This window comes from Flavobacterium cupreum, assembly GCF_003996965.1.
Taxonomy (GTDB): Bacteria; Bacteroidota; Bacteroidia; order Flavobacteriales; family Flavobacteriaceae; genus Flavobacterium; species Flavobacterium cupreum.
The window spans coordinates 57,672-115,342 of sequence record NZ_QWDM01000005.1 but is presented as its reverse complement, the minus strand read 5'-3'; the positions used below and the strand labels follow the sequence as shown (position 1 = coordinate 115,342).

Annotated in this window: 40 protein-coding genes and 1 tRNA gene (2 of these 41 cut by a window edge); 28 read left to right on the top strand and 13 right to left on the bottom strand. The window is 36.3% G+C overall.

Translation table 11 applies throughout. The features are described from left to right. Nucleotides 1-113, top strand: the end of a protein-coding gene (locus tag D0817_RS09010) for a glycosyl hydrolase family 8 (protein ID WP_127338071.1). Its footprint begins 1,282 nt before the window's first position; 113 of the gene's 1,395 nt are visible here — the last part of the coding sequence; the start codon falls outside the window, past its left edge; the stop codon is at nucleotides 111-113. A 99-nt stretch (nucleotides 114-212) separates the two neighbouring features. Here the strand turns inward: D0817_RS09010 and D0817_RS09005 are convergent, their stop codons facing one another. Further along, nucleotides 213-2,336, bottom strand: coding sequence for a Tex family protein (locus D0817_RS09005; RefSeq protein ID WP_127338070.1), 2,124 nt, complete (start codon nucleotides 2,334-2,336; stop codon nucleotides 213-215). Nucleotides 2,337-2,450: 114 nt separating this feature from the next. On the opposite strand from D0817_RS09005, the gene D0817_RS09000 reads away from it, so the two are divergent. Continuing rightward, complete coding sequence (locus tag D0817_RS09000) at nucleotides 2,451-2,720, top strand: DUF1294 domain-containing protein (RefSeq protein WP_127338069.1); 270 nt, start codon at nucleotides 2,451-2,453, stop codon at nucleotides 2,718-2,720. 141 nt (nucleotides 2,721-2,861) lie between these two features. On the opposite strand, the gene rpiB is transcribed toward D0817_RS09000, so the two are convergent. Continuing rightward, nucleotides 2,862-3,293, bottom strand: a complete 432-nt coding sequence (rpiB, locus tag D0817_RS08995; protein ID WP_127338068.1) for a ribose 5-phosphate isomerase B — start codon at nucleotides 3,291-3,293, stop codon at nucleotides 2,862-2,864. A gap of 978 nt (nucleotides 3,294-4,271) precedes the next feature. Here rpiB and D0817_RS08990 point away from each other — a divergent pair. Next, a complete protein-coding gene (locus D0817_RS08990; RefSeq protein WP_127338067.1) occupies nucleotides 4,272-5,717 on the top strand; it encodes a T9SS type A sorting domain-containing protein in 1,446 nt (481 codons plus the stop codon). 62 nt (nucleotides 5,718-5,779) lie between these two features. Here D0817_RS08990 and D0817_RS08985 read toward each other — a convergent pair whose 3' ends face one another. Next, the gene (locus D0817_RS08985) at nucleotides 5,780-6,013 is read right to left on the bottom strand and encodes a putative signal transducing protein (RefSeq protein WP_127338066.1); all 234 of its coding nucleotides are present in this window, start codon (nucleotides 6,011-6,013) and stop codon (nucleotides 5,780-5,782) included. A gap of 174 nt (nucleotides 6,014-6,187) precedes the next feature. Here D0817_RS08985 and rnr point away from each other — a divergent pair, with 174 nt between their 5' ends. The 4 genes from rnr to D0817_RS08965 are packed head-to-tail and all read left to right on the top strand — an operon-like array spanning nucleotide 6,188 to nucleotide 10,529. Continuing rightward, nucleotides 6,188-8,368 carry a ribonuclease R gene (rnr, locus tag D0817_RS08980; protein WP_127338065.1) on the top strand — a complete coding sequence of 727 codons (2,181 nt, stop codon included), beginning with the start codon at nucleotides 6,188-6,190 and terminating at the stop codon, nucleotides 8,366-8,368. 23 nt (nucleotides 8,369-8,391) lie between these two features. Then, nucleotides 8,392-9,060 carry a head GIN domain-containing protein gene (locus D0817_RS08975; protein WP_127338064.1) on the top strand — a complete coding sequence of 223 codons (669 nt, stop codon included), beginning with the start codon at nucleotides 8,392-8,394 and terminating at the stop codon, nucleotides 9,058-9,060. 14 nt (nucleotides 9,061-9,074) lie between these two features. After that, nucleotides 9,075-9,755: a LysE family translocator gene (locus tag D0817_RS08970; protein ID WP_127338063.1), complete on the top strand. Its 681-nt coding sequence runs from the start codon at nucleotides 9,075-9,077 to the stop codon at nucleotides 9,753-9,755. Between the two features lie 12 nt (nucleotides 9,756-9,767). Next, nucleotides 9,768-10,529: a GldM family protein gene (locus D0817_RS08965; RefSeq protein WP_127338062.1), complete on the top strand. Its 762-nt coding sequence runs from the start codon at nucleotides 9,768-9,770 to the stop codon at nucleotides 10,527-10,529. Nucleotides 10,530-10,704: 175 nt separating this feature from the next. Here D0817_RS08965 and D0817_RS25585 read toward each other — a convergent pair. Continuing rightward, nucleotides 10,705-10,775: transfer RNA gene (locus tag D0817_RS25585), tRNA-Cys, on the bottom strand. Between the two features lie 93 nt (nucleotides 10,776-10,868). Then, a complete protein-coding gene (gene folB, locus D0817_RS08960) occupies nucleotides 10,869-11,228 on the bottom strand; it encodes a dihydroneopterin aldolase (RefSeq protein ID WP_127338061.1) in 360 nt (119 codons plus the stop codon). 107 nt (nucleotides 11,229-11,335) lie between these two features. On the opposite strand from folB, the gene D0817_RS08955 reads away from it, so the two are divergent. The 5 genes from D0817_RS08955 to D0817_RS08935 all read left to right on the top strand — a co-directional run bounded on the left by D0817_RS08955 (nucleotide 11,336) and on the right by D0817_RS08935 (nucleotide 15,974). Further along, nucleotides 11,336-13,453 (top strand): glutamine--tRNA ligase/YqeY domain fusion protein, encoded by a 2,118-nt coding sequence (locus D0817_RS08955; protein WP_127338060.1) that lies wholly within the window; start codon nucleotides 11,336-11,338, stop codon nucleotides 13,451-13,453. Between the two features lie 891 nt (nucleotides 13,454-14,344). Then, a complete protein-coding gene (locus tag D0817_RS08950; RefSeq protein ID WP_127338059.1) occupies nucleotides 14,345-14,824 on the top strand; it encodes a hypothetical protein in 480 nt (159 codons plus the stop codon). Between the two features lie 91 nt (nucleotides 14,825-14,915). Then, nucleotides 14,916-15,242 (top strand): YtxH domain-containing protein, encoded by a 327-nt coding sequence (locus tag D0817_RS08945; protein ID WP_127338058.1) that lies wholly within the window; start codon nucleotides 14,916-14,918, stop codon nucleotides 15,240-15,242. A gap of 124 nt (nucleotides 15,243-15,366) precedes the next feature. After that, on the top strand, nucleotides 15,367-15,717 hold the full coding sequence (locus D0817_RS08940) for a competence protein (RefSeq protein ID WP_127338057.1): 351 nt from the start codon (nucleotides 15,367-15,369) through the stop codon (nucleotides 15,715-15,717). Nucleotides 15,718-15,719: 2 nt separating this feature from the next. After that, a complete protein-coding gene (locus tag D0817_RS08935; protein WP_127338056.1) occupies nucleotides 15,720-15,974 on the top strand; it encodes a DUF6327 family protein in 255 nt (84 codons plus the stop codon). A 22-nt stretch (nucleotides 15,975-15,996) separates the two neighbouring features. Here the strand turns inward: D0817_RS08935 and D0817_RS08930 are convergent, their stop codons facing one another. Further along, complete coding sequence (locus D0817_RS08930; RefSeq protein ID WP_127338055.1) at nucleotides 15,997-16,986, bottom strand: SPFH domain-containing protein; 990 nt, start codon at nucleotides 16,984-16,986, stop codon at nucleotides 15,997-15,999. 123 nt (nucleotides 16,987-17,109) lie between these two features. Further along, entirely contained in the window at nucleotides 17,110-18,615 is a 1,506-nt protein-coding gene (gene gltX, locus D0817_RS08925; protein WP_127338054.1) for a glutamate--tRNA ligase, read from the bottom strand. A 161-nt stretch (nucleotides 18,616-18,776) separates the two neighbouring features. Between gltX and D0817_RS08920 the strand changes: the two genes are divergently transcribed. The 8 genes from D0817_RS08920 (at nucleotide 18,777) to D0817_RS08885 (ending at nucleotide 30,408) form a co-directional block, all read left to right on the top strand. Continuing rightward, nucleotides 18,777-22,193, top strand: a complete 3,417-nt coding sequence (locus tag D0817_RS08920) for a coiled-coil domain-containing protein (RefSeq protein WP_127338053.1) — start codon at nucleotides 18,777-18,779, stop codon at nucleotides 22,191-22,193. Next, nucleotides 22,190-22,609: an rRNA maturation RNase YbeY gene (ybeY, locus tag D0817_RS08915; protein WP_127338052.1), complete on the top strand. Its 420-nt coding sequence runs from the start codon at nucleotides 22,190-22,192 to the stop codon at nucleotides 22,607-22,609. The genes D0817_RS08920 and ybeY overlap by 4 nt, the downstream gene beginning before the upstream one ends. A gap of 335 nt (nucleotides 22,610-22,944) precedes the next feature. Next, a complete protein-coding gene (gene mnmG, locus D0817_RS08910; RefSeq protein WP_127338051.1) occupies nucleotides 22,945-24,816 on the top strand; it encodes a tRNA uridine-5-carboxymethylaminomethyl(34) synthesis enzyme MnmG in 1,872 nt (623 codons plus the stop codon). A 168-nt stretch (nucleotides 24,817-24,984) separates the two neighbouring features. Further along, complete coding sequence (locus D0817_RS08905) at nucleotides 24,985-25,449, top strand: GNAT family N-acetyltransferase (RefSeq protein WP_127338050.1); 465 nt, start codon at nucleotides 24,985-24,987, stop codon at nucleotides 25,447-25,449. Between the two features lie 88 nt (nucleotides 25,450-25,537). After that, entirely contained in the window at nucleotides 25,538-26,386 is an 849-nt protein-coding gene (locus D0817_RS08900; RefSeq protein ID WP_127338049.1) for a class I SAM-dependent methyltransferase, read from the top strand. 245 nt (nucleotides 26,387-26,631) lie between these two features. Beyond that, on the top strand, nucleotides 26,632-27,213 hold the full coding sequence (locus D0817_RS08895) for an OmpH/Skp family outer membrane protein (protein ID WP_127338048.1): 582 nt from the start codon (nucleotides 26,632-26,634) through the stop codon (nucleotides 27,211-27,213). Nucleotides 27,214-27,312: 99 nt separating this feature from the next. Beyond that, a complete protein-coding gene (locus D0817_RS08890) occupies nucleotides 27,313-29,592 on the top strand; it encodes a helix-turn-helix domain-containing protein (protein WP_127338047.1) in 2,280 nt (759 codons plus the stop codon). Nucleotides 29,593-29,646: 54 nt separating this feature from the next. Further along, nucleotides 29,647-30,408 carry a hypothetical protein gene (locus tag D0817_RS08885; protein WP_127338046.1) on the top strand — a complete coding sequence of 254 codons (762 nt, stop codon included), beginning with the start codon at nucleotides 29,647-29,649 and terminating at the stop codon, nucleotides 30,406-30,408. Nucleotides 30,409-30,706: 298 nt separating this feature from the next. Here D0817_RS08885 and D0817_RS08880 read toward each other — a convergent pair whose 3' ends face one another. Further along, a complete protein-coding gene (locus tag D0817_RS08880) occupies nucleotides 30,707-31,675 on the bottom strand; it encodes an HU domain-containing protein (protein ID WP_127338045.1) in 969 nt (322 codons plus the stop codon). A 238-nt stretch (nucleotides 31,676-31,913) separates the two neighbouring features. Between D0817_RS08880 and dprA the strand changes: the two genes are divergently transcribed. Next, the gene (gene dprA, locus D0817_RS08875; RefSeq protein ID WP_127338044.1) at nucleotides 31,914-33,014 is read left to right on the top strand and encodes a DNA-processing protein DprA; all 1,101 of its coding nucleotides are present in this window, start codon (nucleotides 31,914-31,916) and stop codon (nucleotides 33,012-33,014) included. Nucleotides 33,015-33,062: 48 nt separating this feature from the next. On the opposite strand, the gene trpS is transcribed toward dprA, so the two are convergent. Beyond that, entirely contained in the window at nucleotides 33,063-34,037 is a 975-nt protein-coding gene (trpS, locus tag D0817_RS08870; RefSeq protein WP_127338043.1) for a tryptophan--tRNA ligase, read from the bottom strand. 203 nt (nucleotides 34,038-34,240) lie between these two features. On the opposite strand from trpS, the gene D0817_RS08865 reads away from it, so the two are divergent. Continuing rightward, entirely contained in the window at nucleotides 34,241-34,993 is a 753-nt protein-coding gene (locus D0817_RS08865) for a lysophospholipid acyltransferase family protein (RefSeq protein ID WP_127338042.1), read from the top strand. 392 nt (nucleotides 34,994-35,385) lie between these two features. Here D0817_RS08865 and recA read toward each other — a convergent pair whose 3' ends face one another. The 4 genes from recA to D0817_RS08845 all read right to left on the bottom strand — a co-directional run bounded on the left by recA (nucleotide 35,386) and on the right by D0817_RS08845 (nucleotide 38,715). Further along, nucleotides 35,386-36,393 carry a recombinase RecA gene (gene recA, locus D0817_RS08860; protein WP_127338286.1) on the bottom strand — a complete coding sequence of 336 codons (1,008 nt, stop codon included), beginning with the start codon at nucleotides 36,391-36,393 and terminating at the stop codon, nucleotides 35,386-35,388. 171 nt (nucleotides 36,394-36,564) lie between these two features. Then, nucleotides 36,565-37,074 (bottom strand): acyl-CoA thioesterase, encoded by a 510-nt coding sequence (locus tag D0817_RS08855; protein WP_127338285.1) that lies wholly within the window; start codon nucleotides 37,072-37,074, stop codon nucleotides 36,565-36,567. 102 nt (nucleotides 37,075-37,176) lie between these two features. After that, nucleotides 37,177-37,560: a DoxX family protein gene (locus D0817_RS08850; protein ID WP_127338041.1), complete on the bottom strand. Its 384-nt coding sequence runs from the start codon at nucleotides 37,558-37,560 to the stop codon at nucleotides 37,177-37,179. A 6-nt stretch (nucleotides 37,561-37,566) separates the two neighbouring features. Further along, nucleotides 37,567-38,715 carry a DNA polymerase III subunit gene (locus tag D0817_RS08845; RefSeq protein WP_127338040.1) on the bottom strand — a complete coding sequence of 383 codons (1,149 nt, stop codon included), beginning with the start codon at nucleotides 38,713-38,715 and terminating at the stop codon, nucleotides 37,567-37,569. Nucleotides 38,716-39,151: 436 nt separating this feature from the next. On the opposite strand from D0817_RS08845, the gene D0817_RS08840 reads away from it, so the two are divergent. The 6 genes from D0817_RS08840 to D0817_RS08815 all read left to right on the top strand — a co-directional run. Then, nucleotides 39,152-39,604: a hypothetical protein gene (locus tag D0817_RS08840; RefSeq protein ID WP_127338039.1), complete on the top strand. Its 453-nt coding sequence runs from the start codon at nucleotides 39,152-39,154 to the stop codon at nucleotides 39,602-39,604. Nucleotides 39,605-39,791: 187 nt separating this feature from the next. Next, the gene (locus tag D0817_RS08835; protein ID WP_127338038.1) at nucleotides 39,792-41,084 is read left to right on the top strand and encodes a beta-helix domain-containing protein; all 1,293 of its coding nucleotides are present in this window, start codon (nucleotides 39,792-39,794) and stop codon (nucleotides 41,082-41,084) included. Nucleotides 41,085-41,186: 102 nt separating this feature from the next. Beyond that, nucleotides 41,187-41,600 (top strand): hypothetical protein, encoded by a 414-nt coding sequence (locus D0817_RS08830; RefSeq protein WP_127338037.1) that lies wholly within the window; start codon nucleotides 41,187-41,189, stop codon nucleotides 41,598-41,600. Then, nucleotides 41,597-43,057, top strand: a complete 1,461-nt coding sequence (gene sprC, locus D0817_RS08825; protein WP_127338036.1) for a gliding motility protein SprC — start codon at nucleotides 41,597-41,599, stop codon at nucleotides 43,055-43,057. The genes D0817_RS08830 and sprC overlap by 4 nt, the downstream gene beginning before the upstream one ends. A 1-nt stretch (nucleotide 43,058) precedes the next feature. Then, the gene (locus tag D0817_RS08820; RefSeq protein ID WP_127338035.1) at nucleotides 43,059-47,510 is read left to right on the top strand and encodes a PorP/SprF family type IX secretion system membrane protein; all 4,452 of its coding nucleotides are present in this window, start codon (nucleotides 43,059-43,061) and stop codon (nucleotides 47,508-47,510) included. A gap of 134 nt (nucleotides 47,511-47,644) precedes the next feature. After that, a protein-coding gene (locus D0817_RS08815) for a T9SS type B sorting domain-containing protein (RefSeq protein ID WP_161568421.1) crosses the window boundary here: on the top strand, nucleotides 47,645-57,671 show its 5' portion. 8,297 nt of this gene lie beyond the right edge of the window; the window shows 10,027 of its 18,324 coding nt (coding positions 1-10,027); it begins with the start codon at nucleotides 47,645-47,647; its stop codon lies off the right edge, out of view.

Below are 57,671 nucleotides of genomic sequence, written 5' to 3'. Positions count from 1 at the left end.
AGACCACTTCTGAAAACACGGAGATAAATTTAGCCAGCCATTCCTCCGGCTTATATTTAATCAAAATTACAAATGATACTAAAAGTGTCACGAAAAAAGTGATTCTAAAGTAATTTCATAAAAATTAAAACTCCCAAATTACAATCGTAATTTGGGAGTTTTTTATACCTATTCCAGTTGGAATTTGGAATTTTTTTTCTTGGAATTTGATTTTACAATACCATCGTCAGCTGAATTCTCTTTCTGTCCTCATCCACTTCCGTGACCTTTACATCAACGTGCTGGTGTAATTTTACCACTTCGTTTACATCGCTTACAAAACCGGCTTTGAGCTGTGAAATATGAACCAGTCCGCTTTCTTTGATTCCGATATCAACAAAGCATCCAAAATTGGTAATGTTATTCACAATCCCCGGTAAAATCATTCCGGTTCTTAAATCTTTGATCGATTTTACATTCGCATCAAATTCAAAAACCTTGGCCGACTTTCTTGGGTCCAGTCCGGGTTTTTCAAGCTCTTTGATGATGTCTTTCAGGGTTAGTAAACCAATTTCAGGTGTTATATAATTTTCGGCTTTAATCAGCGCTGTTTTCTCTTTGTTCGCAATTAAGTCGTTTACCGAAATTTTCAAATCTTTTGCCATTTTTTCAACAACTGGATAGGCTTCAGGATGCACCGCAGAATTGTCTAACGGATTTTTCGCATTTGAAATCCTGATAAATGCCGCCCCTTGCTGATAAGCCTTATCGCCCAGGCGTGGTACTTTTTTCAACTGTTTCCTGTCCTCGAAAGGGCCATTTTCGGAACGGTACTGCACAATGTTTTCGGCCAGTTTCTCTCCAATTCCACTCACATAACTTAGTAAATGTTTACTTGCCGTATTGATATTAATACCCACCGAGTTTACGCAACGAATAACCGTGTTATCCAATTCTTCTTTTAGTTTGGTCTGATCGACATCATGCTGGTACTGCCCTACTCCAATTGCTTTTGGGTCAATTTTTACCAATTCGGCCAGAGGATCGGAAAGTCTTCTCCCGATAGAAACTGAACCACGAACCGTTACATCATAATTAGGAAATTCTTCACGCGCAATTTTTGATGCCGAATATACCGACGCTCCTGCCTCGGAAACGATGAAAACCTGTATCGGTTTGTCGAACGCGATTTTTTTGATAAAAAATTCAGTTTCGCGCGAAGCCGTTCCGTTTCCGATAGAAATAGCGTCAATCTGATACGCATTTACCATCGAACGGATTTTCTTGATCGCCATGGCTTCCTCATTCTGAGGGGCGTGCGGGTAAATAGTTTCGTTATATAATAAATCTCCTTTTTCGTCCAGGCAAACTACTTTACAACCGCTTCTGAAACCAGGGTCTATTGCCAGAATACGTTTCTCCCCCAAAGGCGGTGTCAATAATAACTGCCCTAAATTGTTGGCAAAAACCTGAATTGAATTGGCATCTGCCTTTGCTTTGGCTTCCTGCAAAGTTTCATTTCCAATCGCCGGATTCAGCAGTCGTTTGTAACTGTCTTCAATCGCTAACTGCAAATGTGCCGTGGTGCTGTTTTGTTTTTTAATGACTATTTCGTCAATAACATCATAGGCTTCATCGATATCAACCTCCACTTTCATTTTAACAAAACCTTCATTTTCTGCACGAAGCATCGCTAATAACCGGTGTGAAGGCGCTTTTGTCAACGGTTCTTCCCAATCAAAATACTGACTGAATTTTTGTGCTCCCTCTTCTTCGCTTTTCTTTTTTACAACTTTGGTTCCGATAGTTGCTTTGCGCTGAAACAATCTTCGCAATTGTTTACGAACATAAATATTCTCATTGATCCATTCCGCAACAATATCACGGGCGCCTTGCATCGCTGCTTCTTCATTAATCACATTTTCATTGATGTATTGTGTTGAAATAAAGTCAACATCAACATCGTTTTCAGACATGATAATTTTGGCCAATGGTTCCAAACCAAATTCGCGCGCAACATCGGCTTTGGTTTTTTTCTTCTTTTTATAAGGAAGATAAAAATCTTCTATTTCCTGTAAATCAAAACTTTGTTCTATCTTTTGTTTTAATTCCGGCGTAAGTGCTTTCTGTTCTTCGATTGATTTCAGAACGGCTTCTTTACGTTTTACAATCGCTTCATAGTCTTTCTGAAGCTTGGCAATCTGTTCGATCTGAACTTCATCAAGATTTCCGGTAGTATCTTTTCGGTAACGGGAAATAAACGGAATCGTACAGTCTTCCTCTAATAATTTTACCGTATTTTGAATGTTAACTGCCGCTGTCTGAACAGTTCTGGCAATGAATTGAATATTAGTCATACTTTAATGAAATAATTTCTTGATTAGAAAATGATATAATCTGTTTCTTAAAACAATCAACAGATTAAGTAATCACCCGGCTAAAATAATATCTTTGTTTCTAATTTTAAGCCAATGGAAGTTTTATTACTGTTTTTTTTTATTGTAAATAGTATTGCATTTATCTTAGGAGGTTACGATAAATATTTGGCTGTCAGACATAAATCCCGAATTTCTGAAAATACACTATTGGCAGCTGCTTTATTTGGCGGCTCCATCGGACTATTACTGGCAATGTTGCTTTTTAGGCATAAAACGGGTAAATACTCTTTTATTATAAAATTTACGATCATTTTTTTAGCTCAGCTTGTCCTGGTTTACCTCAAATTATATCCTAAAATCTAGTTGTTAACAATGTTAATAACTCAAAAAAAGGATATAACAAACTCGTTTTAAGGATTTTACATAAAAAAACCGGAAGAATTAAAAAATCCGCCCGGTGTGTTATCTTATTTGGTGCGCAGCACCCGTTTTTTTTTTGACTTTTTACTGACAGGCGATTTTATTCACTCTGTTTTGGTGTCTTCCACCTTCAAATGCGGTATTTAAAAATGTTTCCACTATTTCTACGGCCTGTGGGATCGATGTAAAACGTGCCGGAATACTGACAATGTTAGCGTCATTATGCAAACGGGTTAAATACGCAATTTCCTTGGTCCAGCATAAACCCGCTCTTACTTTTGGGTGTTTGTTAACCGTCATCGCAATTCCGTTTCCGCTTCCGCAGATCACAATTCCGAAATCAGCTTTACCTTCAGAAATATCATTCGCAACCGGATGTCCAAAATCAGGATAATCGACAGAATCTTCAGAATCTGTACCATAATTAGTTACTTCGTAGCCTTTTGCTTTCAGCATCGCAACAATTGCTTTTTTATAATCTGGTCCTGCGTGGTCGTTTCCTATTGAAATTTTCATTGTAAGTACTATTAAGTTGTGTCTTGCAAATTTAACTAAACAATTTTGAAGTAAATCTATTTGAAAAGAAAAGTTCGCCACGAATTGCACGAATACGAATTATTTTTTCTTTTTAATCTCCAATTCAAATTCGTGGAAATTAGTGCAATTCGTGGCAAAAACTGTATGCGTTTTTAATCTATTTTTGTCACCGCAATTCAATAGGTTTAAACCTTTTTAGCTTTCTTGACTTTACGTAAAATATTGTAGTATTTATGGTTAAAATAAATCTATATATAACTCATTTCAAATCAAAACATTACCACTTATCAACAATCTTAACATCTCTGTAAGAACCTGATAATCAATAAGAAATAAATAATATTTTTGTTAAAATTTTAGAATGTTAATACCAAAAGCTAATTCGTTGATATTCAGTTAACTTTAAATTAACATTATTTGTTAATAAGTTCGGATAGAAAATTAGAAGTTTTTTTTGGTCGTGTCGAAAAAAAACCTAATCCAAAACTGCAATGAAAAAACCTAATAAAGTTTGATGAATTTTTAGAAAAGTTATCAATATCGAAAATGCCATTTTCAACAAAACTCAGGTTATGAAGTTATCTACAAAATGAATCCATTTTTGGTTGTTAACCAATGTTAATTAAAAATGAAAAAGGCTTAAAAATTAGTCGTTTAACTAAATATAACTATGTTGATAACTCTATATAAGTAAGCAAAACTTGATTTCAATACATTTAAAAATAAATTTATATGAGATATTAACACACTATAATAACCATCAAAAATTAATTAAATTTAAAATTTTCTTTTTGTTGTATTTAATATATGTTGACAACTTTGAAAGTTTAAAAGAGAAAAAAAATTTTGAGAATGAAAAAAAGGAAACAGTTTAAACGATTTTGAGAGGATTGTTTTGTTTTTCTAATTTCTTACTAATTTGTATATATTTACACTTCATCTTTTAAAAAAATTCTTATGAAGAAAACTTTACTTTTAATTTTATTGCCTTTATTAAATTTTGGACAGACTCAAATCGGCACAGACATAGATGGAATTGATGCCAATCATCAGTTTGGTTCAAGTGTGGCCCTTTCAGATGATGGGACAGTGATGGCCAGTGGTGGAATCGGTCATAATGTAGTACAGGCATATCGTAATATAGAGGGTACTTGGACTAAGATTGGCGCGAATCTGACTAGTGGGGAAAGCAGTAGATTAAGTGGAAATAGTGTTGCTCTATCCAGTGATGGTAGCATTTTGGCTTTTGGAGATCCACAAAATTCAAAAATAGCAGACAATGCAGGAAGTGTCAGTATATTTAAAAATGTAGAGGGTGTTTGGATCTCAATTGGAAATATATATGGGGAATCAAAAGGTGATTTTTCGGGAAAAAGTGTTGCTCTTTCTGATGATGGCTCTATAGTAGCAGTTGGAGCCTATAATAAAAATGGTGCTGTACTTAAATCTGGTCAGGTAAGGGTATATCAAAATGTTGGAGGTAATTGGACACAAATTGGAAGTGAAATTAACGGTGCAGCTTCAAATGATGAATTTGGTAAAATGGTGGTTCTTTCTGCAGATGGTACTACACTAGCGATCGGAGCTCCTAAAAATGATGCAAGTGGAGAAGATGCAGGTCATGTAAAGGTATATCATTACAACTCAGGGAGCTGGATACAAATTGGAGCGGATCTAAATGGAGAAGCTGCAGGTGACTTAAGTGGTAATAATTTAGCCCTATCGTCAGATGGAACTATTTTAGCCATTGGAGCTCCAAGAAATAATGGAAATGGATCAGATTCTGGTCATGTTCGTGTTTATTATAATAACGGAGGAGTTTGGAAACAAAGAGGCAGTGATATAAATGGGGAAGAATACGGGGATTATAGTGGAGCGGATGTGGCTCTATCTTCTGATGGTCAAACCTTAGCTATTGGTGCTATTTATGCTTATGGAAAAAACGGAAGAAGTTCCGGACATGTCAGGATATATCAAAATGTAGGTGGCATCTGGAAAAAGATGGGATCTGATATTGATGGAGAAACTGCAGGTGATAATAGTGGTGGAGCTGTTGCTTTATCTTCAAATGGTAAAACTTTAGCGATAGGAGCTATATCCAGTACTGTGCATGGTTCCTATACAGGTCAGGTCAGGGTTTATTCTTTAGCAACTATCTTAAATACAGATAAATTTGTAATGGAAAATTTTAGTCTCTATCCTAATCCTACATCAGAATTGGTAAATATTACTTTAAATGAAAATTTAGAATTACAAAAAGTTAATATTTACAATACACTGGGTCAGTTAATTAAAACAGAAAAAAGCAATACTATTTCTGTAAATGCTTTATCGAAAGGAGTTTATTATTTTGAAATTATCACCGATAAGGGAAAAGCAACAAAGACTGTTTTAGTCAATTAGAACAAGACAATATGTTATTAAAAAAGCTACCCTTTCCGGTAGCTTTTTTAATTATAATAATTTTATACGATTTTGAGAGGATTGTTAAGATTGTCCAGAATTTCCTGGACTTGTTCGAAATCGTTGGGATGAATTTTAAGTTTGATTCCGCCCAGTGCTGCCGAATACATTGGAACGACCGATAATGTCATTTCATTTTCAAAAAAATAAGGTATTCCTTCCTGCTCTAATAAATGTTTCAGAATAACCGTTTCGTGGTCATAATTGAATATGGCAATCGTTTTAAAGCTTTCCATAAAAGGTCTTTTTGTAGAGATAAGAAATGAGCAGTACTGTAAATTTGTTGTTGAGACTATCTAAATATACAAATTAGAAATGACCTTTGAAAGTTATAATTTTAATAATTCTATTTGTTAAAATCTGTTATCTGATATCTTATTTGTAATTTTAAACTTTATAAGAAAAGATATATGAGTAAGAAAATTAGAAAGCCGATAAAAAATGAGAATGATTTCTCTAGTAAAATATTTAAAATTTTATCGCAAAGCCCTAATAAAGCATTTAATTACAAACAGATAGGAGCAAAACTTGAACTTGATGATACCAAAAGCAGAAACCAGATTATTAAAGATTTAAAAATTCTGGCTGCTTCAAAAAAAATTATAGAGTCTGAACCCGGTAAATATCTGGTAAAAGCCGAAAGCCAGGATTATTACGAAGGGACAATCGACATGACAAGTCGTAAAACAGCTTATTTTGTTTGTCCTGAATTTACGGAAGATGTTTTTATCCCGACCAATAATCTGAACCGTGCACTGGACAAAGACAAAGTAAAAGTGTATGTGTATAACAGAAGAAAAGGAAAAAGACCTGAAGGTGAAGTTATTGAGGTTGTAGAAAGAAATAAAACCGACTTTGTTGGAGTAATAGATATTCAGGCCAATTTTGCTTTTGTATCGACGGCAAATCCTAAAATGTATACCGATATTTTTATTCCAAAAGATAAAATCGGAGAAGCAGAAAATGGGGATGTTGTTTTAGTTACAATCGAAGACTGGCCAAAAAGAGCAGACAGTCCGTTTGGATCTGTTGTTAAAGTTTTAGGAAAACCGGGAGAACACAATACAGAAATCCACGCTATTTTGGCTGAATATGGATTACCATCCGATTTTCCGGTAGAAGTAGAGGTGTTTGCTCAGAAAATAGATACATCGATTCAGGAAGCTGAAATTGCAAAACGTCGTGACATGCGTGATACACTTACGTTTACGATAGATCCGAAAGATGCAAAAGATTTTGATGATGCCTTGTCTTTCAAAAAGTTAGAGAATGGAAATTACGAAATCGGAATTCACATTGCCGATGTTTCGTACTATCTGGAAGAAGGAACCATCCTGGATGATGAAGCCTATCAACGTGCCACTTCAGTTTATTTAGTAGACAGGGTAGTGCCAATGCTTCCGGAAGTTTTATCTAATTTTGCATGTTCGTTACGTCCGAATGAAGAAAAATATACGTTCTCAGCTATTTTTGAAGTGGCAGAAAATGCACAGGTAATTAACCAGTGGTTCGGAAGAACTGTAATTTATTCCGATCAGCGATTTGCCTACGAAGAAGCACAATATATCATTGAAACAAAAGACAATACCATTCCGGTTGATATTTCAATCACAGGAGAATCGTATGTGGTTTCAGATGAAATAAGGGATGCGACTTTAAAATTAGACGAATTAGCCAAGATTCTGAGAAAGAAAAGAATGGCAAACGGTGCTATTTCTTTTGATAAGGTCGAAGTAAAATTCAACTTAGATGAACAAGGCGAACCGGAAGGCGTTTATTTTAAAGTTTCCAAAGATGCCAATCATCTTATCGAGGAATTTATGCTTTTAGCCAACAGAAAAGTGGCTGAATACATTGGTAAACAAAAGAAAACATTTATTTACAGGATTCACGATGAACCCAACGAAGATAAGTTAATTGCGATGCAAACCGTAATTGCTAAATTCGGATATAAAATAGATTTCCGTAACAAAGGCGATATTTCGAAGTCATTGAATGCATTGATGGAAGAAGTAAACGGTAAAAAAGAGCAGAATTTAATTGATACGCTTGCAATCAGAAGTATGAGTAAAGCCAAATATTCGACAGAAAACATTGGTCATTACGGTTTAGCTTTTGATTATTACAGTCATTTCACTTCTCCGATTCGTCGTTATCCGGACGTTATGGTGCACAGATTGTTGCAATATTATTTAGATAAAGGAGCCTCTGTAAACGAAGAAGTGTATGAAACGAAATGTTTGCATTGTTCGAATATGGAAAGTCTGGCGACTAACGCAGAACGCGACAGTATCAAATACATGCAGGTTAAATATATGCAGGACCATCAGGACGAAGAATTCCTGGGCGTTATTTCGGGTGTTACCGAGTGGGGAATTTATGTTGAAATCGTTTCTAACAAATGTGAGGGAATGGTAAGAATCAGAGAAATAAAAGATGATTACTATACTTTCGATGAAAAACAATATGCCCTGGTTGGCGCAACTTCAGATAGTATTTTACAACTGGGTGATGAAATATATGTAAAAGTTAAAAATGCTGATCTAGTAAAAAAACAACTGGATTTTCATTTTTTAAGAAGAGCAGAATAGGAGTTTAATTTAAAAATAAAAGTATGAAAAAGTTAATTATAGGAGCTGCAATTTTATTTGTTCAGATGTCTTTTGGTCAGGTTACCAAAGATTTAGGTGATTTTGATTCGGTAAAAGTATTTGATAAGCTAAGTGTAAAATTAGTACAGTCTTCAGAAAATAAGATTGTAATCAAGGGAGCACGTGAGTCAGAAGTTGAAGTTGTTAACAAGAAAGGTTTATTAAAACTAAGAATGCCTTTTCCTAAATTATTATCCGGAGATGATCTGGATATTACCGTATATTACAAACATTTAGAGCTTATAGATGTAAATGAAGGAGCGTATGTTTCCAGCACAGAAGCAATTAAAGCAACTGCTTTTAAAGTGAGTGCACAGGAAGGCGGTAAAATTAATGTGGATTTAGATGTTAACAAGCTAAAAGTAAGTTCTGTATCCGGCGGAGAAATTACCTTAAGCGGTAAAGCCGATAATCAGGATGCAAGTTTGGGAGCCGGCGGATATCTTCTGGCAAGTAAATTAAGTACTGCACAAACAACAGTAAGCGTTTCTGCGGGAGGAAAAGCAGATGTGAATGCTTCTACATTAGTTGATGCAAAAGTGAGCGCAGGAGGCTCTATTTACATTTATGGAAAACCGAAACAGATTAATCAGAAAACGGTTTTAGGAGGTAAAATAGAAGAAGTAAAATAAGAAATTATATTTGAATGATAAATGATATTTTAGCTGGACTGCCATGGGGACTTTTCCTTAGCTTCATGGTAGGGCCGGTATTTTTTATACTACTGGAAACCAGTATTACAAAAGGATTCAGGGCTGCGATAGTTTTTGATCTTGGTGTAGTATTAGGTGATATTTTTTTTATAGGAATTGCATACCTGGGAAGTTACAGATTAATTCAAAGCTTAAAAGATAAACCTGCACTTTTTATTTTTGGGGGTATTATTATGCTGGCATACGGTATAATTTCTTTTATAAAATTAAAAAATGACGAAAAAATAAATGACGAGGAAATAGATCGTGATATCATAAAAAGAAACTACGGCAGTTTGTTTATAAAGGGATTTTTACTCAACGTTATTAACATTGGTGTACTGGGTTTCTGGCTGGCAGTTATCATTTCTGTAGGACCAAAATTAGACATGCAAAATTCAAGAATGTTTACTTTTTTTACTTCTGTAATCATTACTTATTTAGTAGTTGATTGTCTTAAAATATTATTAGCCAAACAATTAAAATCTAAGATGACACCCACTAATATCGTAAAAATAAAAAAAGCAATTAGCATTGTTTTAATGGTTTTCGGGGTAGTGCTCATCACTCAGGGATGGTTTCCAAAAGAAAAAGAAATGGTTAGAAATGCCTTTGAAAAGATTGAGAAGAAGTAGTTGTTTAATATTATGAAAATACAAATTTTAGTTTGTCTTTTTTGTTTTTCTTTATCTATTGCAGCGCAAGAAGATTCCGTAAGAAGTAGCGAATCTAATATAGCTGTAGTTTCTGCTGATAATTTAAAAGTCGTTTATAGAGGAGTTTTAAACCCAATATCTATTTCAGTTCCAAATTGTAAAACATTTACTGCTAGTGGTATTGGATTAAGTCGAAAATCTGAAGGAAAATATTCACTTAGTCCTGGTCAAGGACTTTTTTCAATAATTAAACTTAATATTGAATTAAATAATGGCTCCAAAATAATAGAAGAGTATAAGTTTAGAATAAAAGGAATTAAAAGCTTTTTAGGAAAAATTAATGATAGAATTAATTGCGAAGGATGTATTTTAGAGATGACAAAAGAAGAACTTTATAACTCTACTATTAAATATGGTGTATCTGAAGATTGTCTTTTTGATTTGGACCTTTCTCAATATAAAATAAATAGTTTTACTATAAAATTTTCTAATAAAAAGATCGTCATTAAAGGAAATAAATTTAATGATGATATAAATAATACAATTAAAAAATCAAAAAAAGGTTCTATTTTCTTAATTTACGATATTGGTTACTCTTTTCCCGGCTCTGAGAATTATCTTTTAGGTAGACTTGTTCCAATTAAAATTATGATTGTAGAAAAAGAAGTAGAGCAAAACTATTATGAAAATAAAGAGTTTATTAGAGATAGTATTCGAAGAATGAAAATTGAAAAAAAACTTTTAAAAAGATAATTAAACCCTCTGAATTTCAGAGGGTTTTTCTTTTACTGAATTATTAAACCCGACAGGTTTTTAAAACCTGTCGGGTTTGTTAGTAACTATCATCCGGATTCGAACGTAATTCTTTACCTAATTTTTTCTAAAAATTAACCACAAAAAAACCTTCAAATTGCTTTGAAGGTTTTAGAGGCATCGTCCGGATTCGAACCGGAGTAGGAGCTTTTGCAGAGCCCAGCCTAGCCGCTCGGCCACGACGCCGTAGTTGAACGGATGGCAAAAGTAACTAAAATCTTTAAAATTCAAAACTTTAAAAGTAACTATTTTAAAAAATTAGTTTTTTACAACCAGGAATTACAGCCTTTTTTCGGTCATTTTTATAGTAACTGATTCAACATCACCACCAATAGGAGGATTTATTTTAGAAACCCAAACCGTAGTTTTTTCTATTGAGCTGATCTCTGCCAATACACGAATATTGATTCTTTTGGCCACATGCTCCAATAAATGCGAACGAATAGCCATTTCTTCGGTAACAATTTTATTCAAATGCACGTAATCAACAGTGTCGGCCAGATGATCTGTTTGTGCGGATTGCTGCAAATTGGTTTTAATTTTTAGATCAACAGTATAGTCTGATCCAATTTTTCCTTCTTCAATCAAACATCCGTGGTAAGAGAAAGTTCGAATGTTTTTTAGTTTTATAACTCCCATATTCTTGTCGTTTCAGGTTTAAAGTTTCAGGTTTAACGCCAGTTAAATAACTTTAAACCTGAAACCTGAAACCTTTTTTTTATCTTTGCTAAAATTACTATAAAATAATGGCATCAGAAGAGAAATCACTCAATTTTATTGAACAAATCATAGAAGAAGATCTAAAATCAGGTCTGTCAAATAACAAGCTTCATTTTCGTTTTCCACCGGAACCAAACGGTTATTTACACATTGGACATGCAAGTTCTATTGCGTTAAATTTTGGTTTAGGTATTGATTATCAGTCTCCTGTGAATTTACGTTTTGATGACACCAATCCTGAAAAAGAAGAACAGGAATTTGTGGACGCCATTAAAAAAGATGTAGAGTGGTTGGGGTATACCTGGTCAGAAGAACGATATGCTTCCGATTATTTTCAGCAGTTATATGACTGGGCCGTTTTATTAATTAAAAAAGATAAAGCTTATGTGGACAGTCAGTCTTCGGAAGATATGGCGATTCAAAAAGGAACTCCGTCTACGGAAGGTGTTGATAGTCCGTACAGAAACCGTTCTGTTGAAGAAAATTTAGATTTATTTGAAAGAATGAAAAATGGTGAATTTGAGGCTGGAACTCATATTCTCCGTGCAAAAATAGACATGAAATCTACCAATATGCTGATGCGTGATCCGATCATGTACAGGATTTTACACAAGCATCACCATAGGACAGGGGATAGCTGGAAAATCTATCCAATGTACGACTGGGCACACGGGCAAAGTGATTATTTGGAGCAAATTTCACACTCCTTTTGTACACTTGAATTCCTGCCGCACCGTGAATTATATGATTGGTTTTTAGATCAGATTTTAGAAGATAATAAACTGCGTCCAAAGCAAAGAGAATTTGCAAGACGTAACCTTTCACACACCGTTGTGAGTAAAAGAAAATTACAGCAACTGGTTAAGGAAAAGCATGTTAACGGATGGGATGATCCAAGAATGTCCACCATTTCAGGATTAAGAAGACGTGGTTATACCGCTGCTTCCCTACGTAATTTTGCCAATACCATTGGAATTGCAAAGCGTGATAATTTAATAAATGTATCGGTTTTGGAATTCTGTATTCGCGAAGATCTGAACAAAATTGCCCCTCGTGTCATGGCTGTTTTAGATCCGGTTAAATTGATTATTACCAATTATCCGGAAGGAAAAGAGGAGTGGCTGGAAGCTGAAAACAATCAGGAAGATGAAACTGCCGGTTTCAGAAAAGTACCTTTTTCAAGAGAATTATATATCGAAAGAGAAGACTTTTTAGAAGAAGCTCCTGCAAAATATTTCCGTCTGACTTTAGGAAAAGAAGTGCGTCTTAAAAATGCGTATATCATTAAAGGTGAAAGTGTTATAAAAGATGGTGAAGGAAATATTACAGAGATTCACGTGACTTATGATACCGATTCTTTAAGCGGAAGCGGGACAGAAGCAAGTCAGAGAAAAGTATCCGGAACCTTACACTGGGTTTCTATTTCACATGCTGTTCAGGCTGAAGTTCGCATGTATGATCGTTTGTTTACAGATGAAGCACCGGACAGTTATAAAGAGAAAAACTTCCTGGATTTTGTGAATCCAAATTCATTGGAAGTGATTACCGGATTTGTAGAACCGAGTCTGGCAACCGCTCAGAATGAAGATAAATTCCAGTTTCAGCGTTTGGGTTATTTTACGGTGGATAAGGATTCAACTCCTTCTAAATTAGTATTTAACAAAACTGTAGGATTAAAAGATGCCTGGGAAGAAAAAGGTAAAAAAGAAGAAAACAGTATCAATAATTCTTTAAAAGAAATCAACAAATATTTTAAAGTAGAAACAAAACCGGAGCGCATTACAATTGAAAGTGCAATAGGGGAGAGCATCAAAAATGTTTCCAGTTTTTCTTTACTGCAAAATTCATTGAAGAAGAATATTAACAATAATAAAGGCTCTTTGTTATTTGCTCAGTTTATTTTAAAATACTCCATTTTGAAATCAGCCGATTTTGAAGAAGACGATATTAAAAAATTATATATGATGTCTTTGAGAAGTGAGTCAACTTATGTTCGTTCGAAAGCACTATTAAATTTAAGAGATATTGAAAATAGTAGTCTGAAAAATCAATTTGATGATGAAATTTTGAAATTGTATTCTAATCCTCCAAAAAGTGCTTCTGAAAGAGAAATTGAAATTTTGGCAGAGATGGTAAAAAAATAATATCAATATAATCTATTAAAAAGCGCTTCTTGTAAGCGCTTTTTTTATTATTTGAAATTTCTATTATAAATGTAATATTTATAGATTTTTTAGATTAAAAGTGACTTCCATAAATGAATTTTAAGTTCATTTTTTACTTCTTCCACCTCATTAATCCTCTTTTGAAAAATCATTAAACAGAACGCTTTATTTTAATTTTAGGCTCCATTTTACCGTGTTTTTCGGGTTGTTAACATAAGATTGTTTATAACCCTGAATAGAAATCTATTTGTTATAAAATTCTAGATTTTCATTTTTTCAGCTCTAATTTTTAAAGAAGTAACTTTTTACTAAATCAATTTTAACTATTATATTTTTATATTTTTAGTTTTTTAATTATCATTTATTAAATCTATTGTTTTTTAAAATTCGATAGTATAATTTGATTAAAAACAACCTTCATAAATTGATTTTAAGGCTCTATTTTCTTTCTTGCATCACATTAATCATCTTTTGAATTATTGTCGATTTTTAAGCTTTATTTAAGTTTTAGACTTCATTTTTCTTAGTTTAACGGGTTATTAACATACAATTGTTTATAAAGTTGCTATTTTTATCCAAAGTCAAATGGAAGTGTTCAATTTAAAAAATACACTTCAGAATCTAATCTGAGTTTTTTCTAAGATTTAAAAATAAATAATTTTTGATTTTTGGGGAAATTCTAATCTGAATTCAAAAATTGATTTTATGGTCAATTGTAATTGTGATTGTATTTTGATAATACTTCTAGCGTAAAAGTATTTTTTAAGACATGTTCATAATTTAAAAATTTCATGAAATTAATTTCACGGGTTGTTTGAAATTTTGTCCTTCGCTTTGACATAAACAATTTAATCCTTAAATTTTAATATTATGAAAATTCTATTTTTTACGCTGACTATTTTATTTACCAACATTGCTATTTCTCAAACACACCAAATTATCAAACACAACGGTGAACAGCTTGATGTTAATTTTATAAAACTGGAAAATGATTTGGTTTATTATACTTTCGACGGAAGTGCCGAAGAACATAAAATTAGCAAATACGCTGTTTCAAAAGTTACCAGCAAACAATCGAATCAAACGCAAAAAATATCTGATAAAGTTATAGTAGATTCAAAATCCGATTATAAATTCGTTACCGTTTTATCTCAGGACAAGACAATAGGTTTAAAACAAGCAGCTAATTTTTCAGGAGTCTCGACAAAGACAAAAGGGGAGCCGCCAATGGCAAACCAGAATCATACCGCTATGAGAATCAAAACAGAGTCTGCTTCCAAAGGATATCCGTTTGTAAGTATTGTTCAGAAAGCAGATGGAAAGTATGAGGCTGTTGCTTATGTGTATTAAATTTAGTACTAAAAGCTATTAAATTACAATTAATCAATAATTTATAACTCAAAAAAAGACTACCTTTAGTAATCATTTAAATTTTAATATTATGTCAAAAAACGTAAATACAGTTGCAGCAATTTTAGCTGGAGCTGCGGTAGGAGCAGCGATTGGAATTTTGTTTGCTCCCGATAAAGGATCAAAAACCCGTGCGAAACTAAAAGAAGGTTTGGATGATGCAACGCATAATCTGCAGGATTCGATTGCAGCCGGTTCTGAAGTTTTGCGTGAAAAATTTGCAACTGCAAAAGAAAATCTTGACGGGACTTACGGCGAGTTACTCTCAAATATGAGTCATAAAACAGAAGAAGTGATCAGCTTTTTAGAATCTAAACTGGCTGACCTAAAAGCACAAAACGCTAAACTTCAGAAATAATAATCCGGAAGCACAAGGCTTACTGTGATTTGATGGTTGTTCTGGTTATTTTATTTTTAAAATAATCCGGTTTCAATTTTCAAGCCAGGAGTTTTGTGCTTCTTTTTTAATTTAAATTATAATTATGGCTTTTGAAGAATTAAAAGAAAACACTGAAAATATTCAGGACCAGGCTAAAGTTTACCTCGACAGCCACTTAGCGTATTACAAACTTTGGGGTTTTAAAGTGGCCATGAAATCAACCACTTTAATTTTTAAGTTTACTTTGATTTTATTGTGTTTCAGTATGGTCATGATTTTTGGATCTTTTGCCGCAGCGTATGCTTTTGGATCCTTATTCGAAAGTACGGCTCTTGGTTTTTTGACAGTAGGAGGGATCTATTTAGTCTTTACCATTTTACTTTTCTTCCTGAAGGACAAATTTGTGGAAGGTCCGATATTGGAGAAATTCTCAGAAATCTTTTTTAATGACTAACTATGGAAACTAAAAAATACGCATCATACGCAGAAATCGAAAGAGATCTGGAAATTCTGAAACTCGAAAAAGAGATTAATTATCAGAAATTGGTTTTAAATTTTCAGAGAACAAAAGAATCTGTTACACCACAATATATCGTAAATGGATTTTTCTCTTCCTATAAAGATTATTTCTCAAGCTCATATCCACAGATTTTGCAATCCATTTTACCTTCTGTAATCAGTTGGTTTATCAATAAAAAAAGAGGCAATTAAGCCTCTTTTTCGTTTTTGATATTTATTTAATTTCTGGAGTAGTAGTGTCATCTTCGTAACCGGATTGTGGTTCAATTGGTTTTGGTTTCGGCTTTTCGATTTTCTTATTGTTTTTCTTCATCATTTCACCAACCTGATTGGATGCAGAGAATGAGGCCACCATATTATTTAGCATATCACTTCCGGCTTGTGGTGAATTGGGAAGCAATATTAGATTGGAATTGGCATCAGCTCCAATCGCCTGTAAGGTATCGTAATGTTGTGTAACTACAATAAGGGCAGAAGCTTCCTGCGAATTAATACCAACATTGTTCAGCACTTCAACACTTTCTACTAAACCTCTTGCGATTTCACGACGCTGATCTGCAATACCCTGACCTTGTAAACGTTTACTTTCAGCTTCAGCTTTTGCTTTTGCTACAATTCTGATTCTTGAACTTTCCGCTTCAAATTCTGCTGCTGTTTTTTCTCTGTCCGCAGCATTGATTCTGTTCATGGCATTTTTTACCTGAATGTCCGGGTCAATATCGGTAACCAAGGTATTGATAATATCATACCCGTAGGTAGTCATGGCTTCATTCAATTCTCTTTTTACAGCAATTGCAATATCATCTTTTCGTTCGAAAACATCATCCAGTTTTAATTTTGGAACTTCAGCACGAACCACGTCAAAAACATAAGCCGTAATCTGATCGTGTGGATATTCCAGTTTATAAAAAGCATCGTATACTTTTTCCTGAATTACTTTAAACTGAACCGAAACTTTCATTTTGATAAAAACGTTGTCTTTGGTTTTGGTTTCGATGATAACATCTAACTGTTGAATTTTAAGATTTACGCGTCCGGCAATTCTGTCAACGATCGGAATTTTAAGCTGCAAACCCGAATTTCTTACACTTAAGAATTTACCAAATCTTTCGATTACAACAGAAGATTGTTGTTTTACGGTAAAGAAAGAGGAGAGGAAAATAAAGAAACCGAAGACAATAATGACAATAAATGGAATACTCATAATGATATTGATTTAAGTTTTATGGATGCGTAAATTACGAAATTTCTTCGGTTTAGAATATAAAAAAAACGCTAAGAACATTTTATTAATGTTACTTAGCGTTTATATTTAAAAGTATATCTTCTATAAAAAACTTATTGCTTTCTGAATTCTCGAAATAGTTTCTTCTTTTCCGATAATTTCTACAATGTCAAACAGGTGAGGGCCTTTCAAAGCTCCAACCAAACTCAAACGGAAAGGCTGCATTACTTTACCCATACCAATTTCGTTTTTCGTTAACCAGTCTTTTACGATTGCTTCAATATTTGCGGAATCAAATCCGTCAATATATTCAAGAGTTGAAATTAATTCCTGCATTAAAGCCGGAGTTTCTTCCTTCCAGTTTTTGCTTGCTTTTTCATCATAAGAGGTTGGAGCCTTGAAAAAGAAATCAGTCAAATCCCAAAATTCAGAAACAAAATGAGCTCTTTCTTTAATCAAAGAAACGATTCTTGTAATATCAAATTTAGAAATATCAACACCTTTTTCTAACAAGATAGGAGTGAAGTCTTTCGCTAAATCGGCATCATTTTGTTTGATCAGGTATTGGTGATTGAACCATTTATTTTTCTCAGGATCAAATTTAGCTCCCGATTTATGAACTCTGTTTAAGTCAAAAGCATCCACTAACTCTTCAAGAGAAAATAATTCTTTATCCGTTCCGTCATTCCAGCCTAACAAAGCAAGGAAGTTTATAACAGCTTCCGGGAAAAATCCTTTCTCTCTGTAACCGGATGAAACACCGTCTTCGGTTTTCCATTCTAATGGAAAGACAGGAAATCCTAATTTGTCTCCATCTCTTTTTGATAATTTTCCATTTCCAACTGGTTTTAATATCAATGGCAAATGAGCAAATTCCGGAGCATCCCAACCAAAAGCTCTGTACAACAGAACGTGAAGCGGCATTGATGGCAACCATTCTTCACCACGAATTACATGTGACGTTTCCATCAAATGATCATCCACAATATTGGCAAGGTGATAGGTTGGCATTCCATCACTTTTGAATAATACTTTATCATCAAGAAGATTTGTTTCGAACTTAACATCACCGCGAATGATATCTTTCAGATGTAGCGTTTCGTCAACCGGAGTTTTAAAACGGATCACATAATGTTCTCCATTTGCAATTCTTTTAGCAACTTCTTCAGCAGAAGTAACCAGGGAAGTATCTAACTTTTCACGATTGTGATGATTGTAAATAAACGTTTTTCCTTCGGCTTCGTGTTGTTTTCTGTGTGCATCTAAAGCTTCGGGAGTATCAAAAGCATAATACGCCCAACCCGAACTGATCAGCTGATCGGCATATTTCTGATATATTTCTTTACGGTCACTTTGTCTGTACGGACCAAATTTTTCGTTTTTCCCAACCGTTTCTTCAGGAGCAATCCCTAACCATTCCAGTGCTTCCATAATATAGGCTTCAGCTCCCGGAACAAAACGGGTCTGATCCGTATCTTCAATTCTAAGATAGAAAACACCATTATTTTTTTTGGCAAATAAATAATTAAATAGGGCAGTACGAACACCACCAATATGTAATGGCCCTGTTGGACTAGGTGCAAAACGCACACGAACTTGCTTTGACATTTGTTTAAATTTTGATGCAAAGATACGATTCTAATTAGAAAATTAGGAAATCAGTTTAAGGAGATAGTGTGTTGCTTATGCCTGAATTGACTAATTTTCTCATTGGGAATTATCTAATTAAAATTACTACTTTTATAGGTTATAAATCAAACAGATTCATTTTGAAAACAACGTCTGCCATATATCTGAAGCTTGAAGCTTTTATCAAAAAATATTACACCAATGAACTCATAAAAGGGATAATGCTTTTTACCGGTTTTGGACTTTTGTATTTTTTGTTTACGCTTTTTATTGAGTATTTCCTTTGGTTAAAACCAACGGGAAGAACACTTTTATTCTGGCTTTTTATAGGAGTCGAAGTTTTCCTTTTGTTTCGTTTTATTTTGTTTCCAATTTTTAAGTTGTTCAAACTTCAAAAAGGAATCGATTATAATCAGGCTTCCACTATTATTGGAAATCATTTTACGGAGGTAAGTGACAAACTAACGAACTTTTTACAGTTGTCTGCTTCGGAACATTCAACTGAAAGTTCAGAATTGATGCTGGCATCTATAGAACAAAAAGCAAATTCGCTGCAGCCAATTCCATTCGGAAATGCTATTAATTTTAATTCAAACAGAAAGTATCTGCCATTAGCACTCATTCCAATTTTGCTTTTTGCTGTGTTTTATATTTCAGGAAACAGTAATATAATTTCTCAGAGTTTAAACAGGGTAGTACATTTCAATGCTACATTTTTACCTCCGGCACCTTTCAGATTTGTAGTGGTGAATCAGCATTTGCAAACAGAACAGAACAAGGATTTTATTGTAAAAATGGAATCCGTTGGTAAAATTGTTCCGGAGAATGTCATGATCCATATTGGTGATGAAAGTTATTTTATGGAAAGTTCTCAGCCAGGAAAGTTTGAATTCAAGATTGAAAAACCAACAGAAAATGTCTCTTTTACTTTTGAAGGAAATTCGGTTTCATCTGAAGAATATGAATTAAAAGTAATTACAGTTCCGTCAATTGCGAACTTCGAAATGGTGTTGAATTTCCCATCCTACTTAAAAAAGAAATCCGAAACCATTCAGGGAACCGGTAATGCAATCGTGCCGGAAGGAACTTTAGTGACCTGGAAAATGAATACGCAGGCGACTCAGGAGATTGTCTGGAAGGATGAGAATGCAACTTTTAAGTTCAATAAGGCCGAAAATGAGTTTAAATTGAGTAAAAACATTGGTCAAAATACAGAATATCAAATCCTTACTTCCAATAATAAGGTCAAAAACTACGAGAAACTGGACTATCAGCTGTCGGTTATCAAAGATCAGCATCCAACCATAACGGTTGCTCCTGCGCCGGATAGTTTAAAGCTGGATAAAAGTTATGTGCTGGGAAGATTAGGAGATGATTACGGATTATCGAAATTACAGATTGTTTACTACGAACGTAACAAACCACAAACGGCAAAGCATGGAACCATTCCGGTAAAGCAGGCAGTATTTGATCAGTTTGTTTTTTCTTTTCCAAGTAATCTGGCAGTAGAAGAAGGAGTGTCTTATGAATATTATTTTGAAGTTTTCGATAACGATGCGCCACATCATTTTAAGAGCACAAAGTCTTCTGTTTTTTCAGACAGAGTTTCTACAACAGATGAAGTTCATGATCTGGAATTGCAGCAGCAAAATCAGAATATAAATAGTTTAGAAAAGTCCTTGAAGAATCAGACAAAACAATTATCCGAGATGGATAAGATTCAGAATGCAGGAAAAGAAAAAGATAATCTGGAATTTAAAGATCAGCAAAAAATCAATGATTTTATCAAACGTCAGAAACAACAGGACGAATTGATGAAACAGTTTGCAGAGAAAATGAACAAGAATCTGGATAAATTCAAAGAGGATAAAAAGGATAAAACAGCCGAAGATTTGCAAAAACGTTTGGAGAATGCCGATAAAGATCTGGAGAAAAATCAGAAACTATTAGACGAATTAAAAAACCTAAATGACAAATTAAACAGTGAAGACCTGTTTGATAAAATGGAAAAGTTCAAACAGATCAGTAAAAACCAATCCAAAAATTTAGAACAATTGGTTGAACTTACGAAACGTTTTTATGTTTCTAAGAAAGCAGAACAGGTTGCAGAGAAATTAGAAAAACTTGCAGAGAAGCAGGAACAGCTTTCTAATAAAGAAAAGGAAAATACATCAGAGAAACAGGATGAGATTAATAAGTCTTTTGATAAAATCCAGGAAGATTTAAAAGAACTGAAAGAGGAAAATAAAACATTGAAAGCTCCTTTAGACATTCCTTCAGACGCTGCAAAAGAAAAAGAAGTAGAAGATGATTTGAAAAAAGCTTCTGATGAACTGGATAAAAAGAATACTTCTTCAGCTAAACCAAAACAAAAAAGTGCAGCTAAAAAAATGAAAAGCATGGCGCAACAAATGGACGCAGGTATGGAAGGAGGAGAACAGGAACAACTGGAAGAAGATGTTGCAATGCTTCGCCAGGTGCTGGATAATCTTCTGGCTTATTCGTTGTCACAGGAAGATGTAATGAAACAATTTAAAAGTATGAGATTAGGTTCTTCTGCCTACACGAAGAATATAAAAGTACAGCAAAATTTAAAACAACAATTCAAACATATTGATGATAGTCTGTTTGCATTGTCTTTGCGTAACCCGAAAGTTGGTGAAGATGTAACAAAAGAAATAGGGAATGTACAATACAATGTTGACAAAGCTATCGAGTCACTAACCGATGTTCAGGTTCCAAAAGGAGTTTCACACCAGCAATACGCAGTTTCAGCAGCAAATAAACTAGCTGACTTTTTAAGTGATTTATTAAACAACATGCAAATGTCTATGTCGAAACCGGGGACAGGAAAACCAAAACCAGGTGACGGGCAAGGAATGCAGTTGCCGGATATCATCCAAAAGCAAAAAGGTTTAGCTGATAAAATGAAAGACGGAATGAAGCAGGGAGATAAACCCGGGGACAAGAGCGGAGACAAACCAGGGCAGGGGCAGGGTGAAAAGCCAGGACAGGGAAAGAGCGGAAACGGAAAAGATGGTCAGGGAAAAGATGGTCAGGGAAGTAAAGGTGGCGAGAAAAGTTCTTCAGGAAAAGATGGCAAAAATGGTAAAGGAGAGAAAAACGGAAAAGAAGGAGATGATGGAGAAGGAGACGCTGAAGCCATAATGGAGATTTATAAGGAGCAGGTAAAACTGCGTGAAGCATTACAAAAAGAATTAGCCAAGCAAGGATTGGATTCTCAGGGAAAATCTGTTATCGATCAGATGAAACAATCAGAGAAGCAACTTTTAAATAAAGGATTTAAAAACGAGAACCTGCAAAGAATCTTAAATATTCAGCAGGAATTATTAAAATTAAATAATGCAGTTCAGCAACAGGGTCAGGATACAAAGCGTCAATCTGAATCAAACAAGACTGAATTTACAAATCGTTCAAATGCTTTACCAAGCTCATTATTGGATTATTTAAACAGTGTAGAGATTTTAAACAGACAATCACTACCTTTGCGCTCAAATTTTAACCAAAAGGTTCAAGAATATTTTAATACAAAATGATCAATTTTAATTACGAAACAGATTTTAATTTAGACAACGAAGAAGCCTTTTCTAACTGGTTGAGTGCTGTGATTGTTTCTGAAAATAAAAACGAAGGAGAGATAAATTATATATTTTGTGATGATGAATATCTTCATAAAATCAATGTCGAATATCTAAATCATGATACGCTTACCGATATTATTAGTTTTGATTATACTGTGGGTAACGAATTAAATGGAGACATTTTTGTTTCTGTCGAAAGAGTGGAAGACAATGCTAAAGATTTTAATGTTTCTTTTGAAGAAGAATTAAAACGTGTTTTAGCTCATGGTATATTACATTACTGTGGTTACAAAGATAAAACGGATGCAGATGCAGATTTAATGCGTTCCAAAGAAGATGAAAAAATAGGCATGTTCCACGTGGAACTATAACTTAAATTACTAATTGTTTTTCTGAGTTTATGTTCCACGTGAAACACTTTGAATCTAATTCGATTTAAAATGGCACGTGTAACATTTTAAATTTATGTTTAACCTTTCAGATGTTTCACGTGGAACATAATTTAAAAGGTTTTTATTTTTGAGATTCGGTAATAATTTGATATTTATGATCTGTTCCACGTGGAACAGATTATATAGAGTTTGGAATTTTTAATTAAATTTTTCGGATTTGTGTTGCGCTTTAGCGCCGTTCCACGTGGAACAAAAGTTTATAAATTTAATTCTGAGAACTGACTTAACCGGTTTCCAGAGAATAATAAAACAAAATGTTTTTAGAAGAATACGATGTTATTGTGGTGGGTGCTGGTCATGCCGGTTCTGAAGCCGCGGCAGCGGCCGCAAATTTAGGATCAAAAACTTTGTTGGTTACAATGAGTTTGCAGAATATTGCACAGATGTCCTGCAATCCGGCTATGGGCGGAATTGCAAAAGGACAGATCGTTCGGGAGATTGATGCACTTGGTGGATACTCCGGAATTGTCTCAGATAAAACTGCCATCCAGTTCAAGATGCTGAATAAATCAAAAGGACCTGCCATGTGGTCGCCAAGAGTTCAAAGCGATCGAATGCGTTTCGCTGAAGAATGGAGAATGATGCTGGAGGGAACTCCAAATCTTGATTTCTATCAGGAAATGGTTAAAGGGTTGATTATTGAAAATGGAAAAATAAAAGGAATCAAAACTTCGCTTGGAATTGAAATTCGATCGAAATCTGTTGTCCTCACAAATGGAACTTTTTTGAATGGTTTGATTCATATCGGGGACAAACAATTCGGTGGAGGTAGGGCAGGTGAAAGTGCAGCGTATGGAATCACCGAAGATTTGGTTGCGGCAGGTTTTGAATCGGGAAGAATGAAAACAGGAACGCCTCCGAGAGTGGATGGGCGTTCTTTGGATTATTCTAAAATGAATGAAGAAAAGGGAGATGCTAAACCGGATAAGTTTTCATACTCGGATATGACATCGCCGTTGGTTCACCAAAGATCTTGTCACATGACGTACACGTCATTGGATGTTCATGATATTTTGAGATCAGGTTTTGATCGTTCGCCAATGTTCAACGGTCGTATTAAAAGTATAGGGCCAAGATATTGCCCTTCGATAGAAGATAAGATTAATCGTTTTGCAGATAAAGAGCGTCACCAACTATTTGTGGAGCCGGAAGGATGGAATACGTGTGAAGTTTATGTAAACGGATTTTCAACTTCGTTACCGGAGGATATTCAATTTAAAGCTTTGCGTTCTGTAGCCGGTTTTGAAAAGGTGAAATTTTTCCGTCCGGGTTATGCGATCGAATATGATTATTTTCCACCAACACAATTGAAACACACTTTGGAAACAAAGCTGGTGGAAGGTCTGTATTTTGCCGGACAAATAAACGGAACAACAGGATATGAAGAAGCAGCCTCACAAGGATTGATGGCAGGAATTAATGCGCATTTAAAAGTGCATGAAAAAGCCCCATTAATTTTAAAACGTGACGAAGCGTATATCGGAGTGCTTATTGATGACCTGATTACAAAAGGAACGGAAGAACCATATCGTATGTTTACCTCTCGTGCAGAATACCGAACATTGTTGCGTCAGGATAATGCCGATTTCAGATTAACACCAATGTCGCATGAAATTGGTCTGGCTTCTGAAAAACGTTTACGCAGAATGGAACATAAACTGAACGAGTCTGAAAAGATGGTTGCCTTTTTCAAAGAAACAAGTGTTTCGATTGGAGAGGCAAATCCGATTTTGGAATCTAAAGGTACAGCCCTGATTACGCAAGGAGATAAAATGTTTAAAGTTTTCTCCCGTCCTCAGATTGATTTGGAAGACATCATGAAGTTTGAGAAAGTGGCAGATTACATTGCAGAAAATAATCTGGATCAGGAAATTTTAGAACAGGCCGAAATCCAGGTAAAATATTCTGGCTACATTGAGAAGGAAAGAAACAATGCAGATAAATTGACAAGACTGGAAGAAGTAAAAATTCCGGAGAACTTTGATTATAATAAGATCAAATCAATGTCTATTGAAGCGAAACAGAAGCTTAGTAAAATTCGTCCTGTAACAATTTCGCAAGCGTCAAGAATCAGTGGTGTTTCTCCAAGTGATATTTCGGTGTTGCTAATTTACATGGGAAGGTAGTTTTTAGTCTGGAGTTGCAGTCGCAGTCTCAGTTTACAGTTTATAACAGACGACTGGAAAACGAAAATGAAGATCGAGACTGAACACTGAGACTGTGACTAAAAATTGTTCCACGTGAAACTATCGGTGAGCATTCCGGTATGAAGTAATTATTTTTATCAGCTACTCATGAAGATAATTGAGAAAGAGGTTTTATCATTGCACGATAAAAAAGTGTTATTGCAACTTTGGAATAATGAATATCCAGCGCAATTGAATTATCAGACAATGGACGAATTTGATTCGTATCTGGACGCTCTGTCGGATAAGAATCATTATTTGTTAATCGATGGTGGGGATGAAATAAAAGGTTGGGCTTTTACTTTTTTAAGAAACGATGAAGACTGGTTTGCCATAATTCTAAGTAAAGATATTCAGGGAACAGGAAAAGGTTCGATTCTGATTAATGAATTAAAAAAAAATAAAGACAGTTTGAATGGTTGGGTTATTGACCACGAAAATGATGTGAAGCAAAACCAAGAACAATACAAATCTCCTTTGTTATTTTATATTAAAAACGGATTTGTAATTTGTACGAAAACAAGAATTGAAAACGAGAAAATGTCTGCTGTCAAAATAAATTGGAAACAATAAAAGAAATATAAATAAGAAGCCCCTAAAGGTGAAAATTTTACTTTTAGGGTTTGCTGTGCAATCAAACCAAAATACCTATAATTAAAAAATGGACGTTTTAAATAAAAAACATTTTCTTACTGTAAAAGATCACTCGGTATCTAAAGAAGTTTTCGAATTGTTTCATGATGAAAATCTGGACATGCTCATAACATCCCCGCAACCGGATTTAGAAAATTTAGGAAGATATTACGAAAGCGAAGATTATATTTCGCACACAGACAACAAACGTTCTGTTTTTGAAAAAGCGTACCATTTTGTAAAAAATATTGCGTTGAAAAATAAACTGTATTTAATTAATTCGGAACAATTTCAAAAAGGTAAAATTTTAGACATTGGAGCCGGAACGGGAGATTTTTTGTTAACGGCAAAAAATGACGGCTGGGAAACAGTTGGAGTAGAGCCGAGCGAAAGAGCAAAAGAAATTGCCATTAAAAAAGGAATTTCATTTGTAGAAGAAATAAGTGTCCTTGAAAATAATTCTTTCGACGTCATTACCATGTGGCACGTTTTGGAACACGTTCCAAATTTAGAATTACAAATTCAGGAACTGAAGCGTTTATTAAAACCAACTGGAACATTAATTGTTGCGGTTCCAAATTTCAAATCGTACGACGCAAAATATTATAAAGAATTTTGGGCAGCGTATGATGTACCGATTCACTTTTGGCATTTTTCAAAAAAAGCGATTCAGTCACTTTTTTCAAAAGTAGATATGAAACTGGAAAAAGTGCTTCCGATGAAATTTGATTCTTTTTATGTGAGCTTATTATCGGAAAAATACAAAACAGGAAAAATGAATTACATTCGCGCTTTTTTTGTGGGTTTAAAGTCAAATCTGAAAGCAAAGCAAACATTGGAATATTCTTCGCACATTTACGTGCTAAAAAACAGCTAAAACTTATTTTTAGCCCATTTAAGCGAAGTTTTACCATAAAAAGGACTCTGAATATGTCTTTTTTTAGAAAATCGCTTAAAATTGAGCTAATAAATCCATTATTAATAAGAGTAAATTATAAATATTTTAAGTCCGATAACAAAAATTGATACAAGAAAAAAAGAGCATTTTTTAAACTTTATGTTGATGCTATTTATTTTTTTATATTTTTGTCTTCAACATTAAAAAAATAGAAATTAAAAAAAATGAAAAAAGCATTAGTAATTATCGCAGTTTCAATTTTCGTTGTTTCATGTGGTAAAACAGCAGAAGTTAAAGAAGTAAAAACGGCTTACGTTGATACTTCGGTTTTAATGAAAGAGTACACTGAGGCAAAAGATCTGGAAGCAAAATACAAAGGTCAGGCAGAAGAAAAAGGAAGACAACTACAAGCTGAAATTACTCGTTTTAAACAAGACGCTGCTAATTTTCAAAGTCAGGCACAAGCAAACGGTCAGGCATGGGCACAACAAAGAGGTGCTGAGTTGCAAAAAAGAGAACAGCAATTGGGTTACGCTCAACAGGCTTTGTCGCAACAATTGCAACAGGAAAGCGGAGTTGAAATGGACTCTCTTGTAAGCGGAGTGAAGAAATTCATCAAAGAATACGGTAAGAAAAACGGTTACTCTTATATCTACGGAACTGGTGATGCTGCTACGGTATTATATGCTGAAGAGAAATATGATATTACAAAAGATATCATTAAAGCTTTGAACGATAAGTACAAAGCAGCTCCTAAAACAGAAGAAAAAGCTCCGGCTAAAGAAGGTGAAGAGGCTAAAAAATAAACTACCACACGAACTAAATTAAAAACCTAAATCTATCTCAGATTTAGGTTTTTTCTTTTATAAAAATACGATACTTTTAGTTTTTCAATACAAGCCAAAATGCAAAACGTTACAGAAGCTGCTGCTTATACCTTACAATTCATCAATCAGACGCAAAAGTCTATATTCCTTACCGGTAAAGCGGGTACAGGAAAAACGACACTTTTGCGTGAAATTATTGCGACTACGCATAAAAACACCGTTGTCGTGGCTCCTACGGGAATTGCCGCGCTAAACGCCGGGGGAGTAACCATTCACTCCATGTTTCAGTTGCCTTTCTCCGCTTTTATTCCCTCTTATGAAGCGAATTCGCAGTTTACAGAAACCGTAAAATTCGAAAATAAAGAAACACTTCGCAGGCATTTTAAAATGAATAATGTCAAGCGAAATGTAATCAAAAACATGGAATTGCTGATTATTGATGAAGTAAGTATGCTTCGTGCGGATCTGCTTGATGCTATTGACTTTATGATGCAGACTGTCCGTAGAAATTCACAGGCTTTTGGTGGTGTTCAGGTCCTTTTTATTGGTGATTTGCTGCAATTGCCGCCTGTAATCCGGGATGAAGAGTGGAGAACGCTGCGCAATTATTACAAAGGGAAATTCTTTTTTCATTCGCACGTGATACAGCAAAATCCGCCCTTGTATATTGAATTATCGAAGATTTATCGTCAGACCGATGATGATTTTATTGCTGTTTTGAATAATCTGAGGAATAATCAGATTTCACCACAGGATATCCAGTTTCTAAACCAGTATGTGAAACCGGATTTCGATTTAAAGAATCATGAAGGTTATATTACTTTGACCACACACAATGCCAAAGCAGATTCTATTAACGAGCAGTCAATTAATGATTTGGCCGGAAGGGAATATTCGTACCAGCCCTTTATCGTAAGTGATTTCCCGGAAAAAATTTTCCCTGTGGAAGAAAACCTGAAGCTGAAAGTTGGTGCGCAGGTGATGTTTGTTAAAAACGATTTGTCTTTCGAAAAGCGCTATTTCAATGGAAAAATGGGCATTATCAAGTCCCTTTCGCCCGAAGAAATTTTTGTTCACTTTCCGGAAGAAAATAAAACCATCGAAGTAGAGAAATACGAATGGAAAAACATCCGCTACAAGGTAAATGAGCTTACAAAAGAGATAGAAGAGGAAATTTTAGGCACTTTTGCCCATTATCCGCTTAAACTGGCCTGGGCCATTACGGTTCACAAAAGCCAGGGATTAACTTTCGACAAAGCTGCGCTTGACGTATCGCAGGTTTTTCTTCCCGGACAAGCCTATGTTGCCTTATCGCGTTTAAGGTCCTTAAACGGGCTTATTTTGCTTTCTCCGATGCAGATGAACGGTATTTCTAACGATCAGGATGTGATGGATTACGCTTTGAATAAAGCTACCGAAGATATTTTGGAAAAATCCCTGCATTTTGAAACAAAGAATTTTATTCATAACTATTTGATTAACAGTTTCAACTGGACAGATTTAACACAGGAATGGCGAAATCACCGTTTTAGTTATAATGAAAATGCTGCTGCTTCAGAAAAAGCCAAACATGCGATCTGGGCACACAAACGCCTGGAGATTATAGATCAGCTTACAGATCCGGCGCAAAAATTCATCAATCAGCTCAATAAAATATTCAATACCGAGACAGTCGATCTGTACTTTGTTCAGGAAAGGGTAGAGGCGGCCTATGCCTATTTCTTCAAGCCAATGGACAAACTGGTTACCGATCTTTTGCATAAAATGGCTGAAATTCAGAAATTTAAAAAAGTAAAGGAATTTTATGAAGAACTGGCCTTTCTGGATGATCTGCAAACGAAGGCTGTTTTGCGTTTAATGAAAGCCAAGTTATTAATTGAAATTGTCGTTGCCGGAGAAACAATCTGCAAAGAGAAATTAACATCGTCTGAAATTAAAAATTTCAAATTGAATAAGCTCGAAAAGATCCGTGAGGAATTTCAAATGAGCAACACCGATATTTTTAAACTGGACGAGCCGGTTATTCGATATACAGCCAAAAAACTGGATAAAAACGAACCAAAGGCAGTTAAAAAAACAACCGTCGAAGAAACATACGACTTATGGATGGAGAAAAATTCGGTTGAGGATATTGCCAGGATGAGAAAGTTGACGGTACAAACCGTTGAAACACATTTGATTAAACTGATTCAGGCCAAAAAAATCGAGATTTCAGATGTGCTGCCGTATGATAAAATACTGGCTTTACGGGAAGCTTTTGAGTTTTATCAGGAAGAATCACTAAATGGGCTGAAAGAAAAACACGGGGAAGAATTTACCTGGGACGAACTTAAAATGTTCAAGGCAAGTATAAATTAATTACTTTTATAGTACGTTAACTATCAGATTTAGAATGATTCAAATTATTTAGCTATGAAAAAAAGATGCATTTATATAGTTTTTTTGATTTTTTGCACTCACACGATTTTCAGTCAGGATTTAAAACCGGAATATCAAAAGTTTGTCAAAAGTTTTATTGCCAATGTGAAAAGCAATAACAAGGCTGGCGTTGCCGGTTTTATTTCTTTCCCGCTTGGAAGGGATTATCCCATTCCGGCTGTTAAGAACAAGGCCGATTTTATAAAAAGATACGATCAGATTTTCGATAAGACATTGAAAAATAAAATTATCAAATCGAATCCCGCAAAAGACTGGAGTGAAATGGGCTGGCGTGGTATTATGCTTTTACAGGGCGATATCTGGATGGATACTGACGGTAAAGTAATCACGATAAATTATCAGTCGCAATATGAAAAAAAGCAGAAGACCAAACTGATTTCCAGTGAAAAAGGAAAGTTAAATCCGGCCATTGCAACTTTTAAAACGCCTGTTTGTATTTTGGAAACGAGCAAATTCAGAATTAGAATTGATAATTTGGGAAATGATAATTTCAGGTATGCATCGTGGTCGATCAAAAAGTCAATGAGTAACACCCCTGATTTAGTGATTACAAACGGAAAAGATATTTCTGACGGCAGCGGTGGAAATCATCATTATGAATTCAAAAAAGGAAATTTCACTTATGAGTGTGCCATTATTGTGATCGGAACATCCGATTCACCTCCGGCTAGTCTGACTATTTATCAGAATGGAAAAGAGATCCTGACCCAAAATGCAAAATTGATTTTAAAATAAGGAATCTGATTTAAGGCAGTTTTTATTCGTTTACAGCTCTTTTTGTAAAAGAAACGACTTTCTGTGTGTTTCCAATGAAAATAAGGGCTGAGAATTGTTTTTATGAAGCCGTTATAATCAGTTTTTATCTTTAAAGAAATTAAAATACGATTTTAACAGCGTTTTTACTATATATTTATTTCCACGTGAAATACTTAAAGTCTTTTTCACGGGGTAAAGCTGTTTTTACCCAGATAAAAAAAATCCTCTTTTCGTTTTTTTGAAAAGAGGATTTAATTAAGTAAGTAGTAAAGGAATTTTATAATGCTTCGACTAAAATCCAGGCATCCGGATTTTCTCCTTTTTGAATTTCTTTCTGAGCTTTTTCAGCTTCAGCCATTGTTGGATAACTTCCGTATAAAACCGGGAATAAACCGTGTTTGTTTTCACCCAGCATTCTTGCGTTATAACCATCCTTTATAAGTTGATTATAAGCTTTTCTGGCATTTTGTTCGCTTCTGAATGCACCTGCCATAATGTGGTAAGGCATTGTTTTTACTTCTACAGTTTCTGTTTTAACTGAATCTACAGAAAGAGTTACAGCAGGCAACGGATTTTGAATAAAAAAAGTGGCTTCCTGAATTTTGTTCTGTACTTTTTTCTGAACAGCGCCTTCAACAACAAGTGTCTGGCTGGCTATTTGGTTTTCATACAAAGGATATCCGATACTTCCGGTGATGCCTAAACCTAAAACAAAAATAGCAGCATATCTTAAATACGGTCTTGAAGAGCGTACTTGTTCTTCAGCTTCGTGTAAGGTTACCGTTTCTCTTTCCTGAATTTCTTCCAGTTTTTTCTCGAATATTTCTCTTTTAACCAAAGGAGAAACAAACGGACCTAATCCGAAAGAGGTAGAAAGATAATTGGTCTGATCGTTTGGAGTAAAGACCATATTTTTATCTGCATTTAGACGAATATCACCGATGTTTTTAAAACTTAAAACACCGTATTCTTCTAATACTTTTTTCCAATTCATGACCTCGTGCGCAATGGCACTTACAGCAAAACCATAAGAGGTATTTTCTGACTGAGCAATATGATTGGCCAGCAAACCGTCGTTGTTTTTTAACAGGCTGTTGAACGCGATAGTTTTCTTTGGGGGAAAAAACGAATTGGTGCTTTCATTAAGTTTGGCCGAGTGAATTTCGGTTAAAAATGCTCCAAACCCGGGAACCGTTACGCATTGGTAACGATATAATAATTGCGAGATGTAAGTTTCGATTTTCATGGTAACAAAGTTATGTAATGGATATAGTTATCAAAATTTTATTCACAATTTTTATTAACAATCTTCTTTATTTTATAGACAATTAATTTTCAAAGAGTTAAATGCACATAGTCATTGGGGAATCGATTATTTAGGTGCTTACAATCTTTTTTTATTAAGAAATTACTTTATTTTAGTGATATTTGCACTTTCGAATCGGATTTTTATTCCGCTCTATTTTACATAATATTTTTAAACAATGTCGGATCAGGAATTATTTTACCTTTTAGCCTTACTTAAAGTCGAGGGAGTTGGAGATGTAATGGCTAAAAAATTATTGGCACATTTTGGAAATGCGGAAACGATTTTCAAAACCAAAATAAATCAGATTGCTGCTGTGGATGGAGTAGGCTCGGCATTATTGAAGAACATGAAAGATAAATCAGTCTTTGAAAAAGCGGAGAGAGAACTTGAATTCATCAAGACCAGTGCTGTACATGTTTCTTTTTTTCAGGATGCCGATTATCCCGAGCGGCTAAAACATTGTTTTGATGCACCCGTTTTGATTTTTTCTGCCGGAAATATTAATTTTAAGAACAGAAAAATAATCAGTATTGTCGGCACCCGACAGATTACTTCCTATGGAACAGAATTTTGCAGGTCTTTTATAGAGGATCTGGCGCCATTAGATCCCGTAATTGTGAGTGGTTTTGCGTATGGTGTTGATATTGTCGCACATCAGCTGGCTATGGAAAATAACCTGCAGACGATTGGAGTATTAGCGCACGGTTTAAATCAGATTTATCCTAAAACGCACAAAAAATATATCGCCAAAATGGAAGAAAATGGCGGTTTTATTACCGAGTTTTGGAGCTCCTCTAATCCGGACAGGGAGAATTTTGTCCGCAGAAATCGCATTGTTGCGGGAATTTCAGAGGCTACAATCGTTATTGAATCTGCTGACAGAGGGGGCTCGCTAATCACGGCAAACATAGCGAACGATTACAATCGGGACGTTTTTGCCGTTCCGGGACGAAGTACAGATGTCTACAGCATGGGGTGTAATAACCTGATTAAAACCCAAAAAGCAAATATGCTGACCAGTGCTGCCGATTTGGTTTATATGCTCAACTGGGATATTCAAAGCACAGGAAAGGCCGTTCAGAAACAGTTATTTGTGGAACTGGAAACTGAGGAACAAAAAATTTACGATTTTCTCCTAAAAAACGGAAGGGAATTACTCGATACTATAGCCCTAACTTGTGATTTTCCAATTTATAAAATTTCGGGAATTTTAATAAACATGGAACTCAAAGGGGTAGTGCGGCCGTTGCCCGGGAAGCTGTTTGAGGCCATCTGATTTAAATTTTAAACCCGTCAGGTTTCAAATCTAACGGGTTTAAAAGATCTATTTCCCAAATCCCAATTTTTCACGAACTTTCTGTAAAGCCGGATTGGCTACGCTGGCTGCTTTTTCAGCTCCTTTTTTCAATAAAGCATCTATTTCGTCAAGGTTGTTGATGTAGTAATTGTATTTTTCTCTTTCGGTTTTGAATTTTTCGGTAATCAGTTCAAACAAAGCTTGTTTGGCGTGACCGTAACCGTAGTTTCCGCCTAAATAATTGGCTCTCATTTCGGCAATCTGATCTGCTGTTGCCAATAATGAATAAATCGCAAAGGCATTGCAGGTATCCGGATTTTTAGGTTCTTCAAGAGGAGTGCTGTCTGTTTCAATACTCATCACCTGCTTGCGGAGCGTTTTGTCATCCAGGAAAATATTGATAATATTATTGGCAGATTTACTCATTTTTCCACCGTTTGTTCCTGGAATCAGCATACTGTCTTCCTGAATTTTGGCTTCAGGAATCACAAATGTTTCTCCCATCTGGTGGTTGAAGCGGGAAGCGACGTCACGTGTAATTTCTAAATGCTGCAACTGGTCTTTTCCAACCGGTACAAATTCAGCATCATACAACAGAATGTCAGCAGCCATTAACATCGGATAGGTAAAAAGTCCGGCGTTTACATCGTCCAGACGATCTGCTTTATCCTTGAAAGAATGCGCTAAAGTCAAACGCTGAAATGGAAAAAAACAGCTTAGATACCAGGTTAATTCTGCGGTTTGGGTAACGTCAGACTGTCTGTAGAATGTTACTTTCTCCGGATTTAGGCCACAGGCCAGCCAGGCAGCAGCAGTACTATTGGTGTTTTCCCGTAATGTTTTTCCATCTTTTATTTGGGTAATGGAATGCAAATCAGCGATAAACAAAAAGGATTCATTTGCCGGATTGTTTGATAATTCGATTGCAGGAATAATTGCTCCTAATAAGTTGCCTAAGTGTGGCGTTCCAGTACTCTGAACACCGGTAAGTATTTTTGCCATTCTAGTTTTTTTCGTATTCTTTAACCGCAAAGTTCGCAAAGTTTTTCGCAAAGTGCACCAGGTTTGATTTTTTCTTTGTAAATATTATAAAGTTTTTAAAAATTGCTTAGAAATTACGGGCTTGTTTATAAGAAAATCGAATATTCTGAAAATCTACTGATCTAAAATTCTAAATTCATTTCTGTTTTCTTACTTTTGAAACCATGAAAGGAATAAAAATTGTTTTTTGGATCATCTGGCGCATTTGGTTTTATATTTTAATGGCCATTCCGATATTGATTATGTTACCATTTTTGCTGGTATCAATTATAACCGAAAGTGGTTATCCGTACTTTTTTAAAATGGCCCGGATCTGGGCAAAATTCATTCTTTTCGGAATGGGATTTTATTATAAAATTAAGCGGGAACAAAAGCTGGAAAAGCATAAAAGTTATATGATTGTGGCGAACCATACTTCAATGACGGACATTATGCTGATGCTTGCCGTAATCAAAAATCCATTTGTTTTTGTGGGTAAAAAAGAGCTTTCAAAGATTCCGTTGTTTGGTTTTTTCTATAAAAGAACCTGTATTCTTGTAGACAGAAATTCCTCTAAAAGCAAAAATGAGGTTTTCAAAAGAGCACAAAATCGTCTGAATCAGGGGTTAAGTATTTGTATTTTTCCGGAGGGCGGTGTTCCGGATGACGAAACAATTTTGCTGGATGAATTTAAGGACGGTGCTTTCAGACTGGCTATTGACCATCAGATTCCCATTGTTCCCATTGTTTTTGCCGATAATAAAGAACGCTTTTCGTATACTTTTTTAAGCGGAAGCCCCGGAAAAATGAGAGGAAAAATACTTCCGTTTGTAGAGACAAAAGGACTTACGAGCGAAAACAGAAAGGACCTGAGGGATCAGGTCAGACAATTGATTTATAAAGGATTACTTGAATTTAAAAAGAAAGAAAAGATTTAAGAAATCCCATAAATATTAAACCCGGCACGGAGTATGAATCGTGCCGGGTTTTCTTTTGAATTTAAAACCCCTTTTATATTCAAAATCTAACGGTGAATTATTTTAACTGCTATAAAGCGTAGTACTTTTTTCAACTTTTTTTTGGTTCTTTTGCGATTTTTACGCCACAACAATTCTATTTTTTCTTTCATAATAATACTATTTACGATTGATATTTTAGATTTTTGATCGTTGTAATGTCGGCATCACATTTATATAGAGAGCGTAAACCGGAAAAGGTTGCGTCAATACTAAAAGTTTTTTTATAATTTATGGAATAAAAAAACCCGACAGGTTTTAAAACCTGTCGGGTTGGTAAACTATAGATCTGCAATATTCAGATCTTCAATATTTTAAGCGTTAGCCAATTCTTTGATGTGCGCTTTAATTTTAATTTCTAATTCATCAGCTAATTCCGGATTATCTTTAATTAAAGCTTTTACGGCATCACGGCCCTGCCCTAATTTAGTATCTCCGTAGCTGAACCATGATCCTGCTTTCTTAACGATTTCAAATTCAACAGCTAAATCTAAAATTTCTCCTGTTTTAGAAACCCCTTCTCCGTACATGATGTCGAATTCGGCAGTTTTAAAAGGCGGAGCTACTTTATTTTTAACCACTTTTACTTTAGTTCTGTTTCCGATTACGTTTTCTCCGTCTTTAATCTGAGAAGAACGACGAATATCCAAACGTACAGAAGCGTAGAATTTTAAAGCATTACCACCGGTTGTTGTTTCAGGATTTCCGAACATCACCCCGATTTTCTCTCTCAGCTGGTTGATGAAGAAAACAGTACAATTGGTTTTACTGATCGTTCCCGTTAGTTTTCTTAAAGCCTGAGACATTAAACGTGCGTGAAGACCCATTTTGGAATCTCCCATTTCACCTTCAATCTCACTTTTTGGCGTTAAGGCTGCTACCGAGTCAATTACAACAATGTCAATAGCTCCTGAACGAATCAGGTTTTCTGCAATTTCCAAAGCCTGTTCACCATTGTCCGGTTGAGAAATGATCAGGTTTTCGATGTCTACGCCTAATTTTTCAGCATAATTTCTGTCAAAGGCATGCTCAGCATCTATAAAAGCAGCAATTCCGCCTGCTTTTTGAGCTTCGGCAATTGCATGTAATGTCAGGGTAGTTTTACCAGAGGATTCCGGTCCGTATATTTCAATGATTCTCCCTCTTGGGTAACCATTTACTCCAAGCGCTAAATCAACACCAAGAGAACCTGAAGAAATTGTTTCAACTTCTACGATGGCTTTATCCCCCATTTTCATTACGGTTCCTTTTCCGTACGTCTTATCTAGTTTGTCAAGCGTAAGTTGTAACGCTTTTAATTTGGCCTCTTTCTCTGAACTCATCTCTTTTTTTTCTTTTTCTTTCATCTAAAATTTTTTCTTTTTCTCTTCAAATATAAATCGGAAAACAAATAACTTCCTGATTTAGATTTGTATGGGCATGTAATGCTGTAAAATTACTTCTTTTTTTTGAAGTTTGATTCTCTCCAATTGTTCCAAATTGTCACAATTTTGCTATAGAAACAAAGCCTTTAATTCTGTGGCTTCAGAAGGTTTTATTTTTCCGGCAAGTAATAAACTCAGTTGTTTACGTCGCAAAGCGGCATCAAAACGTTGTTTTTCCAGTTCCGTTTCCGGCTCGATGGCGGGAACTTCAACAGGTCTTCCGGTATCGTCAACTGCAACAAAGGTATAAATAGCTTCATTGGCTTTCGTTCTGTTTCCGGATTCGCGGTCTTCTACCCACACATCTATAAAAACCTCCATCGAACTTTTGAAAGATCGTGACACTTTTGCTTCAACGGTAACCACACTTCCTAACGAAATGGCTCTGTTGAAAGCCACGTGATTCACGGAAGCCGTCACTACGATTCGGCGCGAATGTCTTCTGGCCGCAATACTTGCTGCACGATCCATTCTCGCTAATAATTCACCACCAAAAAGATTATTCAGTGGATTTGTTTCGCTCGGTAAAACTAAATCTGTTAAAATAGTAAGGGACTCTGCAGGATGTTTTGGATTCATCATTCTTAATATAAAATTTATTTTTTGCTATTCGCTAAGCGAACATTTTTTCTTGCCACAGATTTTAATCATTTTAATCTGTGAAATCTGTGGCCTATTATTTTAATTCAACCAGTAAACTGCCATTACGGCCGGGATAAAATAGATCACGATGGTTCTTGCTCCGTCATAATCTTTGGCCAGTCGCTGACCGAAAAGCATCATTAACAAACAAATACAGGAAAAGATGGCACCGTAAAAACCAAATTCGCGACCGCTGTCAGTAAGCAGTTGTATAGCACCTACCACACATAAAATCCCGGAAATTAATTCTAAAATTAAAAGGTGGAGAAGCGCAAGCGGAACCTGATTTTTTAAAGCTGTTTTGGCAAAATGTTCTTTGAGCCAGGAAACATTGTCTTTCCAGTAAAATATTTTCTCATAGCCTGACTGCAAAAACGTCAGGGCCAGAAAAAGCAACAGTAAAATTGAAGCAACATTATTCATTACTAATTATTTTTTATGAATTAAACGTGTGAGTTTTATGGATAAATCTGTCAGAATTATTTTTGCATTTCCGTTTCTTTCAATATGATACATCGCATCTGAAAGTTCCTTAAAAATATCGTGTATGTTATTTCCGTTTACGAAAGGCGCAAAATTTTCGAGTTTGAATTTATCTACTTTCGGCTCAATGTAAACGAGAGCGGGTGCCTGATAATTTAGCAAAAGCGCCTGTCGGAACATTTCGATACAAAACTGAATAAATTTTTTCTGGCTTTCGCGGCCCAGTGAGGCAATTTCTTCACTCCAGGAAATTAAATCCTGAATGGCAGCGGCATTACCTTTTGCGCGAAATGCGGCACGGACCCAATTGACAAACCATTGTTCAAAAGGATATTCGGAATCGTCTTCATGTACTAATGAAAGTGCTTTATTGAAATTTCCCTGTGCCTGATGTGCAATTTTTAAAGCGACATTCTGATCGATATTCTCCTGAGCGACCAAAGCTCCGGCAATTACTTTTTCCGGCAGGCCATTAAAATGAATTACCTGGCAGCGTGATCGTATGGTTTGAATGATATCTTCTTCATTTTCAGAAATCAGTAAAAAAATGGTTTTGTCTGACGGTTCTTCTAAAAGTTTTAATAATTTGTTGGATGCGGCGATGTTCATTTTATCGGCCATCCAGATAATCATAATTTTATAACCGCCTTCGTATGATTTTAGCGAAAGTGACTTTAAAACTTCCTGCGCATCTTCGACCCTGATTTCTCCTTGTTTATTTTGAACGCCGAGCACTTTATACCAGTCAAATAAACCTCCGTAAGGCATTTCCTGAATAAATTTTCTCCAGTCCTGAATGAAATCTAAACTTTTGGGTTTTGTTTTTACATCTTCGGTGGTTACCGTCGGATAGATAAAGTGAAGATCGGGATGTGAAATGTTTTGGAATTTGAGATTACAGGAATCATTTCCGTTTGAGTTTTCATCGCCAGTATTGTTACACAAAATATATTGCGCGTATGCAATAGCGGTTGATAATGTACCGCTTCCTTCGGGCCCGACAAATAATTGTGCGTGCGGAATCCTTCCGGAAGACGCACTTTTTATCAAGTGACTTTTGATGTAATCCTGACCTAAAATTTGAGAAAATTGCATGAAGCAAAGATAGCAGAAAATGATGTAGTCAAAAATTTTCGGAATAAAGATTAATTACGAGCTTATTTTTATTTCAAAAAAAGGAATTTTTGGGTAAAATGTTTATTTTTTTTCTGTCATGTTTCGTTAATACTGAGTCCCCTTTGATGAGATATTAAGACTTTTTTGTTAATAGTTTTTACGAAATTACTGAAAACATGTCTTTTTTTTGTCTACAATAATGCGTAAAGGCGTTGGTAAATTAGTCCGTTTCTTACAAGAAAAAATTTTAACAAAATTAACAAAAAACTCGGCAAAAGGCATATTTTCTCGATCTACGACGTTTTTTTACGGCGATATGAAACTCAATTTTTCAAAAAAAAAAACATTAAAGTTGCGATTTAACATAATTTATATATTTTTGTTTTCATCAACAACCAATTATTAAATAGAATTTATGAAAGGGAAAATTATTTTTTTTAGTTTATTTTTTATCTTGACAACTGCAGCAGCTTCTGCACAGGCTAAAAACGCTCCAAGAAGTATTATTAGTACAACAGCACTTATTCGTAAATACCACGATCAAAAAGAATTGAGCGGTATGCAGAAAGGTGAACTTTTGGAATTGTACATTGAGCGTATTAAAGTATTAGTTAAAACTCTCCCTTACATCGCTTTGGTGACTAAACCAGGCGTTACTATGGCAGACTTAGGTATTCCGGACGACAGTGAGCACAAAAAAGTTTTAGATGCTCAGGCAGTTGGAACCTCTACATTTTTGGATACTACAGTAGAATTCCAAAGAAAAATGATGCCATATTCTGATAAAGGAAACTTGATCGCAGCTATTTTATTCTACGAAAGCACATTGAAATCATTACACGAGTTCAACGAATTGAACGAAATGTAATTTTAAAAAAAAATATTTTAAAACCTTTTCCGGAATCTTTACGTAAGTGTATCTGATTTTAGAAAAGATTAAAAAATAACAACTCGTTCTCGAAGGTTCTGAAATACTATCAGAAAATTCGGGATGAGTTTTTATCATATTACGCATACGCATCCCAAATTTATTATTAACCTAATAACACCTTATCATGAAAAAAATTACTCAAATTATCTGCATCCTTTTGACAGTAACCAGTATGAGTGCTCAACAAGAGAAAGGAATTATGGGCTACAACAATTGGTTAAATAACTGGACCGAATTTAAGCCTAATAAAGTAGACTATGGAGAAGCCAATCAAATATTAGCAGGGAATATTTCTGTTAATACTAAATTGATGAAAAGGAATATCTATGTTTTGCAAGGAAACGTTTATGTTACAAACAATGCTGTTTTAACAATTGAGCCTGGAACACTAATCATTGGTGATTTCGAAACTAAAGGAACATTGGTAGTTACAAAAGGTGCGCAAATTGTTGCAGACGGTTTAGAGACTGACCCAATTGTATTCACTTCAAACCGCAGCCAGAAAAAAGCTGGAGACTGGGGAGGATTAGTAATTCTTGGTGATGCCCCTATCAATAAATTTGGAAATGTTGGTTCTTATAACCTTGATCTTGATCCTACATTAACTACTTATGGTGGTGATAATGTTGCAGGTAATTCAGGAATACTAAGATTCGTAAGAATCGAATTTGCAGGTAAAAAAGTTAAAGGAATGGATTCATTCAACGGATTAACTGTTGCAGGTGTTGGAAACAAAACAATATTTGAAAACGTGATGGTTAGCTATTCCGGAGGTGACTCATTTGCTTTCTTTGGCGGAGATTTAAATGCTACAAAATTAGTATCTTATAAATCTATCAATGATGATTTCAAATTTACTCAGGGAGTTCAGTGTCGTTTGTACAATTCATTGGCTGTAAGATCTTCTTACCTGTCAAGTAACAAAGACGGATCTCGTTGTCTTGAAGTAAAAACATACGAAAAGAAAAACGAAACAGACTTTACTAAAAAAACAACTTTAGTAGTTGCTTCAAATATTACAATGCTTAACGATAGCGAAAACATTAAAGCTGATATTCAGGCAGGTTTAGTAAAAGAAGCTATCTACATTGCAGAAACTGCTTCACTTGAAATGAAAAGAAGCGTTATCTCTGGTTTCAACCCAGCTGTATTATTAGACAGTAAAACAGAAATCAACGATGCGAGCCTTAAAAAAATCAAATTTGAGGAAATGTATTTCAACCTATGTAACGGAAATATCTTTACAGAATACAATTCTAACAATGAAGATTTAGAGAGCTGGTATGGAAATAGCGTGTTCTTTAACGTTTATTCTCAAAGTGATAACAAAGAAACATTCATTGATATTTTCAATCCTAAGAAACCTGACTTCAGATTACAATTAGGAAAAATTACAGCATCTAGCGGAAACAGATAGATAGATTTAGATTTTTATTTCAGAGCGTAAATTTTATTAATAAAGTCCCCAGACACAATTTATGTATTCGTCTTAAACCGGACAAATAAAGATCAAAACAGAATGGCCCCAACGATAGAAAAATATTTCACTTGTATAATATTTTTGGTTTCGCCGGTAACATTAAGTCTATATGCACAAAGTACAATAGAAAAGCCTGTTTTTTCTGTTACAGCACCTTGTAAAGTGACTTCTTGTACCCTTAACCAAAAGAATGATATAGCTGATGACCGTATCAGCAAATTAGATAATTCTAATCAGTTTATAGAAGGGCTATCCATCCCCAAGGATAGCCTTGCTATGGCAACTGATGTGACTTGTCAGACGACTTCTAAATGCGAAGAATCAGCCGTTACAGCTTCTTATTCAGTGCTTGCAAAAGACATTATTGAGAACTATAAATATGATTTTTCAGAAACATTTATTGATATTTTGTTTTTTGAAAATATAGACTTAGCCCGAAAACGTACTATATGATTCAAAAAACTACTTTAACTTTTACCAAATTCTTTCTTTTATTTGGCATTTTTTTACTTGTCGGATCTAGTTTGTATGCCCAAAAAGTAACACCTGAAATTCTTGCTTTCGACAGGGTTTGTGCAGGTATTACCAGTCAGACATACAAAGCTTCATTTACCTATAGCGGCTTCCCGGCCGGTACTACATTTGCGGTTGAGCTTTCAGATAAAACAGGAAGTTTTACTACACCTACACCTGTGACAGGAGTACCAGTAGATGACGCAGCAGACAGGCAGACTATAACCTTTTCGATTCCGCCAAACATTGTGGGATCGGATACTTATGCCCTAAGAATTAAAAGTTCAGGAGGATATGTAAGCCCTACATTTTTCTCTTCAACGGCAAAAAAGTTATTTCCTATTTATTACAAAATACACGATAAGCAATACACCATTAATAATTTTAATGGTTCTGCTACCTTTTGCGCAGGAGGTAGTTATGTATTGTCTATAGATCCTGATTCTACGAATCCGGAAAATGATTCGCCTTTAAAATATCCTTCCTTATCTTATAACTGGTATAAGGATAATGGTGCTACAGTACCACCAACCCTTATGGCTGGTAATTCGGGTCCAAACTATACGGCTACTGCAGCAGGTACTTATTACGTAGAAACGAATTATGGCAGCTGTACTTCTCTTTCCTATTCAAACCGGGTTGTATTAACGTCTTCCGGTGCGGGTTCTTCTGTAACGATAACTTCAAGTTTAGGAAATCCTTTTTGTGCAGACGAAGCTGGTACGGTATTGACCGCCACTGCCGGAAACAGTTATGTTTGGAAAAAAGATAATGTTCTTATTCCCGGTGCAACCACCCGCAGTATCAATGCAAACGAATCCGGAGTTTACAGTGTTGCTGTAGATTTTGGCGGCTGTATAGCTACAGGAAGTATAGATTTGAAAAGCACGAGTTTTACGGCAAGTATTGACGTTGCAGATCAATATGAACTTAAAGAAGGGGAAACGTTAAGCGTTTCCATTATAACAGATGCTGCTAACCCGACTTACGAATGGTATTTAAATAATAATATTATTCAGGGGGCAACTTCAGCAACGTACCTGGTAGCAGTAAGAGGAAGCTACAGAGCAAAAGTTTCTGTGACTTCGGATTGTACCTCTAGCAAGGAGTTTTCCTTTAGAATTACTTCGGCACTGGATGCTGTGACCACGGTAATTCCAAATATAGTAAGTCTTAGAAATCCTTATTGGAACATCCCTGATATTTACAAAACGGCAAGCACAAAAGTGATCATATTAAGTTCAAACGGAGAAGTGATGTTTGACGATGTTGGAAGTAACTACGATCCTGAACTTAATACTTTTATAAAAGATTTTAAAAATGTTAATCCGGTATATTACTATGTCATTCAATCCGACACTGGTGAAAAAAAAGGATCAATAACTGTGATAAAATAATATGAAGAAAATTTTACTATTCATAACTTTATTTTACGGTTTTTCAAATGTACTCTATTCGCAGGACGCCCCTGAGGATGGAGTTGTTTCGTTTTCGTTACCCATCAGAAATTCTTTAAAGTTTAATAGATATCTAATCAATCCAACATTTAGTTTCGTACGCGAACAAAATGCTTACATCAGTTTCTACAATAAAAGACAATGGACTCAGTTTGAAAATGCTCCGAACAGCTATTTATTTGGCTACTCCGGGCGTTTCAGGGAGAATGAAGCTTTTGCTTTTGGTTTGTTCCAGCAGAATTATGGTTTAATGACCGTTTTCGGCGGAGTTGCCAACTTTGCGCATAATATCGTTTTGCAGGAAGACAGTAATTTGACTTTTGGTCTTAATGTCGGTGCATATAAAAGCAGTCTGGATAAAGGTAAAATCATCTCTGATGATACAAGCTTAATTGTCGATTATCCGGGAAGTACTTTACTAACAGTAAATCCTGGTATTAACTACGGCACCGCTTTCCTTGATTTCGGATTGTCTGTAAATAATTTAATCCTTTACAATTTCGGTTCAGGGGTTGTAAAAGAAGATCCTGAAAGAGCGATCGAATTGCATGCTATGTACACCGGATACATAGATTCATACGGTTTTTTTGACAGAAGTAAATTCTCCGGAATCGTTAAAACAGAAATCAAACAAGACAAAACCGTTATTTCGGGATTGGCCATGGTTGCTATTCCAAAAGGAGTTTGGGCACAGGCCGGATACAATACCTTATACGGAGTTTCGGCTGGTCTTGGTGTTAATATATCACCAAGTATTGCTATAGAATACAATTACGAAAGAGGAATGGGTAATTTCTCTAATTTAGGAGGTTCCCACGAATTTGCAATTGCTTATAAATTCAAAAATAAAAATTACTATTACGGAGATGACGAAGAAGGTTCTCTTATGGATCCTGCGAAAGCAAAACCGGTAATAGCGAAAAAAACGACCGCTGCTGCTCCGGTTACAAGAGTCAGTGGAGCTGAAAAAGCCAAACTTGCTGCTGATGCCAAAGCGAAAGCCGATGCAGAAGCACAACAGGCAAGACTTGCAGCTGCAGAAAAAGTTAAGGCAGATGCCGAAGCTGCGGCCAGAGCAAGATTAGCAGCAGATACAAAAGCGAAAGCAGATGCTGAAGCATTAAAAATAAGACTGGCTGCAGATGCCAAAGCAAAAGCCGATGCTCAGGCTGCAGCGAGAGCAAAATTGGCGGAAAGCAAAACGACAGCCAGACCTGCTACAACCCAAAAAACAGCGGCACAATTAGCTGCCGATAAAGCGAGAGCTGATGCAGAAGCTGTTGCGAAAGCAAGACTGGCAGCTGCGAAAGCAAAAGCAGATGCAGAAGGTACAGCGAAACCAAAAACAGCGACGCCGGCTGAGCCACAAAAAACACCGGCACAATTAGCTGCAGATAAAGCGAAAGCCGATGCTGAAGCTGCTGCAAAAGCAAGACTGGCGGCAGATACAAAAGCGAAAGCCGATGCTGAAGCCTTGAGAATAAAACTGGCTGCTGACGCGAAAACCAAAGCTGACGCCGCAGAAGCAAAACGAAAAGCCGATGCCAAAGCGAAAGCTGAGGCTGCAGATTTACAATCAATCTTAGCTGCAGATGCTAAAGCGAAAGCCGATTCAGATGCACTTCAGGCGAGAATTGCTGCAGAAACGAAAGCAAAAGCGGCAGCTACTACAAAAACAAAAACAAGCATTGATGCAGCGAATAAAGCAAAACTGGCAGCTGATGCGAAAGCGAAAGCAGCAGAAGATGCAGCCCTAAAAGAAAAACTGGCAGCAGATGCAAAAATTAAAGCCGACGCAGAAGCAAGACAGGCAAGACTTGCAGCCGATGCGAAAGCAAAAGCCGATGCAGAAGCACTGAAAATAAAATTAGCTGCAGATGCAAAAGCGAAAGCTGATGCAGAAGCACTACAAGCAAGATTAGCAGCAGAAGCAAAAACAAAAGCTGATGCAGAAGCCATACAAGCGAAATTAGCAGCAGATGCTAAAGCGAAAGCAGATGCAGAAGCCTTACAAGCGAAACTAGCAGCAGACGCCAAAGCAAAAGCTGATGCAGAAGCGCTACAAGCAAGATTAGCAGCAGAAGCAAAAACAAAAACAGATGCAGAAGCTATACAAGCAAAATTAGCAGCAGATGCTAAAGCAAAAGCCGATGCAGAAGCCTTAAAGGCAAAACTAGCAGCCGATGCTAAGGCAAAAGCTGATGCAGAAGCCTTACAAGCAAAACTAGCAGCTGATGCCAAAGCGAAAGCCGATGCAGAAGCGTTACAAGCGAAGTTAGCAGCCGATGCCAAAGCGAAAGCTGACGCAGAAGCGTTACAAGCAAAATTAGCAGCTGATGCCAAAGCAAAAGCAGATGCAGAAGCCTTACAAGCGAAATTAGCAGCTGATGCCAAAGCAAAAGCCGATGCAGAAGCCTTACAAGCAAAATTAGCAGCAGATGCCAAAGCGAAAGCTGATGCAGAAGCCTTACAGGCAAAACTAGCAGCCGATGCTAAAGCGAAAGCCGATGCAGAAGCCTTACAGGCGAAACTAGCTGCCGATGCTAAAGCAAAAGCCGATGCAGAAGCCTTACAGGCAAAATTAGCAGCAGATGCCAAAGCGAAAGCGGATATGGAAGCTTTACAAGCAAAATTACTTGCTGATGCAAAAGTAAAAGCGGATGCAGAAGCAACTGCAAGAAGACAAGCTGAACAAGAAGCTCAGAAATTACAAGCAGCAGAGGAAGAGCGTCAGGCCAAACTAGCAGCGGATGCGAAAGCAAAAGCCGATGCAGAAGCCTTACAAGCGAAACTAGCTGCAGATGCAAAAGCGAAAGCCGATGCAGAAGCGTTACAAGCTAAGTTAGCAGCGGATGCCAAAGCAAAAGCTGACGCAGAAGCTTTACAGGCAAAACTAGCAGCTGATGCCAAAGCGAAAGCCGATGCAGAAGCGTTACAAGCTAAGTTAGCAGCGGATGCCAAAGCAAAAGCCGACGCAGAAGCTTTACAAGCAAAACTTGCAGCCGATGCCAAAGCGAAAGCCGACGCAGAAGCTTTACAAGCGAAACTAGCAGCTGATACTAAAGCGAAAGCGGATGCAGCAGCTTTACAGGCAAAACTAGCAGCGGATGCCAAAGCGAAAGCTGACGCAGAAGCATTACAAGCAAAATTAGCAGCTGATGCCAAAGCGAAAGCCGACGCAGAAGCACAACAGGCTAAGCTGGCAGCTGATACTAAAGCGAAAGCGGATGCAGCAGCTTTACAAGCAAAATTAGCAGCTGATGCCAAAGCAAAAGCTGACGCAGAAGCACAACAAGCTAAGTTAGCAGCGGATGCTAAAGCGAAAGCGGATATGGAAGCAGAACAAGCTAAATTATTAGCAGACGCAAGAGCGAAAGCGGATGCAGAAGCCAATGAAAAATTAAAAGCGGAACAGGAAACAGAACAATTAAGATTAGCAGAGGAAGCACGTGAAGCAAAATTATTAGCAGATGCCAAAGCGAAAGCTGATGCCGATGCTCTTGCAAGAACAGCTTCGTTAGCTAAAGATGATACAGCAAAAGCAATTGATAATCTAGCACAATCATTAGATGCATCAGGTAAAGCACAAAATGATTTGTTGGCACAGTTTAAAGCAACAGTGGCAAACAAACAAAAAGACCTTGATGATTTAAAAGAAGAGAACGACTTAAGTGATAAAGGTATTTACAAAGAACCAAAACCGTTCAAAAGTGTAGCTGCTGAAAACAGTCAGATCGAAGCTTTAAAATTACAGATTGCCGAAGCCAATAAAATTCAGAAAGATGAGATTGCGAAGCTGACAAATTTATATAACGAAAGACTTAAAAAAGTACCAAATAAAAACGATGCTTTAAACAAGGCTTATCTGGAGAAAATAAATCAGCTGAAAGCGGCTCAGCTTAAAATGGAAGAAGATGGTGCAGCATTACTTGCCAATTTAGAGCGTATTAAAGCAGAAACTGAAATAGAGAAAAGACGTAGAATCAAGCAGGCTGCATATGAAAATGATCAGGGAAGATATGCACAGGATATAGCTGCTCTTAAACGTATTAAAGAAACTACGAAACCAAGCAGTACGCCTTTAACAGCCAGTGATTTTGATTTTGGTGAAGACCAGTCAAACATGCAGATCATCAAGAATATTAAAAATTCTGAAAGTGGGTACTATATGATCGTTGCGGTACACAGCAGTGTTGAAAAGAGAGATGAGTTCTTAACCAAAGCAGTTGCTGCTGGTGTAACGAATATTAATTTCTTCTATAATGTAACAACAAGTAAGTATTACATCTATTACGATAAGTTCGATGGATTATCTGAGGCTCAGGAAGCATTAGGAGCTAAAGGGAAAAAGCCATACAACGGGAAAATGGCCATCGTAAAAGTGGAGAATTAATATAATTAAGATTAAAGAGTTTCGTCCTTCTTAATTTTTTAAGAAGGACATAATAATAAATATTTTAGAATACTAATAATTTTATTTTCTAATGCCCCTTAGGGAATGAAGTGTAAGTAAACAAAAAGATGACTATGGAAAAACCTACTACTTTTAAATCAGTAAAAACTGTTTTTACTTTTATCAAAAACATCGTTTCTGATATTCAAAATCAGTTTGAAAAGCGTAATGCTTCACTTTTTGATGCACAATTGCAGCCTTTATTTGTAAAAGCAACAACGGCCAAGACAATTCTTGGTATGCTGTTGTTTTTGTGTTTTACCACTACAATTTATGCACAGATTCCTAAACCTTTTAAACCAAGGTTAGACGGAGGAAGTATGCAGGTAAAAGGAGACATCCTTTTAATTGGAAATAGTATTGTTACCGGACAAGGCCTGGCAGTACCGTATAATGGAGGTGCCGACAATAATGCTCAAACAGCAGTCTATATAGATATTGATGGTGATCCAGGAACCTTTAGTTCAAGTAGTGCAAATTTATTAATTGACAATAGTTGTAAATCTATCGCTTATGCAGGTTTATACTGGGCCTCTTGTTACCCTAATGAAGTAGGAACTGATGCTAGTCAATTTTTCGTAGGGACACCCAGATTGAGCGACTGGAACCAGATTAAGTTTAAAGTTCCCGGTAGTAACACTTACGAGGTTTTAACTGCAGATAATGCAGCAGATCCGGCAGGAGACGAAGATGATATCATTTTTGATGGTTACCACTATTATGGTCCGGCAGATACGCAGTCCTTTAAAGATTCACCAATTATCTGTTACAAAAATGTTACAAAACAGTTACAGGCTGTTAAGAATGGTGCTGGTGTACTGGATGCTAATGGTACTTATACCGTGGCTGACATTAGAGCTACAAGAGGAAAAAGACAAGGAGGAAGCGGAGGAGGATGGACTTTGGTTGTTATTTACGAAAGCCCTTCACTACCGAGTAAATTCATTTCGGTTTTTGATGGTTATGCAGGGGTGCAGGGTTCAGATGTATTGAATATTCCTGTTTCGGGTTTTAAAACCTTACCGGGAACTTTGCCTGTTTATGCCAAAATTGGTGTTTCTGCCTTAGAAGGAGACAGAGGTTTAAAAGGGGATTCTTTTCAGTTTAGAGGGGGTGCACCACCACCGGCAAGTCCGACAAAACTGTTTACGAAAATTTGGGATGCGGTCAATCCGAAAGACATGACGCTTACTCCGATAAAAAGTGATGAGGATAATTTTTTCAACTCTTCCATATCAAAAGGGGGAGCGTATGTCAAGAACAGAAACCCTAATAGTGAAAACACTTTAGGTTTTGATATTGACAATGTTGATATTGATAATACCGGAAATAAAATATTAGGAAATAGTGAAACGCAGGGAGCACTTAAATTAACGACGAATGGTGATGGTTACGGAGCCTTCCTGACCACTTTTGCTGTTGATATTATTGAGCCAAAGATTGTATTAACAAAAGTAGTAAGAGGCGTTCGTGCCGACGGAGTAACGGAATATGACCTAAATGGTGCTGATGTGACTTTAGGCCAGGAAATGCGTTATGAGGTCGGATTCCAGAATGTGGGGAATGACAATGCAAAAACGTTAACGATTACAGATATATTACCACAAAATGTAATTTTTAATCGTCCCAGCGACATTATTTTTATGGATAATGGTATTTCAGTTGCTTCTTATAACGCAGCCACAAGAACAATAGTATTTAATGTCGATGATAAACTAGTTGTAAAATCAGGTTCTAAATATAAAATCATATTCAGGGTTAAGGTTGTTGCGGATTGTAACGAATTGGTTGATGCCTGTTCTAATAAAATCCAGAACACTGCAACTTCGCGTTATTTTGGTACCGAAAACCCAACCAACAACGGACAGCCTTATGGAGACGGAAGTTATTCCTTTAATACAGGATGTCTTGTAGGTGATCCGACTTCAACTAACTTTTTGGTTGGAATCAGTGATTGTTTGTTCCAAAGAAAAGTATCATTATGTGGTAGCGCCATTCTAAAAGCAGCCAATGGATATACTACTTATGTGTGGAAAGATGAGACTGGAAAAGTAGTTGGAACTACACAACAAATTACAGTTATAAAAGCAGGAGTCTACACGGTACAAACAGGAGGTAATCCGGATTGTAAAGGTATTCTTCAAACCTATACTGTTGAAGATTATGCAAAAGGTGCCAATGATAATCCGGTTAGTCCATATGCCAGTAATATAGACCCGGCTACAAAAAGACCTTACCTTTGTGCCAACGATAATAAGGAATTCCCAAAGATTTTCTTGTGTGGTCTGACAGACACCAGAGAAATCAAAACCAATATTGCCGGAGCCACCAGTATTAAATGGCAGGTTTCTACAGATGTACCACCTACAGGATTTCCTGCAAGTTGTGCGTACGAAGATGCTGTAAACTGGACACAGGCAGCACCGGATGGACCGAATTTCACGGCAAATAAATCCGGGGCATTCAGGGTTATCGTAAGTTACGGTAATAACTGTGTGAACACGTTTTATTTTAGTGTTTTCCAGAATCCTTTAGATGTAAAAGCTAAAAAGGACGATGTAACTTGTTCAACGCCCGGAAAAATAACGGTTACAAATCCGTTGCCAAATACAGGTTATACCTATAGTATTAACGGAACTGATTTCCAAACTTCAAATGTGTTTGATAATCTTCCGGAAGGCAATTATGAGGTAACCGTAAAACAAACAGCACCGGACCCACAAACGTCTTCATGTCCTTTTACGGTTAAGTTAACAATCGTAAAAACTATTTTCTCTGCAACTGTAGTGCCTACGGATGCTCTTTGTAAGGGATCTGATGGTACTATTAGAGCTACTGCAAATCAGGCACCCGGAGATTACCAATTTATAGTAAAAGTTGCAGGAACGAATACAGTAGTAGAAAATTCAGGAAAAATTTCATTCCCGAATTATAAGCTTTTTACAGGTTTAGCTCCCGGAAAATATGATGTAGAGGTTTACGCCAACAATTCACTGGCACTTCCTGCTAATAACGGTTGTTTTGAAATGCAGACTGTCGAAATATTCGATAAATCATTGACAGCAACTTACAAGATTAATAAAACGCTTGCCTGCGGAGATGGTGAATTTGAAATTTTACCAACAGGCGGAACTTTAATTCCAGGCGTTCCTCCATCCTACAATTATAATGTAAACGGAGTGGATTACGGAAAAAATCCTAAAATCCCGGTTATAAGACCATTGCCGACCGGCGGAATATATAATGTAATTGTTACAGATTATAATAACTGTACTTTTGCCTTAAAAGTTACTATCCCTGACACACCGAAACCAACCGTAGACATTAAAGGAACGGATGGTAAATGTTATGGTGACAAAGGTGGTCAGATTGATATGGTGGTTACACCAACAAATTCAGGTTATGCAGTTTCTTATAATGTAAATAACGGAGCATATACCACATTACCAACAACTAATTTAGCTCCGGGTACTTATGATGTAATCGTAAAATATACTTACGGTGCGGAAGACTGTTTTGATGCCGTTCGAAAAGTAGTTATTGGGGGAGCTGCAGATCCGTTGACAGCTTCTGCAGGAGTAGCCGAATTATCCGGTTGCGGACCTCCGGGTAATGTAGATCAGGGAATGGTAAGAATTACCAATCCTCAGGGAGGAATACCTTTTCCTGCACCAAATTTATACAGATACAGTTTTGATGGCGGAATTACATATATTACAGATAATTTTGCGTGGGTAAATCCAAAGGCGACTCCTTATACTTTATATATTAAGGATGCTGCCGGTTGTGTTTTCCCTATGGAGGGCATTATCCTTGAGCCAAAACCATCTGATCCTGTTTTTATCCAAACCACAAACTATACTTGTGACGGTAAAGGAACAACAACAGTAACTGTAAAAACGGATCCTAGTACTACCTATGAATATGAATATTATTTAGGTACAGCCTTAAATACAAATGTACCACCGAATGTCTTTAAAGATCTTCCGGTTGGTACCTACGATGTGATTGTAAAATACAAACTGGTATCTTCTCCAACGTTCAGTAATTTGTTAAAAGAAGATTTTGGTAGCGGACCGCCAACCAAATCACCTGGTATTGCAGCAGCATATTGTTTTAATGACCAGCGAGTTAACCCTCCTTATCAGTGTAAATTTCCTAATGGAACACCAAGTAGATCTGTAGAAGATAATGCCTATTCAGTAGCAAGTTTCTTCTGGAGAGGTGATGATCCATCAAGCAATAATTCAGGTGCATGGTTCCACTTTAAAGACCATACAACAAATCCAAATAACCTGGACAATACAGGAGATCCTGATGGAAGATTTTTATTGGTAAATATTGGTAATGCCGCAGGTAAATACGGTATTTTATATAGTAAACCTATTGTGGATGTTATTGAAAATCAGGATATAATTGTTGATTTTTATGTTGGAAACTTATTAAATCCGGGTTACAGTTCTGCTGCGCCTATTATCAGAGTGGAATTAATTGACGCTTTAGGTAATGTTGTGGCCAGAGATGATACGGGAGAAATTGCAGCTCCTTCAAATGATCCGAACAGAAGAAAATGGGTACCGATTAGTATCAAGATGAATCCGGGAAATAATAAGAACCTAACTTTCGTGGTTCGTTCCGGTAGTGAAGTATTTAGTGGTAACGATTTAGTTCTTGATGATATCTGGGTACGTCAGTTACCAAAATCATGTTTGTCTGAGCAAAAACTTAAAGTGGTAGTAGAAGACAGTAAAGGTTTTACTGCCGAAGTTCTGGGACTTACTCATATAAAATGTAACGGATCTAAAGACGGTGCATTTAGTATTATAGCTAAAAATTTCGATCCGCTTAAAGGTTTCTATTATACGATAGACGGTGGCGCTAACTGGGTTAAGTCTACAGTTGCCCAAATTGATTTTACTGGTAAAGATGCCGGATTGTATGATGTGCGTGTAAGATACGATGATCCAAAAGCACCATCACCAAATCCTTGTATTGTTAGTTTACCAACCACAATTAAGACAGAGTCCGCCTTTTCTATAAGTGCTTCTCCAAGTGTAGCGCTTTGTAAAGATGGTGCTACAGTTACAGCTAGTGCCACAGGTGGAGTGAAACCATACACCTTAACACTTACCAACACGGTTACAAAAGTAACGACGGCTTTCCCGGTTAATGGCGGAACGATAACAGGTGTTGCACCGGGTTCTTATACCGTTTCCGGAACAGATGCTAATTTATGTCCAAACACCAAAAATGTAGATTTTATTATTGCTGACCCTGTTAGACCGGAAGCAGAGATTGTTTCCAATACAGGTTTATGTTTTGACGGTACCAGCGCGCTGATTACAGTAAATATTACTAAAGGTGTTGGTCCATTCTATTATCAGGTAAATATAAATGGAGCGGGATATGGTAATCCAACTGCTACTTTTCCAGGCAAAACATTTACGTATACGGCAACTGCAACAGGAACCTATGACTTTTTGATTACAGATACCAGCAACAAATGTGATGCTACAGCAGTAAGTCAAAAAATTGAAGGTAAATTAACAGCAAATGCGTTAACAACTACTCCATTAAGCTGTGATACCACTGCACCAAATGCAGTTATAGAAGTTTCTATTTCAGGAGGTTATGCACCTTATAAATATGTAGTTAAAAAAGGTGCCACCACATTATTTACAAGTGGTAGTATTGCAGGTCCTAAATTTACCTATTCAACGAGTACTTCAGGAACCTATACTTTTGAAATTACAGATGTAAAAAATTGTCCATTTAAGGTTGACGCAATTGTTAATTCTAAAATTGCCGTAACTGCAAAAGAACAAGTTACCAATGTATCGTGTAATGGTGCCGCTGACGGAAGCGTTACGATTACTCCATTAACTGGAGTAGCTCCGTTTAAATATCAGTTTAATGGTACAGGTGCTTTTACCTCTACCACTACATACGGATCATTAGCCGGTTCTATTGCAGGAACGACTTATACTTATATTGTACAGGATGCACAGAAGTGTGAGCAATCCTATTCGTTTAAAGTTTTCCAACCAGATGTAATTAAAGGTACAGCTACGATGGCTCCTTTATACAATTGTGATAATCCTGCAACAATTACGGTTTCAGGTGTTAGTGGAGGAAATGGTTCCTACCAGTATACTTTATTGAAAGACGGTGTAAAATATGCCGGACCACAAGGAACGCTTGTATTTAATAATTTAAGTACAGAAGGTGTTTACACGGTTACAATTACAGATTCGAAAAGCTGTTCGGTTACAATACCAGCGGGAACAATTACTAAATTGAATCCACCGGCAGCGATGACGCTTACGCCTTCGAAAGTAACTTGTCCGAGTAATACGGCCAGCGTAACCATTTCAGATGTGAAAAATGCGGCTGGTGTACTTTTACCAACTGCTGGCTTACAATACAGAATGCTTTTACCGACGGTTGGTACTTACCAGACATCAAATGTATTTACAGGTTTAGCGGCTGGTGTTTCTTATAAATTTGAAGTAAAAGACGCGAACAATTGTAAATTCGAAGAAACTATATTTATATCTGCATTACCAACTATTGCAGTAACATTCAAATCTCAAGTTGATATCGTATGTTTTGGCGATACCAATGGTAGTGCGATATTTACAGTTACAGGATTGGGTAATGGTACAAATTATTCTTATGTAGTTGATACAAGACCGGCTGTAACAGGAACATCTCCTGCAACAGGAACTTCTTTTGATATTCCGGTAGCAACATTGAGTCCTGGTTTACATACGATTACAGTAACAAATACTTCTACTACATGTTCTGCACAACAGACCGTAACTATTTTGGCTCCGACTGCAGCTTTAGCATTAAATGCTCCTACTTTAACTCATGTTACTTGTAATGGTTTAGGTCAGGCTGTCATAAATGCAGTAGGCGGCTGGACACCATATAAGAATTATGAATTGACTCCGGTAACTCCTGCAGGAGCTGTTGTGAATCAAACGACTAATACTTTTACAGGATTAGCAGCGGGAGACTATAAAGTAGTAGTAACAGACTTAAACGGATGTACTAAAACGCAAAACTTCACGATTAACCCTAAAGTTAATCCAACGGCCAGTATAGATACTGTTACATCAGATTTTTGTTCTAGTGCTTTAGGAGCTACTATAAAAGTAACGCCTAATGCAGCACCAAATTATACCTATACACTTGGAAGTGTAACCCAGAATAACGGAACATTCACAGGATTAATCCCGGGAAGTTATATTATTAAAGTTACAGATACTTCTACAGGTTGTTTTATTAATTTACCGGCTACAACTATTGCTTCGCCAATAGCAGCAAGCATTACTTTAGACAAAGATTTAGATTGTTCACTTGCTACGCCAGGTGCCACTATCAGAGTTTATAATATTACAGCGGGTTACCCGGACTATAAATACAGAGTAAATACTACAGGTGCTCCATTTACAGGTGCTTATACGACACTTGCAGCGGGACAAACTTCGTTTACATATCCGGCTGGTGCTGCTGCTACTTATTATTTTGAAATTACAGATAGTAAAAATTGTACGACCGTTGTAAGTCAGAAGATAAATGCAATTGTAAAACCAGTAGTTACTGCTGCCACTCCGGCTCATGTAAAATGTAAAGGAGATGCTACAGGAACTGTTACGGTAACAACAAACCCGGCAGCAGGAACGTATACCTATGTATTAACACCTACTGCGCCAACGACGGGAGCTGTAATTACACAAACGAATAATGTATTTACAGGTATCAAAGCCGGAACTTATTCTGTTACAGTTACAGATGCTAAAAGTTGTATTTCTGCACCGCTCCCGGTTACCATTACAGAGCCTGCTATTGCATTGACAGCTTCAGCTTTAGCAACAAAAGTAAAATGCGGAACTGCAAATGCTCCACAAGCGGCTACTATTACAGTAACAGCAATTAATGGAACTCCGTTTACAGGAGGAAAATATAAATACGATTACGGAGACGGAAACGGTTATGTAGATTCAAATACATTTACAACAAGCACTCCTGGTCTTGTAAGTATTACAGTAATAGATAAAAATGGCTGTACGGCACCAGCATCTGCTACAATAAATACATTAAACCCGCCAACAGCTTTAGCTTTTGCACAGGCAAATGTTATTAGCTGTGACGCTGCTCAATTAGATACCGATTTAAAAGTTACCGTTACTAACGGTGTAGCACCATTTAAATTTGAAATAACCAGTACAACGGCTGCAATTGCTCCGGCAACTCCGGTCGTAACGGGTATTACTACTCAGGATTATACCTTTGCAAATTTATCCCCAGGGAAATATTTCTTTAGAATTACCGATGATAACGGTTGTATAAAAGATGGAGATTTCACGATTGATAATGTAGTTCCAATTACCGTAAGCGGTAGTTTGGTTAGTGCAGTATCTTGTAATAATGCTTCAGACGGATCTATTAAATTCAATGTTGGAGGAAATTCAACCGGATTTACATACGTTCTGAAAAACACGGCTAATGCCACTATTACAGGTGGTTCTCAGGCAGGTAATGTGGTTACATTCACTAATTTACCTGGAGGGACAACTTATACGATTACCGTTACCAACCCAACGACAAAATGTACTAACACAGCTTTTGTAAACCTTGCCAACCCAACTGCAATCACAATTACAGCGGCATCAGGTACAAAAGTGTACTGTGACAAACCGAATACAGCGATTACAGTAACCGCTACGGGAGGTACAGGTACTTTATATTATGCTGTTGTTTCTGCAAAAGCAGGAACTCCTGCACCGGTTTACCCTGCAGATTATAACACAACAGGTGTTTTCTCAAGAAACACACTTGTAGACGGGGAAACTTTCAATGTATTTGTAAGAGACGCAAAAGGCTGTCCTGCAACGACATCATTTACAGTAGTGAGAGATGCAGTACCAACCGTTGACCCAATACCGGTAACGTGTTACAAAGGAGGTTCGCTTACTATTGTGATGTCCGGAACTGTTTTCACAGGTTCAACAATAGCTTATGGTGTGAATGGAGTTTACTCTTCAAACCCAAGTAAAACTATTTCCGGTCCTGGTACTTATAACTTAACGGTTAAAGATGCAAACGGATGTATATCTGCCGTTTTTCCTTTAATTATTAATAATCAATTAAAACTTACAGTTAAATCTGAAAAAGATGTTACCTGTACAGCCGTTCCGCCATTTACCACTACAGATGCACAAGTTACCTTATCAGCTTCAGGCGGAGGTGCTGCATATACGTACTGGTATAAATTAGGTTTAGGAGGAACATATGTTGCTTTACCGGGTAATGTATTCAATACTTCAGCGCCGGGAGATTATTATTTCCAGGTTACCTCTGACGGATGTTCTGCAGAAAGTACAGTTCCGGTAAAAGTTACTGTACCAGTACTACCAGTTGTAAGTGCTGTAGCAACAGGAACATTATGTACCTTATCTAAAGAAGGAACCATAAAAGTGACGGTAACTTCAGGTGGAGTTGGTCCGTTTAAGTATACTATTGACAATTGGGTAACCAGTAATGATTCGGGTTATTTTACAGATCTACCTGGAGCACCGGGAGCAGGTTTAGGATATACCTATCAGGTTCGTGATGCTAAAGGCTGTATTGGAACAGGAGCTGCTCAGGCATTTGTTATCGCTCCGGACCCTATTACTTTTGATACGGCTATTGAAAACATAGAATGTGATCCGTCGTCGACACCTCCGGGTTCAACTTTAGGTTCAATCACAGTGATAAATGCTGCTGGTGGAACGGGACAATATACCTATCATATTAGTAATAATTTCGGATATACAGCTTCTCATACTACAACTACCAAAGAAAATTGGAAGTTTGACATTATTGACTTTGGTATCTATACGGTAGAAGTTAGGGATGCTAATAGCTGCTCTGTAGAAAAGAAAGAGGTAATGGCTTCTCCACCAAACGACTTGGTGATTGATGTTACGACTACACCATCGACTTGTACAACAGGAGGAACTGCAACTGTTACGGCTGTTGCGTCGGTAGGTAGTGGAAACTATGAATTTGGTATCTTAGAATTTAATACACCGCCATATTCAAACAATT

Bases quoted from the DNA above. Each gene is read 5' to 3' on its own strand.
- D0817_RS09005 (WP_127338070.1), bottom strand. From the start codon at position 2,336: ATGACTAATATTCAATTCATTGCCAGAACTGTTCAGACAGCGGCAGTT.
- D0817_RS09000 (WP_127338069.1), top strand. From the start codon at position 2,451: ATGGAAGTTTTATTACTGTTTTTTTTTATTGTAAATAGTATTGCATTT.
- rpiB (WP_127338068.1), bottom strand. From the start codon at position 3,293: ATGAAAATTTCAATAGGAAACGACCACGCAGGACCAGATTATAAAAAA.
- D0817_RS08990 (WP_127338067.1), top strand. From the start codon at position 4,272: ATGAAGAAAACTTTACTTTTAATTTTATTGCCTTTATTAAATTTTGGA.
- D0817_RS08985 (WP_127338066.1), bottom strand. From the start codon at position 6,013: ATGGAAAGCTTTAAAACGATTGCCATATTCAATTATGACCACGAAACG.
- rnr (WP_127338065.1), top strand. From the start codon at position 6,188: ATGAGTAAGAAAATTAGAAAGCCGATAAAAAATGAGAATGATTTCTCT.
- D0817_RS08975 (WP_127338064.1), top strand. From the start codon at position 8,392: ATGAAAAAGTTAATTATAGGAGCTGCAATTTTATTTGTTCAGATGTCT.
- D0817_RS08970 (WP_127338063.1), top strand. From the start codon at position 9,075: ATGATAAATGATATTTTAGCTGGACTGCCATGGGGACTTTTCCTTAGC.
- D0817_RS08965 (WP_127338062.1), top strand. From the start codon at position 9,768: ATGAAAATACAAATTTTAGTTTGTCTTTTTTGTTTTTCTTTATCTATT.
- folB (WP_127338061.1), bottom strand. From the start codon at position 11,228: ATGGGAGTTATAAAACTAAAAAACATTCGAACTTTCTCTTACCACGGA.
- D0817_RS08955 (WP_127338060.1), top strand. From the start codon at position 11,336: ATGGCATCAGAAGAGAAATCACTCAATTTTATTGAACAAATCATAGAA.
- D0817_RS08950 (WP_127338059.1), top strand. From the start codon at position 14,345: ATGAAAATTCTATTTTTTACGCTGACTATTTTATTTACCAACATTGCT.
- D0817_RS08945 (WP_127338058.1), top strand. From the start codon at position 14,916: ATGTCAAAAAACGTAAATACAGTTGCAGCAATTTTAGCTGGAGCTGCG.
- D0817_RS08940 (WP_127338057.1), top strand. From the start codon at position 15,367: ATGGCTTTTGAAGAATTAAAAGAAAACACTGAAAATATTCAGGACCAG.
- D0817_RS08935 (WP_127338056.1), top strand. From the start codon at position 15,720: ATGGAAACTAAAAAATACGCATCATACGCAGAAATCGAAAGAGATCTG.
- D0817_RS08930 (WP_127338055.1), bottom strand. From the start codon at position 16,986: ATGAGTATTCCATTTATTGTCATTATTGTCTTCGGTTTCTTTATTTTC.
- gltX (WP_127338054.1), bottom strand. From the start codon at position 18,615: ATGTCAAAGCAAGTTCGTGTGCGTTTTGCACCTAGTCCAACAGGGCCA.
- ybeY (WP_127338052.1), top strand. From the start codon at position 22,190: ATGATCAATTTTAATTACGAAACAGATTTTAATTTAGACAACGAAGAA.
- mnmG (WP_127338051.1), top strand. From the start codon at position 22,945: ATGTTTTTAGAAGAATACGATGTTATTGTGGTGGGTGCTGGTCATGCC.
- D0817_RS08905 (WP_127338050.1), top strand. From the start codon at position 24,985: ATGAAGATAATTGAGAAAGAGGTTTTATCATTGCACGATAAAAAAGTG.
- D0817_RS08900 (WP_127338049.1), top strand. From the start codon at position 25,538: ATGGACGTTTTAAATAAAAAACATTTTCTTACTGTAAAAGATCACTCG.
- D0817_RS08895 (WP_127338048.1), top strand. From the start codon at position 26,632: ATGAAAAAAGCATTAGTAATTATCGCAGTTTCAATTTTCGTTGTTTCA.
- D0817_RS08890 (WP_127338047.1), top strand. From the start codon at position 27,313: ATGCAAAACGTTACAGAAGCTGCTGCTTATACCTTACAATTCATCAAT.
- D0817_RS08885 (WP_127338046.1), top strand. From the start codon at position 29,647: ATGAAAAAAAGATGCATTTATATAGTTTTTTTGATTTTTTGCACTCAC.
- D0817_RS08880 (WP_127338045.1), bottom strand. From the start codon at position 31,675: ATGAAAATCGAAACTTACATCTCGCAATTATTATATCGTTACCAATGC.
- dprA (WP_127338044.1), top strand. From the start codon at position 31,914: ATGTCGGATCAGGAATTATTTTACCTTTTAGCCTTACTTAAAGTCGAG.
- trpS (WP_127338043.1), bottom strand. From the start codon at position 34,037: ATGGCAAAAATACTTACCGGTGTTCAGAGTACTGGAACGCCACACTTA.
- D0817_RS08865 (WP_127338042.1), top strand. From the start codon at position 34,241: ATGAAAGGAATAAAAATTGTTTTTTGGATCATCTGGCGCATTTGGTTT.
- recA (WP_127338286.1), bottom strand. From the start codon at position 36,393: ATGAGTTCAGAGAAAGAGGCCAAATTAAAAGCGTTACAACTTACGCTT.
- D0817_RS08855 (WP_127338285.1), bottom strand. From the start codon at position 37,074: ATGAATCCAAAACATCCTGCAGAGTCCCTTACTATTTTAACAGATTTA.
- D0817_RS08850 (WP_127338041.1), bottom strand. From the start codon at position 37,560: ATGAATAATGTTGCTTCAATTTTACTGTTGCTTTTTCTGGCCCTGACG.
- D0817_RS08845 (WP_127338040.1), bottom strand. From the start codon at position 38,715: ATGCAATTTTCTCAAATTTTAGGTCAGGATTACATCAAAAGTCACTTG.
- D0817_RS08840 (WP_127338039.1), top strand. From the start codon at position 39,152: ATGAAAGGGAAAATTATTTTTTTTAGTTTATTTTTTATCTTGACAACT.
- D0817_RS08835 (WP_127338038.1), top strand. From the start codon at position 39,792: ATGAAAAAAATTACTCAAATTATCTGCATCCTTTTGACAGTAACCAGT.
- D0817_RS08830 (WP_127338037.1), top strand. From the start codon at position 41,187: ATGGCCCCAACGATAGAAAAATATTTCACTTGTATAATATTTTTGGTT.
- sprC (WP_127338036.1), top strand. From the start codon at position 41,597: ATGATTCAAAAAACTACTTTAACTTTTACCAAATTCTTTCTTTTATTT.
- D0817_RS08820 (WP_127338035.1), top strand. From the start codon at position 43,059: ATGAAGAAAATTTTACTATTCATAACTTTATTTTACGGTTTTTCAAAT.